This is a genomic window from Musicola keenii (genome assembly GCF_014855505.1).
Lineage (GTDB): Bacteria > Pseudomonadota > Gammaproteobacteria > Enterobacterales > Enterobacteriaceae > Musicola > Musicola paradisiaca.
The window spans coordinates 1-57,671 of sequence record NZ_JAAWVW010000020.1; the positions used below are offsets into that span (position 1 = coordinate 1).

Annotated in this window: 56 protein-coding genes; 27 read left to right on the top strand and 29 right to left on the bottom strand. The window is 57.4% G+C overall.

The genetic code is table 11. From position 1 onward, the window contains the following. Positions 1 to 544 precede the first annotated feature (544 nt). The 5 genes from rplI to yjfP all read right to left on the bottom strand — a co-directional run bounded on the left by rplI (position 545) and on the right by yjfP (position 2,934). Positions 545 to 997, bottom strand: coding sequence for a 50S ribosomal protein L9 (gene rplI, locus HEP82_RS16745; protein ID WP_012764426.1), 453 nt, complete (start codon positions 995 to 997; stop codon positions 545 to 547). 40 nt (positions 998 to 1,037) lie between these two features. After that, positions 1,038 to 1,265 carry a 30S ribosomal protein S18 gene (rpsR, locus tag HEP82_RS16750; protein ID WP_000135199.1) on the bottom strand — a complete coding sequence of 76 codons (228 nt, stop codon included), beginning with the start codon at positions 1,263 to 1,265 and terminating at the stop codon, positions 1,038 to 1,040. A 4-nt stretch (positions 1,266 to 1,269) separates the two neighbouring features. Next, on the bottom strand, positions 1,270 to 1,590 hold the full coding sequence (gene priB, locus HEP82_RS16755; protein ID WP_192459127.1) for a primosomal replication protein N: 321 nt from the start codon (positions 1,588 to 1,590) through the stop codon (positions 1,270 to 1,272). A gap of 5 nt (positions 1,591 to 1,595) precedes the next feature. Beyond that, positions 1,596 to 1,988 (bottom strand): 30S ribosomal protein S6, encoded by a 393-nt coding sequence (gene rpsF, locus HEP82_RS16760; protein ID WP_012764424.1) that lies wholly within the window; start codon positions 1,986 to 1,988, stop codon positions 1,596 to 1,598. Between the two features lie 193 nt (positions 1,989 to 2,181). Beyond that, a complete protein-coding gene (yjfP, locus tag HEP82_RS16765) occupies positions 2,182 to 2,934 on the bottom strand; it encodes an esterase (RefSeq protein WP_192459128.1) in 753 nt (250 codons plus the stop codon). A 216-nt stretch (positions 2,935 to 3,150) separates the two neighbouring features. Here yjfP and HEP82_RS16770 point away from each other — a divergent pair, with 216 nt between their 5' ends. From HEP82_RS16770 to HEP82_RS16780, 3 genes are all read left to right on the top strand, one after another. Then, complete coding sequence (locus HEP82_RS16770) at positions 3,151 to 5,106, top strand: methyl-accepting chemotaxis protein (RefSeq protein WP_192459129.1); 1,956 nt, start codon at positions 3,151 to 3,153, stop codon at positions 5,104 to 5,106. 126 nt (positions 5,107 to 5,232) lie between these two features. Then, a complete protein-coding gene (gene bsmA, locus HEP82_RS16775) occupies positions 5,233 to 5,562 on the top strand; it encodes a biofilm peroxide resistance protein BsmA (protein WP_192459130.1) in 330 nt (109 codons plus the stop codon). 55 nt (positions 5,563 to 5,617) lie between these two features. Further along, on the top strand, positions 5,618 to 5,893 hold the full coding sequence (locus tag HEP82_RS16780) for a hypothetical protein (RefSeq protein ID WP_192459131.1): 276 nt from the start codon (positions 5,618 to 5,620) through the stop codon (positions 5,891 to 5,893). Between the two features lie 238 nt (positions 5,894 to 6,131). Here the strand turns inward: HEP82_RS16780 and rlmB are convergent, their stop codons facing one another. From rlmB to nsrR, 3 genes are all read right to left on the bottom strand, one after another. Then, positions 6,132 to 6,866 (bottom strand): 23S rRNA (guanosine(2251)-2'-O)-methyltransferase RlmB, encoded by a 735-nt coding sequence (gene rlmB / locus HEP82_RS16785; protein WP_192459132.1) that lies wholly within the window; start codon positions 6,864 to 6,866, stop codon positions 6,132 to 6,134. Positions 6,867 to 6,990: 124 nt separating this feature from the next. Then, positions 6,991 to 9,450: a ribonuclease R gene (gene rnr, locus HEP82_RS16790; protein WP_192459133.1), complete on the bottom strand. Its 2,460-nt coding sequence runs from the start codon at positions 9,448 to 9,450 to the stop codon at positions 6,991 to 6,993. Positions 9,451 to 9,493: 43 nt separating this feature from the next. Beyond that, on the bottom strand, positions 9,494 to 9,919 hold the full coding sequence (nsrR, locus tag HEP82_RS16795) for a nitric oxide-sensing transcriptional repressor NsrR (RefSeq protein WP_012764417.1): 426 nt from the start codon (positions 9,917 to 9,919) through the stop codon (positions 9,494 to 9,496). A gap of 454 nt (positions 9,920 to 10,373) precedes the next feature. Between nsrR and HEP82_RS16800 the strand changes: the two genes are divergently transcribed. The 9 genes from HEP82_RS16800 (at position 10,374) to codA (ending at position 22,236) form a co-directional block, all read left to right on the top strand. Beyond that, the gene (locus tag HEP82_RS16800; RefSeq protein ID WP_192459134.1) at positions 10,374 to 11,963 is read left to right on the top strand and encodes a methyl-accepting chemotaxis protein; all 1,590 of its coding nucleotides are present in this window, start codon (positions 10,374 to 10,376) and stop codon (positions 11,961 to 11,963) included. Between the two features lie 380 nt (positions 11,964 to 12,343). Further along, positions 12,344 to 13,582: an MFS transporter gene (locus tag HEP82_RS16805; RefSeq protein WP_192459135.1), complete on the top strand. Its 1,239-nt coding sequence runs from the start codon at positions 12,344 to 12,346 to the stop codon at positions 13,580 to 13,582. A 286-nt stretch (positions 13,583 to 13,868) separates the two neighbouring features. Further along, positions 13,869 to 14,093: a hypothetical protein gene (locus HEP82_RS16810; RefSeq protein WP_192459136.1), complete on the top strand. Its 225-nt coding sequence runs from the start codon at positions 13,869 to 13,871 to the stop codon at positions 14,091 to 14,093. Between the two features lie 103 nt (positions 14,094 to 14,196). After that, positions 14,197 to 15,606, top strand: a complete 1,410-nt coding sequence (locus HEP82_RS16815; RefSeq protein ID WP_192459137.1) for a radical SAM/SPASM domain-containing protein — start codon at positions 14,197 to 14,199, stop codon at positions 15,604 to 15,606. Positions 15,607 to 15,625: 19 nt separating this feature from the next. Next, a complete protein-coding gene (locus tag HEP82_RS16820) occupies positions 15,626 to 17,083 on the top strand; it encodes a radical SAM/SPASM domain-containing protein (protein WP_192459138.1) in 1,458 nt (485 codons plus the stop codon). 194 nt (positions 17,084 to 17,277) lie between these two features. After that, the gene (locus HEP82_RS16825) at positions 17,278 to 18,186 is read left to right on the top strand and encodes a DMT family transporter (protein WP_192459139.1); all 909 of its coding nucleotides are present in this window, start codon (positions 17,278 to 17,280) and stop codon (positions 18,184 to 18,186) included. Positions 18,187 to 18,461: 275 nt separating this feature from the next. After that, entirely contained in the window at positions 18,462 to 19,727 is a 1,266-nt protein-coding gene (gene codB / locus HEP82_RS16830; protein ID WP_192459140.1) for a cytosine permease, read from the top strand. Continuing rightward, positions 19,724 to 21,001, top strand: a complete 1,278-nt coding sequence (locus HEP82_RS16835) for a PucR family transcriptional regulator (RefSeq protein ID WP_192459141.1) — start codon at positions 19,724 to 19,726, stop codon at positions 20,999 to 21,001. Before codB ends, HEP82_RS16835 begins: the two co-directional genes overlap by 4 nt. Continuing rightward, a complete protein-coding gene (codA, locus tag HEP82_RS16840) occupies positions 20,998 to 22,236 on the top strand; it encodes a cytosine deaminase (protein WP_192459142.1) in 1,239 nt (412 codons plus the stop codon). Before HEP82_RS16835 ends, codA begins: the two co-directional genes overlap by 4 nt. Here the strand turns inward: codA and HEP82_RS16845 are convergent. After that, entirely contained in the window at positions 22,224 to 22,421 is a 198-nt protein-coding gene (locus HEP82_RS16845) for a hypothetical protein (protein WP_192459143.1), read from the bottom strand. The genes codA and HEP82_RS16845 overlap by 13 nt on opposite strands. A gap of 82 nt (positions 22,422 to 22,503) precedes the next feature. Continuing rightward, positions 22,504 to 23,544, bottom strand: coding sequence for a type IV pilus twitching motility protein PilT (locus HEP82_RS16850; protein ID WP_192459144.1), 1,041 nt, complete (start codon positions 23,542 to 23,544; stop codon positions 22,504 to 22,506). A gap of 23 nt (positions 23,545 to 23,567) precedes the next feature. On the opposite strand from HEP82_RS16850, the gene HEP82_RS16855 reads away from it, so the two are divergent. The 8 genes from HEP82_RS16855 (at position 23,568) to HEP82_RS16890 (ending at position 28,306) form a co-directional block, all read left to right on the top strand. Next, positions 23,568 to 24,293: a YggS family pyridoxal phosphate-dependent enzyme gene (locus HEP82_RS16855; RefSeq protein ID WP_192459145.1), complete on the top strand. Its 726-nt coding sequence runs from the start codon at positions 23,568 to 23,570 to the stop codon at positions 24,291 to 24,293. Between the two features lie 27 nt (positions 24,294 to 24,320). Further along, positions 24,321 to 25,139, top strand: coding sequence for a pyrroline-5-carboxylate reductase (gene proC / locus HEP82_RS16860; RefSeq protein ID WP_192459146.1), 819 nt, complete (start codon positions 24,321 to 24,323; stop codon positions 25,137 to 25,139). A gap of 42 nt (positions 25,140 to 25,181) precedes the next feature. Next, positions 25,182 to 25,736 (top strand): YggT family protein, encoded by a 555-nt coding sequence (locus HEP82_RS16865; protein WP_192459147.1) that lies wholly within the window; start codon positions 25,182 to 25,184, stop codon positions 25,734 to 25,736. Next, positions 25,733 to 26,032 carry a DUF167 family protein YggU gene (yggU, locus tag HEP82_RS16870; protein WP_192459148.1) on the top strand — a complete coding sequence of 100 codons (300 nt, stop codon included), beginning with the start codon at positions 25,733 to 25,735 and terminating at the stop codon, positions 26,030 to 26,032. The genes HEP82_RS16865 and yggU overlap by 4 nt, the downstream gene beginning before the upstream one ends. Before the next feature lie 103 nt (positions 26,033 to 26,135). Further along, entirely contained in the window at positions 26,136 to 26,729 is a 594-nt protein-coding gene (gene rdgB, locus HEP82_RS16875; protein WP_192459149.1) for an RdgB/HAM1 family non-canonical purine NTP pyrophosphatase, read from the top strand. Next, positions 26,722 to 27,858: a radical SAM family heme chaperone HemW gene (gene hemW, locus HEP82_RS16880; RefSeq protein ID WP_192459150.1), complete on the top strand. Its 1,137-nt coding sequence runs from the start codon at positions 26,722 to 26,724 to the stop codon at positions 27,856 to 27,858. Before rdgB ends, hemW begins: the two co-directional genes overlap by 8 nt. A gap of 40 nt (positions 27,859 to 27,898) precedes the next feature. After that, complete coding sequence (locus HEP82_RS16885; RefSeq protein ID WP_192459151.1) at positions 27,899 to 28,117, top strand: hypothetical protein; 219 nt, start codon at positions 27,899 to 27,901, stop codon at positions 28,115 to 28,117. Between the two features lie 60 nt (positions 28,118 to 28,177). After that, positions 28,178 to 28,306, top strand: coding sequence for an entericidin A/B family lipoprotein (locus HEP82_RS16890; RefSeq protein ID WP_012764399.1), 129 nt, complete (start codon positions 28,178 to 28,180; stop codon positions 28,304 to 28,306). Between the two features lie 59 nt (positions 28,307 to 28,365). Here the strand turns inward: HEP82_RS16890 and HEP82_RS16895 are convergent, their stop codons facing one another. From HEP82_RS16895 to licT, 7 genes are all read right to left on the bottom strand, one after another. Beyond that, positions 28,366 to 28,842: a GNAT family N-acetyltransferase gene (locus tag HEP82_RS16895; protein WP_192459152.1), complete on the bottom strand. Its 477-nt coding sequence runs from the start codon at positions 28,840 to 28,842 to the stop codon at positions 28,366 to 28,368. Positions 28,843 to 28,873: 31 nt separating this feature from the next. After that, entirely contained in the window at positions 28,874 to 30,073 is a 1,200-nt protein-coding gene (lplT, locus tag HEP82_RS16900) for a lysophospholipid transporter LplT (protein WP_192459153.1), read from the bottom strand. Then, positions 30,070 to 32,232 carry a bifunctional acyl-ACP--phospholipid O-acyltransferase/long-chain-fatty-acid--ACP ligase gene (gene aas, locus HEP82_RS16905; protein ID WP_192459154.1) on the bottom strand — a complete coding sequence of 721 codons (2,163 nt, stop codon included), beginning with the start codon at positions 32,230 to 32,232 and terminating at the stop codon, positions 30,070 to 30,072. Before aas ends, lplT begins: the two co-directional genes overlap by 4 nt. A 303-nt stretch (positions 32,233 to 32,535) precedes the next feature. Then, positions 32,536 to 33,933: a glycoside hydrolase family 1 protein gene (locus HEP82_RS16910; protein ID WP_192459155.1), complete on the bottom strand. Its 1,398-nt coding sequence runs from the start codon at positions 33,931 to 33,933 to the stop codon at positions 32,536 to 32,538. A 24-nt stretch (positions 33,934 to 33,957) separates the two neighbouring features. After that, positions 33,958 to 35,427 carry a glycoside hydrolase family 1 protein gene (locus tag HEP82_RS16915; RefSeq protein ID WP_192459156.1) on the bottom strand — a complete coding sequence of 490 codons (1,470 nt, stop codon included), beginning with the start codon at positions 35,425 to 35,427 and terminating at the stop codon, positions 33,958 to 33,960. 16 nt (positions 35,428 to 35,443) lie between these two features. Next, positions 35,444 to 37,324 carry a beta-glucoside-specific PTS transporter subunit IIABC gene (locus HEP82_RS16920; RefSeq protein ID WP_192459157.1) on the bottom strand — a complete coding sequence of 627 codons (1,881 nt, stop codon included), beginning with the start codon at positions 37,322 to 37,324 and terminating at the stop codon, positions 35,444 to 35,446. Between the two features lie 109 nt (positions 37,325 to 37,433). Then, on the bottom strand, positions 37,434 to 38,279 hold the full coding sequence (gene licT / locus HEP82_RS16925) for a BglG family transcription antiterminator LicT (RefSeq protein ID WP_192459158.1): 846 nt from the start codon (positions 38,277 to 38,279) through the stop codon (positions 37,434 to 37,436). Positions 38,280 to 38,913: 634 nt separating this feature from the next. Between licT and galR the strand changes: the two genes are divergently transcribed. Then, positions 38,914 to 39,960: an HTH-type transcriptional regulator GalR gene (galR, locus tag HEP82_RS16930; protein WP_192459159.1), complete on the top strand. Its 1,047-nt coding sequence runs from the start codon at positions 38,914 to 38,916 to the stop codon at positions 39,958 to 39,960. 10 nt (positions 39,961 to 39,970) lie between these two features. On the opposite strand, the gene HEP82_RS16935 is transcribed toward galR, so the two are convergent. The 5 genes from HEP82_RS16935 to HEP82_RS16955 all read right to left on the bottom strand — a co-directional run bounded on the left by HEP82_RS16935 (position 39,971) and on the right by HEP82_RS16955 (position 44,534). Further along, positions 39,971 to 40,441, bottom strand: coding sequence for a GNAT family N-acetyltransferase (locus HEP82_RS16935; protein ID WP_192459160.1), 471 nt, complete (start codon positions 40,439 to 40,441; stop codon positions 39,971 to 39,973). A 3-nt stretch (positions 40,442 to 40,444) separates the two neighbouring features. Continuing rightward, entirely contained in the window at positions 40,445 to 41,212 is a 768-nt protein-coding gene (locus HEP82_RS16940; RefSeq protein WP_012764389.1) for an FCD domain-containing protein, read from the bottom strand. 85 nt (positions 41,213 to 41,297) lie between these two features. Further along, positions 41,298 to 41,615: a PTS sugar transporter subunit IIB gene (locus tag HEP82_RS16945; protein ID WP_192459161.1), complete on the bottom strand. Its 318-nt coding sequence runs from the start codon at positions 41,613 to 41,615 to the stop codon at positions 41,298 to 41,300. A gap of 8 nt (positions 41,616 to 41,623) precedes the next feature. Further along, positions 41,624 to 43,060, bottom strand: coding sequence for a glycoside hydrolase family 1 protein (locus HEP82_RS16950; protein WP_192459162.1), 1,437 nt, complete (start codon positions 43,058 to 43,060; stop codon positions 41,624 to 41,626). A gap of 133 nt (positions 43,061 to 43,193) precedes the next feature. Beyond that, entirely contained in the window at positions 43,194 to 44,534 is a 1,341-nt protein-coding gene (locus HEP82_RS16955) for a PTS sugar transporter subunit IIC (RefSeq protein ID WP_192459163.1), read from the bottom strand. Between the two features lie 235 nt (positions 44,535 to 44,769). Between HEP82_RS16955 and HEP82_RS16960 the strand changes: the two genes are divergently transcribed. Both HEP82_RS16960 and HEP82_RS16965 read left to right on the top strand, forming a co-directional pair. Beyond that, positions 44,770 to 45,096, top strand: a complete 327-nt coding sequence (locus tag HEP82_RS16960; protein WP_012764385.1) for a PTS lactose/cellobiose transporter subunit IIA — start codon at positions 44,770 to 44,772, stop codon at positions 45,094 to 45,096. A 411-nt stretch (positions 45,097 to 45,507) separates the two neighbouring features. Continuing rightward, positions 45,508 to 46,521, top strand: a complete 1,014-nt coding sequence (locus HEP82_RS16965) for a LacI family DNA-binding transcriptional regulator (protein WP_192459164.1) — start codon at positions 45,508 to 45,510, stop codon at positions 46,519 to 46,521. A gap of 17 nt (positions 46,522 to 46,538) precedes the next feature. Here HEP82_RS16965 and lysA read toward each other — a convergent pair whose 3' ends face one another. After that, a complete protein-coding gene (lysA, locus tag HEP82_RS16970; protein ID WP_192459165.1) occupies positions 46,539 to 47,801 on the bottom strand; it encodes a diaminopimelate decarboxylase in 1,263 nt (420 codons plus the stop codon). Between the two features lie 114 nt (positions 47,802 to 47,915). Here lysA and HEP82_RS16975 point away from each other — a divergent pair, with 114 nt between their 5' ends. Further along, positions 47,916 to 48,836, top strand: coding sequence for a LysR family transcriptional regulator (locus HEP82_RS16975; RefSeq protein WP_192459166.1), 921 nt, complete (start codon positions 47,916 to 47,918; stop codon positions 48,834 to 48,836). Here the strand turns inward: HEP82_RS16975 and HEP82_RS16980 are convergent. The 6 genes from HEP82_RS16980 to HEP82_RS17005 are packed head-to-tail and all read right to left on the bottom strand — an operon-like array spanning position 48,772 to position 55,056. After that, on the bottom strand, positions 48,772 to 50,484 hold the full coding sequence (locus tag HEP82_RS16980; protein ID WP_192459167.1) for a Na/Pi cotransporter family protein: 1,713 nt from the start codon (positions 50,482 to 50,484) through the stop codon (positions 48,772 to 48,774). The two genes, HEP82_RS16975 and HEP82_RS16980, sit on opposite strands and share 65 nt — an antisense overlap. A 21-nt stretch (positions 50,485 to 50,505) precedes the next feature. Continuing rightward, complete coding sequence (locus HEP82_RS16985) at positions 50,506 to 51,498, bottom strand: ABC transporter ATP-binding protein (protein ID WP_192459168.1); 993 nt, start codon at positions 51,496 to 51,498, stop codon at positions 50,506 to 50,508. A 1-nt stretch (position 51,499) separates the two neighbouring features. After that, on the bottom strand, positions 51,500 to 52,285 hold the full coding sequence (locus HEP82_RS16990; RefSeq protein ID WP_012764379.1) for an ABC transporter permease: 786 nt from the start codon (positions 52,283 to 52,285) through the stop codon (positions 51,500 to 51,502). Between the two features lie 35 nt (positions 52,286 to 52,320). Next, positions 52,321 to 53,163, bottom strand: coding sequence for an ABC transporter permease (locus HEP82_RS16995; RefSeq protein ID WP_192459169.1), 843 nt, complete (start codon positions 53,161 to 53,163; stop codon positions 52,321 to 52,323). Then, positions 53,160 to 53,984 (bottom strand): alkaline phosphatase family protein, encoded by an 825-nt coding sequence (locus HEP82_RS17000; protein ID WP_192459170.1) that lies wholly within the window; start codon positions 53,982 to 53,984, stop codon positions 53,160 to 53,162. The genes HEP82_RS16995 and HEP82_RS17000 overlap by 4 nt, the downstream gene beginning before the upstream one ends. Before the next feature lie 19 nt (positions 53,985 to 54,003). Then, complete coding sequence (locus HEP82_RS17005; RefSeq protein ID WP_192459180.1) at positions 54,004 to 55,056, bottom strand: ABC transporter substrate-binding protein; 1,053 nt, start codon at positions 55,054 to 55,056, stop codon at positions 54,004 to 54,006. A gap of 205 nt (positions 55,057 to 55,261) precedes the next feature. On the opposite strand from HEP82_RS17005, the gene HEP82_RS17010 reads away from it, so the two are divergent. From HEP82_RS17010 to pspG, 3 genes are all read left to right on the top strand, one after another. Further along, a complete protein-coding gene (locus tag HEP82_RS17010) occupies positions 55,262 to 55,969 on the top strand; it encodes a UTRA domain-containing protein (protein ID WP_192459171.1) in 708 nt (235 codons plus the stop codon). Positions 55,970 to 56,057: 88 nt separating this feature from the next. Further along, positions 56,058 to 57,065 carry a tRNA dihydrouridine(20/20a) synthase DusA gene (dusA, locus tag HEP82_RS17015; RefSeq protein ID WP_192459172.1) on the top strand — a complete coding sequence of 336 codons (1,008 nt, stop codon included), beginning with the start codon at positions 56,058 to 56,060 and terminating at the stop codon, positions 57,063 to 57,065. A 166-nt stretch (positions 57,066 to 57,231) separates the two neighbouring features. Then, a complete protein-coding gene (gene pspG / locus HEP82_RS17020; RefSeq protein WP_192459173.1) occupies positions 57,232 to 57,453 on the top strand; it encodes an envelope stress response protein PspG in 222 nt (73 codons plus the stop codon). Positions 57,454 to 57,671 lie beyond the last annotated feature (218 nt).

Below are 57,671 nucleotides of genomic sequence, written 5' to 3' on the forward strand. Positions count from 1 at the left end.
AGGGGCAGGGTTCAGACCACGTAAATCGATGTTGATATCTTTCATAACGTCCTCTTTTCTTTTGAGATATTTCTATTGCAAGGTACATTTCAAGTAACGAAAAACGTTTGCGGGAACGTTTGCGTATTTTTCTGATGAATGACCGGTAGCTGTCAAGAAAAGGGTAAAAATTTTGATGGGTAGTGTGATACGTATCGCCGCCTGACACTTCTTATGTCAAACCAAGCGTGCTGAATAAAAAATATGCGAATCACATCACGGTAATTTAAAGATTGAAATAAAATCCGAAAAAATCATCAAATTTTCAATAAAAATCATATAAATAAAAAAATGAACTTATCACGGCGATAAAAACGTTAAGCGGTTGAAACGTTATTCAAGGAGGGAAAATAGCTGTGGAAAATAATAGTTTCAGAACAATGAAGTTAAATAAAATGTATAGTTAAGCGAAAGCGTGCCCGCATACAGCCCAAAACCTGGTTCTGAAAAAGCAAAACGCTGGCACAAGGCCAGCGTTTTACATGTTGACGACAGCGAAAATAAATTACGCTTCAGCAACAACAACCACATTCAGCTGAGCAAACACATCGCTGTGCAGCTGGAAGCTCACTTCGTGATCGCCAACAGTGCGCAGAACACCGTTCGGCAGACGAACTTCGCTCTTGGCAACAGCAACGCCTGCAGCGGTTACGGCATCAGCGATATCGCGAGTACCGATGGAACCGAACAATTTGCCTTCGTCACCCGCTTTGGAAGCGATGGTCACAGAGCCCAGTTCAACCACTTTAGCAGCACGAGCTTCGGCAGCAGCCAGAACATCAGCCAGTTTAGCTTCCAGTTCAGCGCGGCGAGCTTCGAAATACTCTACGTTCTTCTTGGTGGCCGGAACAGCTTTGCCCTGCGGAACCAAGAAGTTACGAGCGTAACCTGCTTTTACGTTTACCTGGTCACCCAGGCTGCCCAGATTTGCTACTTTATCAAGCAGAATAACTTGCATTACCTTATCCTCTCAAAGTCTCGTTAATGGACGCAGCCGATTACTGATGACGATCAGTGTACGGCAGCAGGGACAGGTAGCGCGCGCGCTTGATAGCACGGGCCAGTTGACGCTGGTATTTTGCACGAGTACCGGTAATACGGCTCGGTACAATTTTACCACTTTCAGTGATGTAGTTTTTCAGCGTTGCGATGTCTTTATAGTCGATCTCTTGAACGCCTTCCGCGGTGAAACGGCAGAATTTGCGACGACGGAAATAACGTGCCATTTGGCTAGTCTCCAGAATCAATCAATTCAATCTGCTCGGCATGCAACACCAGCTTACTCAGACCATTGCGGCCTTGATGGCAGCTAATGAACCCCTGAACCCTGAGTTGCGTACCGACCGTTATACTGTGGGTAATCGCCTGTGACGGTTGTCCACTGACAATCACGGGCATTCGGCACCAGGCCTGCCGGTTTAATCCGGCTTCTTCCTGCACTGAGCGGTGCTCAAGCACAAACTGACAGTGAGGAATCCCCGAAGGACTGACTTTTCGAATGGGTGTCTTGCACACTGTGCCGGACAGTACCAGACGATTGGCCGTCACCATGACAATTACTCTTCAGAATCCCCAGCTTCAGCATCATCTCCGGCTTCAGCGTATTCATCACGACGCTCACGGCGTTCGTCTTTCGCTTTCACCATCGGAGACGCTTCAGTTACTGCGTGTTTAACGCGCATAACCATGCTGCGGATAACGGCATCGTTAAAGCGGAAGTTAGTTTCCAGCTCATCGATCACTTCCTGCGGCGCTTCGACGTTCAGCAGAACGTAGTGGGCTTTGTGCAGTTTGTTGATCGGGTAAGCCAGCTGACGACGGCCCCAGTCTTCCAGACGATGGATCTTGCCTTCAGCACCCGTGATAGCACCGGTGTAACGCTCGATCATCCCCGGAACCTGTTCGCTCTGGTCAGGATGAACCATAAAAACGATTTCGTAATGACGCATCGAATTGCTCCTTACGGATTATTCAGCCTCCTGTCAGGGTCAGCCGCGGCCCGTGGAGGCAAGGAACGTTTGTGTGAGCGGCTGAAAAAATGACGCGCAATTGTACTGAGCACCGTGAGGGAACACAAGCCGTATTTCTTACCCATCATCGCCGCGACCATTTCCACCGCCGCGATGATGGATAGCCGGCAGGTCAGAGCGATTTAAGGAAGAAGTTGGCGCTCGCCTGCAATGCGCCAGGCGTAATTTTGTGGCCGATGCCGTCTTCAGTCAGCCAAGTCAGTTGCCGCGCCCAGCCCCGTTCAACCAGCGCCTGGCGTAGACATTCGCTTTCGCGTGCGGGCACCACCTCATCCGCCAGCCCATGCCACAGCAGCAGCGGGCGATCCGACAAACGCTCCAGATGCAGCAACGCATCGCAGCCAGCCACTCGTTCCGCCAGCGCCGCCAGAATGGGCTCTGCGCCGGGCGTCGTGGCGACAACCGGGGGAAACAGCGTCCGACAAAGCGGTGTGAAATGCCCGGCCCCCATAAAGGACGCCACCGCACGCAGCCACGGATAGCGCGTCATCGCGGCCAGCGCCGTCATTGCGCCCATCGAAGCGCCGCATGCGCCGATACGCACGCCGTCAATCCAGCCGCGCTCGCGACAGGCATCGACGTACATCGGCAATTCATCAACAGAATGCAGCATGATGTCCCAGAAATAGCGCCAGCGATTCGCATCGTCGCCGTCAAAACGCGCGCCATGCATCAGCGCGTCGGGGGCGATGACACGGAAACCGGCTCTGGCCAGCGTATAGGGAAAATAGCAGTACGCTTCTTTTGACGAGGTAAAACCATGGAAAAAAAACACCGTAGGCAGCGGCCGTTGCTTGCCCCCAGCCGGAAATGCATGTAATACCTCCACGCCATGAATATGATCTACATCGATCTCTACCGACATCTTCTCCCCTTTTTCATACAAAACACTCTGCAGAGTGATATAAAAAACCTACACTCATTACGTGCAGGGTTCACACTAGGAACGGCAAATTCACAATGAAAAACCTTGCAATGATTTAAATCGGTTTTTTATTTAAAAAAACAAAGAAGAGTATAAAAGTTTGCGCTTTTCTACCGTTGTCTCCCACATACATCCCTCACAATACAGAGAACGACTATGCAGCTTACTTTTAGACGCTGGAGCCTTGGTGTCAAACTGTCGGTTATCGCCTCCCTTACCGTCGCGGTGCTCTTCATCACCTTTACGCTCAGCCTGACGCGCTCCGCCGGCGAGAAACTGGAATCATTGACGTTGAGCAATATGGAAAGCCAGGTTACAGGCATGAACGATATGATCAGCCTGTACGACGCGAGCCTGCAGTCCAGCGTCGATAGCTATACCCGCCTCTTCGCCAGTTTTATCCCTGCCACTTTTACGCTGGATAACCAAACTCGTCAGCCGACGGGCGGCACCTCCGTGCCCACGCTAAAAGCCGGCGACATCGTCCTGAATATGAATACCGCCATCGTTGACGACTTTCTTACCCGCACCGGCGCCATCTCCACGGTATTTGTACGCGACGGCGACGACTTTGTCCGCGTCACCACATCGCTGAAAAAAGAGGACGGAACCCGCGCCGTCGGTACCAAACTCGACAGGGAAAGCCCGGCCTACGCCCCCGTGACAGGCAACCGGGTTTACCGCGGTCTGGCGACGCTGTTCGGCAAACAGTACATCACCCAGTACCAACCGGTGTCTGATCATACCGGCAACGTCATCGCCATCCTGTTCGTGGGGGTGGATATCAGTAAAGAGTTCACCCAGATGCAGCAACGCATTCTGGAGAAGAAAATTGGCGAAAACGGTTATTTCTTCGCGCTGAACAACGCAGGCAAGACAGTGGGCACTTATCTGGTACACAGTAAATTGAGCGGCCAGAAGCCAAGTTGGTCCGGCGATACGCTGCAACAGGTGCTGAAAAACGAGCATGGAATTTTGGAGTATGACGACAATAACCTGCAAGGCGACGATAAAACGCAAATCATGGTCTATCGCTCTGTTCCGCAATGGAAATGGGTGCTGGTAGGGACGATCAGTAAAGCCAGTCTGATGGCCGACATCAACCGCACGCGCAACCTGTTTCTGGGTGGCGGTATCCTGTTGGTGGCGATTTTTGCGTTGTTCTTCGCCTTCCTCACCCGCCGTTGGGTCAGCCAGCCGCTGGACGAGGTGATCAAAGTGGCGGAACAATTCGCGGCGGGCAACCTGCAAGCCACGCTCACGACCCGCAATGAAGATGAGGTCGGACGATTGGTGGACGCCATCAACGGCATCGGCCACGGGTTGACGCAGATCGTCGCTCAAGTACGTCTCTCAGCGGAGGAGATCTCGTCCAGCACTGACGCGCTGGCACGGGATAGCGAAAATATCAGCGAGCAGATCTCCCGTCAGGCCAGCAGCGTCGAAGAAACGTCCGCCACCATGGAACAGATCTCTTCGACGGTGAAACAGAATGCGGACAATGTCTCGCTGGTCAGAAAGTTGGCGGTGGAAAGCGCCGATGCGGCCCAAAACGGCAGCAAAACAGTTTCCGAATCGGTGGCGACGATGGGCGAAATCAAATCTTCGTCGCAGCGTATCGCCGACATCACGACCACCATCCAGTCAATCGCCTTCCAGACCAACATTCTGGCGCTCAACGCGGCGGTGGAAGCCGCGCGGGCCGGCGAGCAAGGCAAAGGGTTCGCCGTGGTGGCAGGCGAGGTTCGCTCCCTAGCCCAGCGCAGCGCCTCCGCAGTCAGAGAAATCGAAGCGCTGATTTCCGAATCGTTGGATCGCATCGATGCGGGCTATCGCATTTCGGCAACGACGCAAACAGCGATGGAGGATTTACGCAACCGTATCCAGCAGGTCAGCACCATCATCAACGACATCGATATCGCCTCCCGGGAGCAAACATTGGGGATAGACCAAATCAACCTGGCGATTAACCAAATCGGTCAGGCCACGCATGAGAATGCGGCGTTGGTTCAAAACTCGGACAACACGGCGCAAGGGCTGAGGGAAAAGGGATCGAATCTGAGCAATTTGGTCAGCGTATTCCGCATCAACGAGCGACAAACGCGCTTCTGATCTACCGGCGTCCGTTTTCCCGGCGGACGCCACGCCACATTTCTAGCGAACCGCGATATTCCCGATACCCCGACGGTTTGCCACCGGCTACACTACGCCATGAACCCACGGCGGAGCATATTGACCATGCTGAAGCGCGCACTTATCGTTTTTTCCCTATTGCTAAGCGGTTGTAGTTTACTGGCCGGACATCCGTACCCACCGCCGCCGCCAGGCGACCATGCGATAGAAGTTACACGCGAACAGAGCTACTTACTGGAAAAAACCGGCTCATTGTCCGTCACCGTCGATGGCAATATAGACGCGGTCGGGCGGGAGATTCAGCGTCAGGCGGACGCGCGCGGTGAGCAGTATTATCGCATCGTCAGCCAAACGGAAGGGGAACGGGTAAGACGTGGCGTTTGGCATGCTTATGCCGTATTTTATCGTGCAACGCCCGCATCGCTCCGGCGCTGATGCCGCCGGTCATCTCAGGATTTGTGTTGATTAAGAACCCGTGAAGAGACACGCCATGAAAAAAACATTGAGTATCACAACGTTGTTATTGCTGGTAGCCGGCTATATCGGCACCGCGTCGGCGGCTTCGCTGCCCTGTCGCAGCCCGGAATGGAACGTCTGGGTGGAATCCCAACTCAGCATTCGGTCCACCTACCCCAACCTTGAAATCGGGTCGACCAGTTGGCAGCAGGCGGTTGAAGGCAAGCTCAAAGCCAAAGGTTGGCCGGCCAGAAATTCCGTTCTCTGGTGCGCCGTCGTCGAAAAAGCACTGTCGTCGAAATCCAGCTAAGCGCGCCGCCTGCCGTCCCCCGGTGAAGCCCACAGGCTTCACCCTCTTTTTCCCGCTGTCCGCCATGCCAGCCGCGCCGCCGATAGCGGTTTAGCGCACCGCCGCAGGAACCAACAATCGCCGAACCAACAACCTGCCGCCATCCCCACGCCGGGTGATCCGAACTGCATGATGCAGCGGATGCTGCCGACGCAGATCACCCGTGAAATGACGCCGGTTTGCGAAGGCGACGGCGCCATCATCCCAAACGCTGGCGCACCGCTTCAAACAGGCAGACGCCGGTGGCGACCGACACATTCAGCGACGACACGCTGCCGGCCATCGGGATGCTGATCAGCTCGTCGCAATGCTCCCGCGTCAGACGGCGCATACCTTCGCCTTCCGCCCCCATCACCAGCGCCAGAGGGCCGGTCAACTTACTCTGATAGAGCGTATGATCGGCCTCGCCCGCGGTGCCCACAATCCACACGTTTCGCTCCTGCAAAAAACGCAGTGTACGGGCCAGATTAGTCACCCGAATCAGCGGCACGCTTTCCGCCGCGCCGCAGGCCACTTTCTTTGCCGTGGCATTCAGCTGTGCGGAACGATCGCGCGGCACGATGACGGCATGCACGCCCGCCGCATCGGCGCTACGCAGGCAAGCGCCCAGGTTGTGCGGATCCGTCACACCGTCCAGCACCAGCAGGAACGGCGTATCCAGTGTTTCCAACAGCGCCGGCAAATCATTTTCCTGATACTGACGCCCCTCGCGCACCCGGGCGATAATCCCCTGGTGCACGGCGCCTTCCGCTTTTTCATCCAACCACTGGCGATTCGCCACCTTGACGGCGATGCCGGTCGCTTCCAGCTCCGCAATCAGCGGCAGCAAACGACGATCCTCACGCCCTTTCAGGGTAAAGACTTCCAGAAAACGTTGCGGATCGCGCTCCAGCAGCGCTTTGACCGCGTGAATACCGTAAATAATTTCGCTCATTGATACTCTTTAACACTGATGACGCAGGCGGACGGCGCTCTGGCCGGCCCCTGCGATAATGATAAACCCGGATGTCCCAACGCCGAGGGTGCAGACGCCGGAAGGTGGCATAGCCGGGAACAACTTACTCTCCTGCCGCCGTTTTTTTCTTACCAGCCCGCTTGGCGCGCGTTGCCGCAGCGATTTTACGGGTTTTCTCTGCATTTTTTTTCGTGCGCGACGCTTTCTTCTTGCCTCCCGGCTTAGCCTCGGCGTTTTTTTTACGCTTGCCTGCTCCTTCGGCGCGAAACGCACTGTCCGGCTCGAAATTCACGCGCTTGCCGGCCTGGCGGCGTGCGGGCTTTCTCTCGACGGCAGCGCCTTTCTTCGCCCGATCGCGTTCGGTTTTACCTTCCCCGCGCACCCGACGGGTGGTCGATACCAGCGTGAAATCGATATTGCGTTCATCCATATGTACTGCATCGACGCGGATTTGCACCTCGTCGCCCAGCCGATACGTCTGGCCGCGAGACTCGCCGATCAAGCGCTGGCCGACATTATCATAACGATAGTAGTCGTTATCCAGTGTGGAAACGTGAACCAAACCATCGATGAACAGATCGTTTAACCGCACAAAGAACCCAAAGCCGGTCACGCTGGAAATAATCCCGGTAAAGACTTCCCCGACATGATCCTGCATAAAGTCGCACTTCAGCCAATCCGCCACATCGCGAGTGGCTTCATCCGCCCGACGTTCGGTCATGGAACAGTGCTGCCCCAATTGCAGCATTTCAGTGAAATCGCTGTGCCAGCCGCCACTTGGCGTCCACCGCTCCTGCCGATTGCCGAGCAAATATTTAATGGCGCGATGCAACGAGAGATCGGGATAACGGCGAATCGGCGAGGTGAAATGCGCATAGGAGGTCAACGCCAACCCGAAATGGCCGCGATTTTCCGGGTCGTAGATCGCCTGTTTCATAGAGCGCAGCATCATGGTCTGCAGCATCTCGTGATCGGGACGCTCCGCCACCTCGTCCATCAGCTCGGCGTAATCCTTCGGCTGCGGCTTCATACCGCCTTTCAGCGTCAACCCCAGTTCCGCCAGCACGCTGCGCAACGCCAAAACATGATCCTCGCTGGGACGATCGTGCACCCGAAACAACGCAGGCTCGCTGTTCTTCTCCACGAACCTGGCCGCCGCGATATTCGCCAGAATCATGCACTCTTCAATCAGCTTGTGGGCGTCGTTGCGCACCGCCGCTTCCACCCGCTCGATACGGCGCTCAGCGTTGAAAATGAATTTGGCTTCTTCGGTTTCGAAGGCGATGCCGCCGCGCTCTTCACGGGCATGATCCAGCACCTTGTACATCCGGTGTAGCTCCTCCAGCGGTTCCACCAACGCCTGATATTGCCCGCGCAGCTCCTCGTCGCCCTGCAGAATGTGCCACACTTTGGTATACGTCAGCCGGGCGTGGGAGCTCATCACCGCTTCATAGAATTTGAAACCGGAGAGTTTCCCCTGCATGGACACCGTCATTTCGCACACCATACACAGGCGATCGACCTGTGGGTTAAGCGAACACAGCCCGTTAGACAGCACTTCCGGCAGCATCGGCACTACCTGAGAGGGGAAATAGACCGAGGTGCCGCGTGCCCGCGCTTCGTGATCCAACGCGGTGCCGGGCCGAACATAGTAGCTGACGTCGGCGATCGCCACCCAAAGCCGCCAGCCCCCGCCGCGTTTTTTCTCGCAATAGACCGCGTCGTCAAAATCGCGCGCATCTTCGCCGTCGATAGTCACCAGCGGCAGTGTGCGCAAATCCACACGCCCTTTTTTGGCGCTTTCCGGCACCTCTTCCGTCAAATCAGCCACCTGATTTTGCACCTGCTGCGACCAGGTATGCGGAATTTCATGGGTACGCAGCGCGATATCCACCGCCAAGCCGGTGCCCATATTGTCGCCCAGCACTTCCACAATTTTGCCGATGGCCTTGGTGCGACGGTTAGCCCGTTGGATCAGCTCAACCACCACCACGGAACCCATGCGCGCGCCGCAGATAGACTCCGGCGGGATCAAAATATCGAAACTGAGCCGACTATCGTCCGGCACCACGAAACCGGACCCGGCTTCCGTGAAATAACGCCCGACGATCTGGCTGGTGCGCGGTTCCAATACCCGCACGATGCGCGCTTCACGTCGGCCACGACGATCCTCGCCTAACGGTTGCGCCAGCACCACGTCGCCATGGATTGCCAGCTTCATCTGATCCGCCGACAGGTAGAGGTCATCCTTACGGCCATCCACTCGCAGGAACCCGTAACCATCGCGATGACCGATCACCGCGCCGCGCACCAGATCCAATTTTTCCGGCAGCGCATAACATTGGCGACGGGTAAAGACCAGTTGTCCGTCACGCTCCATCGCCCGCAAACGGCGACGCAACGCTTCCAGTTGTTCATCAGAGGAGAGTGCCAAATCAGTGGCCAGCTCATCGCGGCTGATGGGTGTATCCCTTTTTCTCAGGTGTTCCAGAATAAATTCGCGGCTGGGGATGGGAGATTCATATTTTTCTGCTTCGCGTTCCAGGAATGGATCTTGTGACATAGCGGTTCCTCCGTTGTCATCGGCAGCGATGGCTGAATAACCGTCATTCAACCAAAAGTAATTGATAAAGCGGCGGATTTTCTTTAACCATATCGGCCAGCGTGTAGTTGTCCAGTTCCTGCAGGAATTGCTCCACCGCCTGACGTAGCACCTGCTTCAAACGACAGGCGGAGGTGATATGGCAAAATTCATGATTACAGTTGACCAGCGCCAGCGGTTCCAGCTCGCGCACCACGTCGCCAATACGAATCGTGGCCGGATCCCGCCCCAGACGAATACCACCATTTTTGCCGCGTACTGCCATCACCAGGCCGGCCCGGCTCAGTTGATTGATGATTTTCACCATATGATTGCGCGACACGCCGTACACTTCCGTCACTTCCGTGATGCTGGTCATCTTTCCGTCCGGCAGCGACGCCATATAAATCAGCGCCCGCAAACCATAATCCGTAAAGCTTGTTAACTGCACATGAACCTCTGAGTTGATTGCCGGGTCTCGCCCGGGTGGGGCCATCGCCCGTGACGAAAGAGACAGGCAACGGTAAATACCGCATCGCACCAGCCTGACCGCCGGCCACACCTGGCGCCGCCGCTGCGGGCGTATTGTTCTGTGTTGATGATAAACCAGCGCTAAAGCGGGGATCTAATTTATTTCATTTAGAGGCGATATCATCTGCTTAACAAAGCGGAATTGCTGAAAAACAAACACCTTTTCTTGCTTATGGATAAGAGAAATATGCTATTCACATCACAGTCCCATCTGTTACTTTTTCTAAAAAAAAGCATCCATCCGTTCGGCGCATCATGCGAAAGCACATGATGTATTCAGTATCGACATCTGCAGGAAGCGGGGCGACACGGCCATACGGTAGAGGCGCTATAACCGGGCAATTATCTTCTTTGACACACAGGATACAGGAACCATGCGTTTGAAAAATCTCTCAATTCGTACAGGTCTGCTGACTCTGCTGGCGGTTGTTACGCTGCTGCTTTTGCTGGTCAGTGGTGCAGGGATTCAGGCTATCAACAAAAGTCGGCAATCCCTGCTGGCGCTAAACCAGATTCAGGGCGAGCAGCTTGGCGGCATGATGAATGGTTATAACCTCACGCTGCGCGCCAGGGCTTCCGCCACCCTGGCCGTCAGGAAAATCGAAATCGGCCTGTTGGATGTCGGCGCCAAAGAAACCGACAAACTGGCACAATTCGTTCAACAATCGACCAAAGATATTCAGCAATTCGCCAGCATCACGCCCAGCAATCCACAGGAGCAACAGCTCGTGGAGCAAGTACAGAAAAGCTACCAGGCTTATCTGGCTCAGGGGCTAAAACCAATGACGGAAGCGCTGAAAAAACAGTACACCGACGAATACTACACCCTGCTTGAAAACAACCTGACCCCGCTCAGCGATGCTTTCGACAAATCCATCCAGAATTTCCGCACTTACTCGCAACAGCTCTCCGCCGAACGTATTGCGGAAGCCAGCCGTAGCGAACGTATGATGCTGACGCTGATCGCCATCGCTTGCTTGCTGTCGCTGCTGCTGGTGGCGCTGGCCTGGGGTGCGTTGCGCCATATGCTGCTCAAACCGCTGGAAAAAGCTATCCAACAGTTGGAGCGGGTCGCTTCCGGCGATTTGACGCATCACATCGCCACAGACGGCAATAATGAACTGGGCCGCTTGAACGACGCGATTAGCCGCATGCAGGTCGCGCTGTTGGATTCCGTCGGGCAGGTGCGCGACGCCAGCAATCAGATCGACCAGGGCAGCCGGGAGCTGTTTGCCGGCAACCAACATCTGGCCGGCCGTACCGAAGAATCGGTTTCAGCGCTGGAGCAGACCGCCGCCAGTCTGGAAGAGCTGAGCACCACGGTCAAACGCAATACCGACAACGCCGAGCTGGCGCATCAATTGACCAATAAGGTGTCTGATACTACCGATCGCGGCAATGAGTCCGTCTGCTACGTGGTGGAAAAAATGCAGGAAATCGCCAACAGCGCCAAGCGCATCAGCGATATCCTCGGCGTCATCGACGGCATCGCGTTCCAGACTAACATCCTGGCGTTGAATGCGGCGGTGGAAGCCGCACGGGCCGGCGAACAAGGTAAAGGGTTTGCGGTCGTGGCCGGAGAGGTTCGCAACCTTGCGCAGCACAGCGCGCAGGCCGCCAAAGAGATTCGCACATTGATTCTTGACTCTCAGACCCGTGTCACCGAAGGGCTGGATTTGGCTTCTCGCGCCGGCGCTACCATGGACGAAGTGGCGACCGAAATCAGCCATATCACTACCTTGATGCAGGAAATTTTTTCGGCGTCGCAAGAGCAGCATCGCGGCATAGAACAGGTAAACCTCGCCTTCACGCAAATCGACAAAGCCGTACAACAAAACGCATCGCTGGTCAGAGAATCCGCCAATACCACGCAATCGTTAGAAGAACAGTCGCGCCAGTTGGTACAGGCGATGTCGATGTTCCGCATCGAACGTGATACCCCCTTGCTGCAACAGACGCACTAACAGACGTCGGTCGTTTTCGGCAGCGGCCTCAGTAGGCCGCTGTTTTTTATCCGGGACATCATGGCCGAGTTTCTACGTTCGTCAATTCCGTAAATCAAAGAAACGATTCCTGGCTCTCCGCCAGCCGATATCCCCTTACACGTCCAACGACGGAAAATATGCCGGATATTTTCCCCCATCACGCCTTAGAACCTATCCCACAGTCTCTTATTACTCATGGTCATACCCCAACCCAGAATGGATAGCGCTTGACAATAATGGCAAACAAGCGCATTTATTTTAATAACCATAATTAAATTGTGGTTATTAAAATAATAATTAATAAAGCAATTATTTAATAAGTAGTCAATCGTCGACAGGAAAGAGATGGGGTCAATACTATGAACCAGGCAAGTACAGTGCCGCCGACTATTTGGAAAACATTTAACGAAGGCAAATTGTCATCAAAAGTGTTGCTTTTTGGCGTGATGATTAATCGGTTATCAGGTTTTCTGCAAATATTCATTGTTATCTTTCTCATGGCTCATGGATATACCCATGAGCAAACCATCACCGCGCTGGCATTTTACGGCGGCGGCGCCATTATCGGCGCATTGGCGGGCGGATATCTGAGCGAAAAACTGGGAATTCGCGTGGCTGTCACCATCAGCATGAGCGCGACGGCTATTCTGACCGCATCGTTACTGTATATTTCCACTTTCTGGTTGTTATTATTTTTTGTCACATTATCAAGTCTGAGTGCTCAGTTATTCAGGCCGGCATCCGCAACATTATTATCCCGTCAAACACCGCCGGAACAGCAGACCATGATTTTCGCCATTTATCGTCTTGGCATTAATCTGGGCACAACGTTCGCGCCTGCATTGGGGTATTTTATTTATCATCTCAGCAATAATAGTTTTATTTATCTTTTTTGGATTGAAGCCGTCATCGCCGGGTTATATGCCCTACTGGCATTTCTGACGCTTCCCGACAACCGTCAGAGCGAGCACGAAAAAGAAACAACGGATAACCAGCCGGGAAACGGCTACAAGGAAATACTTAAAGACCGCCGTTTTATGTTCTATTTATTCGCAACGCTGTGTCATGCCATCGTTTATGTCCAATACACATCCACATTGCCGCTCTTTATCGAAGACGTACACTACCCTATTTACTGGTATACATTGGCTATCTCATTAAACAGCATCATTGTTATTTCATTCGAACTATTACTCACCAAATATACGCAGCAGTATGCGCAACATATCGTCATCGCCGTAGGGTTTATTCTGGTGGGGCTTGGCGTGGCCTGTTATGCCTTACCCATCGGCCCGATGGCCATCATTATCGGTACCGTCATCTGGTCTATCGGAGAAATTATCTGCGGCCCCGCCTTCAGCGCCTGGCCTGCCAATGCCGGGCCAGACCGGTTGAAAGCCCATTATCTTGGGAGCTGTCATTTTATGTTCAACGCAGGCGGCGTTATCGGCCCGCTGGTGGGCGGTTGGCTTTATCTCCAGATGGGAATGTTGATCTGGCCGATAATTTCTTTCGCTTCCGTCATCGCGGCCGTTACCTGCTGGCAGTGTTGTTCGCCCAGAGCACCGCGGCAGACAACCGCCAGCGCCGTAGAATAGACAAACCTTTGCCGGCGTTTTTCGCCAGCCGGACAACATAGGAAAATCAGCGCCTGTAAGCACGATGCACAGGCGCCAGGCTGCGGTGTGCCGACATAATCTCAGCCCCCCACGGCCCGTCACCACAGAGACACAATAATACCGGTCAAACAATCACTGTATTCGCTCGCCCGTTTTTCGGACTTTGTTATAACAGGCTAAAACATGAAAAGGAGGATATATATTTTCTCAATGCATCCGAATAAAAATCGCAAACATGACTTTATTTAACCACAAGGAAAATACCATGAAAGCAAATGCACTTTCTTTATTAAAAGACACAGACAATAAACAACTGTCCACCCATTACAACACCGGTAATCCCGGCAATCTTTCCACGACGATTGGCGGTACTATCGGCGGTACAATTGGTGGAACGATTGGCGGTACTATCGGTGGAACAATTGGTGGAACCATCGGCGGTACTATCGGTGGAACGATTGGTGGAACCATCGGCGGCACCATAATGTAATGACGCAAGGCAAGACAGCGGTCAATGAATGGCCGCTGTCTATCCCCTATTCCCTTCAACAATAAGCCTCGAAGGGAGACACTATTTCAATGTGGAGCCAAATATGAATAGCCGCCAGGCAACGGTAGAGAAAAAAAATGGGGAGACACTCTCGCCATCACAATATCTTTCTATCCAGCCACATCAGGATTCTTACGTCGTTTATAACAAATTGCTGGGAAACTTTGCGGTATTATCAAAACAGGCTTATGACTACCTGTGCCGTAATAACATCGACAATAATGGAAACACGCCATTAATCCAGAAATTGAAAGAAAGATTCTTTCTCTTACCTGACAATATCGACGAAAGAGATATTATCAATAATGAAATCAGGTATCGAAAAGAACACCTCGATAGTGGATACCTGGTAAACGGTTTGCAACTGGTACTGACGAATGACTGTAACTTCAAATGTACCTATTGTTTCGCCAATGAAAGAAATAATGACCAGGCATCATCTTGTGCTCAAAAGCCTCAACGCATGACCAGGGAAATTGCCTTTCTCGCCGTCGAAAATATTATTTCAGTAATCAAACGGAACCATAATACACATCTAACCATTGAGTTTTTTGGCGGAGAACCATTGCTGAACTGGGACATTATTGAAGCCGTGTTAGATAAATATCGCTCCGGCGAGGATTGGGGCGTCAATATTCACTATATGATCACCACCAATGGTTCACTGATCAGCGAAAAAATCGCAAAAACGCTGAAAGCGTACGGTGTACACACAGTGCTCAGTTACGATACGCCGGGAAATCACCATCGTCTGACGACAAAAAATACACCGGCAGAGGAATTAATCCTGCGAGGCCTAAGCCATCTCAAAAAACACAACAATTCGGTCAGCATCAATTCGGTTATTTCCCATACCAATATTGACCAGTTCGATGCGGATGCCCTGCTTAAATTTGCTGCCCATTATCACATTGGAACATTGGCGCTTATTCTGGACCTGTCGAGCTACCCCTATGACGACGCCGTCATCATGAAACGCATTACCGACGCGATCCTTTATACCTGCGTACAGGCAAGACAATACGCCATTAATATTACCGGCTACTGGCACCAAATTTTTGAACAGATAACCGACATTCGTCCCATCAATCTCACCAAGGGTTATAAAACCTGTCCGGCGGAAGGATGCAAAATCAGTGTAGAACCCGACGGTGCCATTTCGAATTGCAAATGCGTCGATACCAAAATAGGCACCATCAACGATCTGGATGCGGTGTTTAAATCAGAGCGCTACCAGCTCTACGCCATGAAGGCTTATATCACCACGCCGTTCTGTGAAGGGTGCGAAATAGAGGGATTCTGTTCAGGGTTGTGCATGGGCACGCTCGATCTGGAGTTCAACAATATTTCCGCCGTCATTCCGACCACATGCCAGTTATATCGTGGCCTGACACGACAGCTTTTAGCTGAACACCTGACCCATTATCGGGAAGAAGATTATCTCCACATCTGAACAGGAAAAGGATGGTCTCATGAGTGAGTCATGGATATTGGATAACGAAAACCTCAGAACGCTAAAACATAAATCCGGCTACCTTGTTTATCATCGGCAGAAAGGCGGGCTTTGTCTGCTGAATGACAACGCGCTCCACTACCTGCAGGAATACCGGCAGGAAAAAAGCCCTCCCCACGACGAAACGCCCAACACAGCCAACCGAAACGCACTGTTTTACGAATTCTTCAAGCGTTCCTTTGTCACTTTAGCCAATGCACCGGCAGCCCCCTGTAGCCAGACATCGGCTGACATGGCTAAAAACGATCAATTAGAAAACAATCAATTAGAAAAAAATCACGTAAAAATCGTTCAGTTGGTGATGACTAACGACTGCAACTTCAGTTGCAGCTACTGTTTCGAAAACCGGCGAGATCCGCAGAACGAACGTCCGGCAAACCATCAGGACACAGTGCACATACTGCGCAACGATGAGTATCATGAAAAAAGAAACCGCGTAATGACACCGCAGGATGCCGTCCATTACATCAAAACCACTATCGATTTTCTGAAAAGCGAACGCCAGCCCGTGCTGATGATCCAGTTCTTCGGCGGCGAGCCGCTGGTTAACTGGAAAGCGATCGACGCCGTACTGACCACCTTCGGCAACGGTCAGGAATGGGGGATCCCCATTTATTATTCCATCGTGACCAACGGCTCGCTGGTGAACCCGCAGATTGCCGCCCGGCTAGCGCAGTATCAGGTTGCCGTCTGCGTCAGCTTCGACTCGCCGACCAGCACCGACCGGGTGTTTAAAAACGGAAAAAACGCCAGAGATAAAATCGTCGCGGGGATACAACTACTGGTGCAGCATCGCAATCGGATTGCCATTAATGCCACACTGTCGGACAGCAACTGGGACGACCTGAATGAAGACATGGTGGCCTTCATCGCTGGCCTTGGGATCCACGAAATCGGCGTAGTGCTGGAGCTGGATCCGGATTTTTATGTGCGCCATAGCGCGGAACAGATTACGGAACAGCTGTGGCGTCTCATCGAGGCGGGGAAAAAGCACCAGGTCGTCATTACCGGGTACTGGCACCAAATCAGCCAACTGATGGTGCAGATCAATAATGTCGCGCAACGCGGATTTAAAATGTGTTCGGCCAAAGGCGCGCAGTTCAGCATCGAACCCAACGGTTCCATCTATTCCTGCAAAGGCGCATCGGGGTATTTCGGAAAAATCAGCGACGGGTTGTCCAGCGTCATCCGCAGTGAGAATTACCGCAAGCACGCCGCACTCGGATTAAACAATCCAGCACCTTGTCGAGGCTGTGACATCGAACATTTCTGTTCCGGCATCTGCCTAGGCACGCTGGAGAAGAAATACCACGATATCGACAGCGTCGAACCCGACGCTTGCGGCGTGTATCGGGGCATCACGCAACGCATTTTGTCCCATTACGACGCACAGGACATTCCCTGCTTCTATCTGTAGCGCGTACCGGTACCAGAGGGCGCCGCATCGCCCTCCACCGCGATAACGCCCGACGTCAAGCCAGGCTGTAGCACTACCGAAATGGAACACAGTCCGGAGTATAAAATGCGATGCCGGTCGACCGCCGCAGAGGTTTAGCGAATGGCCGCCGGTTGCCATTATTCGGGGAACACCGTCAATCAAGGATATTCAGGATGCATACCACTCAGGAAAACCCGATCGCAGGCCACCTGCTGGCGCTCTTTTCGGTCATCGTCTGGGGCTGGACGTTTATCTCCACCCGGATTCTGCTTGATGGGCTGGATCCCTATCAAATTCTGCTTTACCGCTGCCTGATCGCCTGGCTGGTGCTGTCGCTGTTGCGTTTTCCCCACGCCCGTTCAGCGCTGAATCTGCGACACGAAGGGCTCTACTTCCTCGCCAGCCTGTGCGGCGTCTCGCTCTATTTCGTCTGTGAAAACATCGCCCTCACCAAAACCTACGCCAGCAACGCCGCGCTGATCGTCACCGTTTCCCCGCTGCTCTCGGTGCTGTTCAATGCACTGATTTTCCGGCAACAACGGCTGTCGCTCGTCACCCTGTCGGGACTCGTACTGTCGTTTGCCGGCGTGGCGCTGGTCATCACCAACGGCGCGCTGAACATTCACCTCAGTCCGGCGGGAGATGCGCTGGCTCTGCTGGCCGCCTTGTCTTGGGCATTCTTCCCGCTGGTACTGAAACGGATCGACGACGGCGCCCATCCGGTAGTAAAAACCCGCAAAATCTTTCGCTACAGCATCCTTACCGTGGCGCTGTTCATGTGGTCTCGGGACATGCCGCTGCTCAACCCGCACGTCTTCGCCGCCGTCAATCTGTGCAACCTGCTGTTCCTCGGCGTCATCGCCTCGGCGCTCTGCTATCTGTCATGGGATCGCGCGGTGGTATACCTCGGCGTGCGCAAAACCATGGCCTACATGTATCTGGTGCCGTTCGTCACGGTACTGTCCGGCCATGTGTTGCTGCGGGAAACCATCACGCCGCTGATGTTGGGCGGCGGACTGCTGATCCTCTCCGGGCTCTACCTCAACAATCGCCAGCAGGCAGGGGAATCTTCCGCCGGATGACGAACCGGCGTCAGTTCCCCCGATGCGCATCGTCTTGCGCGTTTATCGTCCTCGTCGGGTATGCCTGATAGCGGAAGATCATTTCGGTGCATTGCACAGCAATATGCACAATCAAAGGGCACACCAAGGCGCTTTACCGCAAAAAACCGTGCACATTGCACACTCACTCTTGTTCGCGTTGCCCGCTTTTTTCGTCGCAAAAACTGGCATGTTCCTTGCGATTCCTCCCACACATTCTGTTTCCCCCACGGGGACACTATCCAGAGGAAGCGTCAATGTCGTCACAAAATGAATTCCCCCTAAGCGAAGCCCCGCAAGAAGGCCGCAAAGGGCTGTTATCCATCTCCATGGTGCTGTTCAGCTTTACTTTTTTCACCGGCACCATGTTTGCCGGCGGCAAATTGGGCGTCGCCTTTCCCATCACGGAAATGCTGTGGATCGCCGTCATCGGCAACCTGCTGCTGGCGCTGTATGCCGCCTCACTGGGGCTGATCGCTGCGCGCAGCGGCCTGAACGCGGTGTTGATGGGGCGGTTTTGTTTCGGCGAGGCGGGCAGCAAGCTGTCTGATTTTCTGCTCGGATTCGCCGAACTGGGCTGGTACGCCTGGGGCACCGCCACGCTGGCCATCTCGCTGGTCAAACTGCTGTCGCTGCCCGAGGGCATGACCGTTCCGCTGATGGTGCTGTTCGGTCTGGGTTTCTCGATTACCGCGCTGGTGGGCTACCGCGGGCTGGACGTCCTGTCCCGCGTATCCGTACCGCTGATGTTCGTCATGCTGGCGCTCTCCATGTGGATCGCCACCCGCGACGGCGGCGGCTGGCAGGGCATGGCTGGCATCGCGCCCACCCAGACGCTGGGCTGGTCGGCGGCCATCACCATGGTGTTCGGCACCTTCGCCAGCGGCGCAACACAGGCCACCAACTGGACTCGCATGGCGCGCAACGGCCGGATCGCCGTCTGGGCCAGCCTCATCAGTTTCCTGGGCGGCAATGGCCTGATGATTATCGCCGGCGCCTGGTGCGCGGTGGTTTACCAACAGGCGGACATCGTCGCGGTGATGATGCTGCAAGGGTTGTCGGTCGCAGCCGTCGTCATGCTGTGCCTCAATCTGTGGACTATTCAGGGGCCGACTATCTACAACGTTTCCGCCGCAGCCTGCCACCTGCTGCGCATCGAGCGTCGTCGCACCCTGACGCTGGCGGGCGCCGTGGTCGGTATTCTGCTGGCGGTCGGCGGCATGTATGAATGGCTGATTCCGTTCCTGGTACTGCTGGGTTCCATCATCCCGCCTATCGGTGGCGTGATCATGGCGGATTACTGGTTCCGTCATCGCGGCCGCTATCCAGCGTTGCAACACGCCAGACTGCCACGTTTTAACATACCCGGCCTGACGTCTTACGCCGTCGGTGCGCTACTGGCTTATCTTTCCCCCTGGGTTGCGCCGCTGGTCGGCATCGCCAGTGCGGCGCTCTGCTACATCGTACTGGTCGCGCTCGCCCGGCGTGTATCGGCAAACGATGCCGCCGGAGCGGCGTCATGAATCTGACCGTCGGTGAAATTCTGACGCTGAACGGCCTGGCAGAGTTGCGGCTGCGCGCCGGCGCACAGGGAGTACATCGCCCGGTGCGCTGGTACTATGTGGCGGAAAACGAAGGGATCGCCGAATGGATCATGGGCGGCGAACTGGTGTTTGTCACCGGTATCAACCACCCACGCGACGAAGCCAACCTGCACCGCCTGCTGGCGGAAGGGCATCAACGCGGTATCGCCGGTATGGTGATCCTGACCGGTAAGGAGTTCATTCACGCCATTCCCGACTCGTTGCTGGCGCAGGCGGAAATGTGGGGCATCCCGCTGATTGAACAGCCTTATTCGTTGAAAATGGTCATCGTCACCCAGCTTATCGGCACCGAGCTGGTACAACGGGAAACCGCGCTCCGCTCACGCCGGGAAATTCTGATTCAGTTGCTGACCGGCGAGTATCCGGATATCGACATTCTGCACCAGCGCACCCAACATCTGAGGTTATCGCTGGAGGCGCCGCGCCGCATTGCGGCACTGAGGCTGACCGATATGCAGGCGCTGTTTGCCGCCAATGCGCCGGACGATGCCGAACAGCAATTGCAGGCGCTGCGCCAGCGCCTGCAACAATATCTGGAAGAGCAGTTGTCCACACTGGCGGACAGTCTGCCGCTGATCCAGCTCGGCGAGTTGTACATTCTGCTACTGCCCAGTGATCGGGATGACGCCCGCCAGACCAATACCTGGCTGCTGCAGCTGCGTCAGCACATTCAGGCCGACCTGTCGCCACTGACGCTGTTCATCGGGCTGTCCGCCGTCCAAACCGCCGCCGGCCACTATCGCCAAGGGCTGACCGAAGCGCGTCGGGCGCTGGAGGTGGCAGCCGGCATGCGCCCGGATAAAGGACTGTGCGACTACAGCGAACTGGGTGTACTGCAACTGTTGACCGCTGTCGGCGATCCACTGCTGGTCAACCGCTTTATGAAAGACACGCTGGGCGCGCTGATGGAGCATGGTCGCAAACATCCGGCCATGCTGATCGAAACGCTGGACGCGGTCTTGCAGGAGAACGGCAACCTGATCAAAGCCGCCGAACGGCTGGATATCCACCGCAATACACTGCACCAGCGTTTGCAGCGCATCGAACAATTGACCGGACATACGCTGGGCGACCCCCAGTTTCGCCTGAATGCGTCCGTCGCCTTGCTGATTTGGCGCATGTCTGGCGTCCCTACCCCGGCAGCCGTCCCCGTTAATCAGGGGCGTACCGCCAACCAACAGGAGTCATTATGAACATTATCAATGCGGCGCTGCGTCGCCGTAACGGACTGTACACCCTGCGGTTACAGGATGGGATCATCGCCGCCATCGAACCGCAAAACGGCATGCTTCACGCTGCGCCCGAGGTTATCGACGCCGCCGGGCAACTGGCGATCCCGCCGCTGGTGGAACCACATATTCACCTGGACGCCACGCTGACCGCCGGGGAACCGGAATGGAACATGAGCGGCACATTGTTTGAGGGCATCGAACGCTGGAGCCAGCGCAAGGCCACCATCACCCATGAAGACACCAAACAGCGTGCGCACGCCGCTATCGCCATGCTGCGGGACCACGGCATCCAGCATGTGCGCACCCATGTCGACGTCACCGACCCGACCTTGGCGGCGCTGCAAGCGCTGCTGGACGTGAAAGAAGAAGCCAAATCTTTGATCGACCTACAGATCGTCGCCTTCCCGCAAGAGGGGATCGAATCCTTCGCCAACGGGCGTCAATTGATGGAACGCGCAATCGAAATGGGTGCGGATGTCGTGGGCGGTATCCCCCACTTTGAAAATACCCGCGAGCAGGGCGTGAGCTCGGTGAAATTTCTCATGGACTTGGCCGAGCGTACCGGCTGTCTGGTGGATGTGCACTGCGACGAAACCGACGATCCCCAGTCCCGTTTTCTGGAAGTGCTGGCGGAAGAAGCCCGCGTGCGAAATATGGGCGCCCGAGTCACTGCCAGCCATACCGTGGCGATGGGTTCTTACGACAATGCTTACTGTTCGAAGCTGTTCCGGTTACTGCGCCGCTCCGGCATCAGTTTCGTCTCCTGCCCCACCGAAAGCATCCATTTGCAGGGGCGCTTCGACACCTTTCCCAAACGACGCGGCGTCACCCGCGTGGCGGAGCTGGATCGCGCCGGTATGAACGTCTGCTTCGGCCAGGACTCCATCCGCGACCCGTGGTACCCGCTGGGCAATGGCAACATTCTGCGGGTACTGGACGCCGGGCTGCACATCTGCCACATGATGGGCTACCAAGATCTGCAACGTAGCCTGGATTTTGTCACCGACAACAGCGCCCGCGCGCTGAACCTCGGCGATCGTTATGGCATTGCCGTCGGCCGCCCCGCCAATCTGCTGATTCTGGACGCGGAAAACGACTACGAAGCCGTGCGCCGTCAGGCGAAGGCACTCCTGTCGATCCGGCATGGCGACATCATCATGCAGCGCACGCCAGAGCAACTTCACTATCCGGCGTAGCATTTTCCGCATCGCGCTTTGGTCTGGCGCTGCCGGCATAGCGCTGGCCCAAAGCGCTGCGCCGGTCTGGCATCGCGATAGCCGACGCCACTGGCGTCACCATCGCGACGGGCCAGCCCCGCAGACACCGTTGCGAAACGTAGCGCATGGCTTCGGTGACGAGCTTCGCCCCTGAGCACTGCCATGCGCGCTGCTCGGCAAGCCCGTAAGTTCACGCTGTGACGCGGCGGATGGCGGCCCACGACACACACGATGGCGGGCGGATGCTCAAGGCGCCGCGATTGCCGGCATCGCCGGGAAAACCTCGCCCTCTTCCGGCAACAGCCCTTCCCGGCAGCGTTGCCGGTAACTCTGTTCAAAGGTTTGCATGCCCGTCGCACTCCCGGTTTGCAGTATGCCGGGCAACTGGTGCGTTTTTCCTTCGCGGATCAGGTTGCTCACCGCCGCAGAGGCCAGCAATACCTCGAACAACGCAACCCGCCCCCCACACAGCCCCGGCAGCAGCCGTTGCGCCACCACCGCCTGTAGGCTGGCGGCCAACTGTGCCCGCACGAACGCCTTTTCCTCCGCCGGAAACACATCCACCAGCCGGTCCACCGCCTGCACCGCGCCGCGGGTATGCAGCGTCGCCAACACCAGATGGCCGGTTTCCGCTGCAGTTAATGCCAACCGGATAGTGGCGCTATCCCGTAGCTCTCCCAGTAGTAATACGTCCGGGTCCTCACGCAATGCCGCGCGCAGAGCGCTGGCGAAATCGTCGCAGTGTTGACCGACCTCCCGCTGTTGAATCAAACAGCGCTGGCTGACATGCAGATACTCGATCGGATCCTCCAGCGTCAGAATATGCCGCGCGTCATGCTGGTTAAGCGCCGACACCATCGCCGCCAGTGTGGTGGATTTGCCGCTGCCGGTGGCACCCGTGACCAGAATCAGCCCATCGCGCCGTTGCGCCAGCGTTGCCACCACCGCAGGCGCGCCGAGCATGGGCAAGTCCGGCGCCGTCTGCGGGATCAGACGCAGCGCCGCCGACAAACCATGACGCTGCCGAAACAGATTGAGCCGCAACCGCGTGCCGTCCGGCAAGGTCAAGGCGCAGTCCACCTGGCCGTGCCGCGCCAGCGCCCGCCAATGCCTGGCTTCCAGCCACTGCCGACACCAGTCTTCCAACGATGCGCTGCGTACACATGTCTGATGCGGAGCGCTGACTAATTGTCCGTCGATACGCATTACCGGCGGATGACCGCTGCACAGGTGCAGATCGGAAGCATTCTGTTTTACACTAGCGCACACCCATTCACTCACATCCATATGAAGTGACCTCCTGAATCACTATGACTACAAGTACAGTCCAGCAAAACCTACAGGACGTGCGGCAGAAAATCTCGGCGGCGGCAGAACGCTGCGGGCGCGCGCCAGGAGAAATTACGTTGCTTGCCGTCAGCAAAACCAAACCTGTGACGGCGATCGAAGATGCCATCGCCGCCGGCCAACGTGCCTTTGGGGAAAATTACGTGCAGGAAGGCGTGGAAAAAATTCTGTATTTCCGCCAGACGCACCAAGACATCGCGCTGGAATGGCACTTTATCGGGCCGTTGCAGTCGAACAAAAGTCGTCCGGTGGCGGAGCACTTCGACTGGTGCCACACCATTGACCGGCTGCGCATCGCCCAGCGGTTGAGCGAACAGCGCCCGGATACACTGCCGCCGCTGAATGTACTGTTGCAAATTAATATCAGCCGGGAAGAGAGTAAATCCGGTATTCTGCCTGACGAGCTACCGGCGTTGGCCGCCAGCGTCGCCGCGCTGCCCAACCTGCGGCTGCGCGGTCTGATGGCGATTCCGGCGCCGGAAGCGGATCACCAACGGCAGTTGGCGGTTTTCCGCCGCATGTACGACCTTTTTCAGCAGTTGCAGGCTGACCACGCGCATGTCGACACCCTCTCCATGGGAATGACCGACGATATGGCCGCCGCCATTGAGGCAGGCAGCACGCTGGTACGCATCGGCACCGCCATCTTCGGCGCGCGCGATTACGGGGCAACGGCCCGCAACGCTTGATGATCAACCAACCACTGCGAGAGATCGATGGAACACCGTAACATTGCCTTTATTGGCGCAGGCAACATGGCACAGGCCATCATCGCCGGACTGATCGACGGCGACTATCCTGCGGATAACATCAGCGTCAGCGCCCCCACGCCGACCCGCCGCGACGCGCTGGCTCAGCGCTATGGCATTACCAGCAGCGCAGACAACGTCGGCTGCGCCCAACGCGCCGACGTTATCGTGCTGGCGGTCAAACCTCAGCTGATGGCGGAAGTATGCGCAGACCTGGCGCGCCAAGTGGATTTCAGCGGCAAACTGGTGCTATCCATCGCCGCCGGGGTCAATCTGGCGCGGTTTCACCAGTTGCTGGGAGACGCACAGATAATACGCATTATGCCGAATACGCCGTCGCTGGTCGGCGTCGGCATGAGCGGCATGTACGCGCCGGACGACATCGACGCGGCCGATCGCCGCTTCGCCGCCGACCTGATGAGCAGCGTCGGCAAAATCTGCTGGGTACAAGAAGAAGCGCACATCAACGGCATTATCGCCGCCGCAGGCAGCGCGCCGGCCTATTTTTTCCTGTTTATGGAAGCCATGCAGCAGGAAGCGTTGCGCCAGGGGTTTGATGCAGAAACCGCACGCTTGCTGGTGCAGCAGTCCGCCAGCGGTGCTGCGGCGCTGGTCGCCGCCAGCCCGGATACGCCGCTGTCCACCCTGCGGGAGAACGTCACCTCTAAGGGCGGTACCACCGCCGCCGCCTTGCGGGTGTTCAACGAACGCCAGTTGGCCGACACCGTGGCGCAAGCCATGCAGGCCGCCGTTGCGCGTGCGCAGGAAATGGAATCGCTGTTCTGATTGCCGACCGACATCATTGACCCATAAGGAACTGTTGCCGTTATGCTTACCCTGACTTTTCTGGCCAAAACGCTGATTGACCTCTATGTGATGGTGCTGCTGCTGCGTATCTGGATGCAGTGGGCCCACAGTGATTTTTACAACCCGCTGGCGCAATTTGTGGTCAAGCTGACCCAGCCGGTGGTCGTACCGCTGCGCCGGATCATTCCGTCGCTGGGGCCCATCGACAGCGCATCGCTGTTGCTGGCGTTCCTGCTCACCACGCTGAAATACCCGCTGTTATTGCTGATTCAGGTGGGCGCGCTGGCGCTCAGCCCCATCAACCTGCTGGTGGGGCTGCTGGTGCTGATCAAATCCACCGGTTATCTGGTGTTCTGGGTCATCATCGTGCGTTCGCTGATGAGTTGGATCAGCCAAGGCCGCAGCCCGGTAGACTACATGCTCTACCAGTTGACCGAACCGCTGATGAGCCCGGTGCGCCGCATTTTGCCTTCCACCGGCGGGCTGGATTTCTCGCCGATGGTGGTGATTCTGCTGCTCTATCTGCTGAATTACCTCGGCATGGATCTGTTTCCGGAGCTGTGGTTCCAGCTGTGAGTGCCGTCAGCCGCGATGAAGACGCGCTGGTGATCCGGCTGTACATTCAGCCGAAAGCCAGCCGCGACCAGATAGTCGGGCTGCATGGCGACGACGAAGTGAAAGTCGCCATCACCGCGCCGCCGGTAGACGGGCAGGCCAACGCCCATTTGATCCAATTTATGGCCAAACAATTCCGCGTAGCCAAAAGCCGGGTGACTATCGAAAAAGGGGAGCTTGGGCGGCATAAACAGCTTAGAATCCACTCCCCGCAGGCGATTCCAGCGGCTATCGCGGCGCTATTGCCCGATCGATAACGCTCTCCATTGCGACGGCGGTTCCGCCGTCGCCATTTGATGACTTCACCCGCCCTTTCCGACGTCCTCCGCCCGACGGGGGATTACGATAACAGGAGCAGTAATGCAAAAACTCGTTTTAGCCACCGGTAACGCCGGTAAAGTGCGTGAGCTGGCCGGTCTGCTGGCCGACGTCGGTTTTGACGTCATCGCCCAGACCGCGCTGAACGTGGACAATGCCGAAGAAACCGGCCTGACCTTTATCGAAAACGCTATCCTGAAAGCCCGTCACGCCGCCCGGAAAACCGGGTTGCCCGCCATCGCCGACGATTCCGGACTGGCGGTGGACGCACTCGGCGGCGCGCCGGGTATCTATTCCGCCCGTTATTCCGGCCCCGACGCCACCGACCGTCAGAATCTGGAGAAACTGCTGCAGGCGCTGGAACATGTGCCGGATGAACAGCGCCAAGCCAGCTTCCACTGCGTGCTGGTTTATTTGCGCCACGCCGACGATCCGACGCCGCTGGTCTGCCACTGCCGCTGGCAGGGCATGATTACCCGTGCGCCGGCAGGTGAAGGCGGGTTCGGCTACGATCCGATCTTTCAGGTACCGTCGCTCGGGAAGACCGCCGCTGAATTGAGCCGCGAGGAAAAGAACGCCCATTCTCACCGCGGGCAGGCGCTGCGTCTGCTGCTGGACACGCTGCGCCATGCTTAAGTTGCCGCCGCTCAGCCTGTATATCCACATCCCGTGGTGTGTGCAGAAATGCCCTTACTGCGATTTCAACTCGCACGCCTTGAAGGGAAACGTGCCGCACGACGAGTACGTCTCGCACCTACTGGCGGATCTGGATGCGGATCTGCCGCTGACCGGCCATCGCCCGCTGCACAGCATCTTCATCGGCGGCGGCACGCCGAGCCTGCTCAGCGCCGAAGCCATGCAACGCCTGCTCGACGGCGTGCGGGCGCGGCTGCCGTTGGAGGACGACGCCGAGATCACCATGGAGGCCAACCCCGGCACGGTGGAAGCCGATCGTTTCAACGGCTACCAGCAGGCGGGCATCAACCGCATTTCCATTGGCGTGCAGAGCTTCAGTGCAGAAAAACTGACCCGCCTCGGGCGCATCCACGGCCCGAAAGAGGCTAAACGCGCCGCGCAGCTAGCGGCCGGATTGGGTCTTGGCAGCGTCAATCTGGATCTGATGCACGGCCTGCCGGAGCAGTCGCTGGCAGAAGCCTTGGACGATCTGCGCCAAGCCATCGAACTCAACCCGCCGCACCTGTCCTGGTACCAGCTGACGATCGAGCCGAATACCCTGTTCGGCTCTCGCCCGCCGCGCCTGCCGGACGACGATGCGCTGTGGGACATCTTCGAACAGGGGCATCAGTTGTTGAGCACCGCGGGTTATCAGCAGTATGAAACCTCCGCCTACGCCAAGCCCGGCTACCGCTGCCGTCACAATCTCAATTACTGGCGTTTCGGCGACTATCTGGGGATTGGCTGCGGCGCGCACGGCAAGCTGTCGTTTGCGGACGGCCGCATCCTGCGCACCGTCAAAACCCGCCACCCGCGCGGCTATATGCAGGGCAACTACCTGCACCAGAGCAATGAGGTAGCGATGGCTGATCGGCCGTTCGAATACTTTATGAACCGTTTCCGCCTGCTGGAAGCTGCGCCGCGCAATGATTTCACCATGCTGACCGGCCTGCCGGAAAGCGCGGTGCGCCGCCAGATCGACGACGCGCTGCGCCAGGGCTACCTGACGGAAAGCGCCGACCACTGGCAGATCACTCAACACGGCAAGCTGTTTCTGAATTCATTGCTGGAGCTGTTTCTGACGGAATAAAGCGGCTGCGGGTTGCCAGTGAGAAGCGGTAGTGCATGGAATGAAAGTACGTGGAATGAAAATGTGTGGCGTGGACGTTCGCGGCGTGAAAGTGCATGAAGCGGAAGTGCGTAGAGCGCGGCGAAACCCGCTGCGTGTCTTCAGGGAGACCCGCCCGCCGCTCGTCGTCAGCGACGACATTCAGAACGCCAGGCACAGTTTCCGGCATGGGTCGGTAAGCATTGTGCGGCCCGCATTGAATCCCGGCGATCGATTATGACAAAGTAGAGACAGGGCTTTTCCCCCCACGCGGGAAAAGCGTCAGCAAAGGATACCGACAATGAAAACGATAACCGCCATGATCATGGTGCTGCTGCTGGCCGCCAGCCTCAGCGGCTGTAATACCGCCCGTGGCTTTGGCCAGGATGTTCAGAAACTCGGCGGCGCCATCTCCCGCACCGCCAATTAATCCTTGCCCGACGCCGCCAGCGCGTCGGGCGGGAGTCCCCCTGACATCGCCCCCTCGGTTCAACCGTGCGTCGGCTGGGCCGGCGATTGCATCGGCAGGTGCGCAATACCGTCCTCGTCGTAGCCATCGCCGCATACGCCAAACCCGTGCTGCTCATAGAAATGCTGCAAATGGGCCTGCGCGGAAAGAAACAGCGCTTTCCCCGGCCAGTGGCGGGCGCAAGCCTGAATAGCATGTTCCATCAACTGGTGCCCGACCCGCTGCCCGCGCACTGCGGGAGAAACAACAACCCGACCAATAGTCACGGCATCGCGCCCCGGACGAGGCGCCAGCAACCGGGCGCAGGCCACCAGTTTGCCATTCAGCCAGGCGGTGACGTGGCGATTGCCATCCACCAGATCCAAACCATCCAGATCCTGATAAGCACATTGTTGTTCAACGACAAACACCTGGCTGCGCAACGTCAGAATGTCATACAGCGCATACAGATTCAGTTCTTTGATATCCCAGTCATGCCAGGTCAGATTCGTTGCCACTTGTGACTCTCCGTACTTATTCCCGCGCCTGTTAGCGCTGTTTTATCGCCATCCACGCCCACAGCCCGACAATCGCCAGCGCGAACAGCACGCCAAATGCCACACCAATGGCGACCACCGGCACACCCAGTTTCACCACCAGCGAATATACCGCCAGCATCAACAGCATGGCGGTGTTTTCCCCCAGATTCTGCACCGCAATGGCATTGCCTGCGCCGACGCTTTCCCGCCCGCGCTCTTGCAACAAGGCGTTGAGCGGCACGATGAAAAAACCGCCCAGCGCGCCCAACACCATCAGGCAACCGTAAGCGTTGATCAGGCTATGTTGCAAGGTAAACACCACCACCATCACGCCGATCAGCACCCCGGCGGGCAGGCAGCGCCAAACTTTTTGCAGCGAAACCAGTTTCCCCGCCGCCGCCGCGCCAAGCACGATCCCCACCGCCACCATGGCGTTCAGCAAGGTCGGCGTAGAATTGTCGCTGATGCCCAGCGCCAGCGGCACCCACAGCACCAGCAGAAAGCGCAGCACCACGCCCGCCCCCCAAAACATGCCGGTGCCGACCAGAGAAAAACGGGTCTCGCCATTTTGCCACAGCGCCCGGCAGGCGCAGAGAAACGAGCGGGTCATGCGCGCCGGATGCCAGGACAAACCGGGACGCGCCGCCGCCAGACGCGGAATCAGCAGGTTGGCGGCCAGCGCCGCGCCATACGCCAGCGCACAGGCCGCCAGCGCGCCGTAAATGTTCCAGTCCGCCAGCACGCCACCCGCAACGGAACCGGTCAGGATCGCCGCGATCGTCGACGCTTCCATCAGGCCATTAGCCTTGACCAGTTGGTCGCCGCGGGTCAGCTCGCCCAGAATGCCGTATTTGGCGGGCGAATAGGCCGCCGCCCCCAGCCCCACCAACGTATAACCCAAAAACGGGTTGCCACCGAAACAGATCAGCAACGCGCCCGCCAGTTTCAGACCATTGGCCAGCAGCATCACCCGTCCCTTGGCGAAACTGTCGGCAAACTGCCCGACAAACGGCGCCAACACAATGTAGGCCGCCACGAACCCCATTTGCAGAAACGGCTGGCTCCAGTCGGGGTAGTGCTGCGCCTTCACCAGCGCCAGCGTGGCGAACAGCAATGCGTTGTCGCCGAACGCGGAAAAAAACTGCGCCACCATGACCGCATTCATACTGCGGGAAAACAGACCGACGCGCGCAACGGACGAGGCGTTCATACCAACGGCTCCTTGTACTCCGCCAGCGCTCTGAGCGCGACAAAATCCGGTTTGCCGCTGCCGAGCAACGGCAGCGTTTTCATATAGCGAATATCGCGTGGCACCATCAGCTCCGGCGCGCCGCTACGGCGTGCCTCGGCCAGCAGCGCATCGCGGGTCAGCCCGGCGTCGGTGGTAAACAGCACCAGCGCTTCGCCTTTGCCGCTATCGCTGCGAGCGCTGGCGGCATGCTGCGCCGCAGGCGATGCCAGCAAGGCCAACTGTTCGACACCTTCTAGCGAGACCATCTCTCCGGCCAGTTTGGCAAAGCGCTTCACGCGGCCGACGATGGCGCAGAACCCCTGTTCGTCCAGTTCGACCACGTCTCCGGTGTCATACCAGCCGGCTTCGCGTACGCCCTGTGCGTTGTCCGCCGCCGGCGTTTCCAGCTCGCCGGGCTGTTCCACCCGCAGGTAGCCTTTCATCACATTCGGCCCACGCAGTTGCAACTGCCCACCCTGATGGATGCCGGGCACCGGAATCAGCCGGGATTCGATACCGGGCAACAAGCGGCCCACCGTCTGTCGCTTACAGGCCATCGGCACATTGATGGCAACCACCGGCGCGCATTCGGTCACGCCGTACCCTTCCAGAATGCGGATGCCGAATTTGTCCTGCCAGATTTGTCGCGTACTTTCCGACAGTTTTTCCGCCCCGGCCACCACATAGCGCAGACGGGCGAAATCGTAAGGATGTGCAAACCGGGCGTAATGCCCCAGAAAGGTCGAGGTACCGAACAGTACGGTACAGTTCCGGTCGTAGGTCAGCTCCGGCACGATGCGGTAATGCAATGGGCTGGGGTAGAGAAAGACTTTGGCGCCGGTAAGCAGCGGCGTCAGCAACCCGACGGTCAGGCCAAAGGCGTGAAACAGCGGCAGCGACGACATAAAACGGTCGCGCGGGGTGAAATCCGCCACGGTGCGGATCTGCTCCACGTTGGCCAACAGGCTATTGTGGGAGTGCACCACCCCCTTCGGATGGCCTTCCGAACCGGAGGTAAACAGGATAATGGCGGCGTCTTCCGGCTGCTGCGGGCGAATAGCACGGGCAGGCAACAACAGATGCAACAAGATCCACCCCCGATCCGCCAGCGTCACGGTATCCTTCAGATCTTCCAGATAAACCCAGTTGGCTTCTTTGACCTGCTGCGGCAGATGGGTGAGCTTGCCTTTCTCCAGAAACTGCCGCGACGTCACGATAGTACGAATGCTGGCGGCCGTCATGGCGCTGCGAATACCGCTGGCGCCGGCGGTGTAATTCAGCATTGCCGGTACGCGGTCGCTCAACGACGCCCCCAGAATCGCGGCGGCAGTCACTGTGGCGTTGGGCAACAGCAGCCCGACGTGCTCGCGCTCAGCGGTGAAGCGTTGCAGAATGCGCGCCACGCCCAACGATTTTTTCAGCAGCCCGTGGTAACTGTCCGGTTTAAAGGCGATATCTTCAATACCACCGGCGTGATAGCCATAGCGGGCGCAAGCGGCCAAAAACGCCTGATACAGCGTATGCCTCGGCCGCACCGCCATGCGCGCTTCCATCATGATGCGATGCAACGCTTCGCCCGCCAGTTCGCGGCGCTCCCGCGCGGTGGGGGCGTTCGGCATCGGCAAGGGGCTCGGCGACAGAAAATGAATGGCGATCTGCGGAAACAGCCGACGCCGCAGTACGTCGCCAAGACGGCCGAAATGGGTGAACTCCGGCCCTTCAATCCGCACCGGCACCACGGCCGCGCCAGAGCGGGCAGCCACCAACGCCGCGCCGCTGTATATCTTCATCAGCGAGCCAGTCACGGTGATGCGTCCTTCCGGAAACACCACCACCGGACGCCCTTGCTCCACCAACCGGATCAGCTGTTTGATCGCCAACGGTTTTGACGGATCCAACGGCAGAAAATCGATATAGGGCTTCAACCAACGCATGAACCAGCGATCGGCGATGGCGGAATAGACCGCGAACACCGGTTTGCTTTTCACCGGCAGAAACAACGCCATCAACGCGCCATCCAGAAAAGACACATGGTTTGGGGTAATTAATAACTTTGACTGCTGGAAACCACTTTCATCCCCTGAGATCCGAATCCGGTACAGGTGTTTCAGCAACCAGCGTAAAAAGGCATAAATCATCCCACCCCCCTATAAACGTTGACCGATGCTCGGCGTTAACCCGCCAATACTGTGCTTATTCACCACACGCCGGGCGCGGCCGAAACCACGTCATCCCGTCGGTGAAACAAAGCGCTCACCATACTATAGCCACGGAAGTGGCTCCAGAATAACCGGCAGGAAGGCAGGAAAATCAACCCGAAATGTCGAGCGCCCAAGGCAGGCGGTACAGGAGGGATATGACGGCGAGAAAACGCCGCCGGGCAGCGAATGTGGGCATCGTCATCCGCCGGCGAACCGACAGATAACGATGGCCCGAGCAGGTCAGAGCTGCTCGCCGTTGGTCGCAATCACCTGACGATACCAGTCGAAGCTCTTTTTCTTACGGCGCGCCAGCGTACCCTGGCCGTCATTGTCTTTATCCACGTAGATAAAACCGTAGCGCTTTTTCATTTCGCCGGTGCCCGCACTGACGATATCGATCGGCCCCCACCAGGTATACCCCATGATCTCGCAGCCGTCGGCGATAGCTTCCGCCACCTCCTGCAAGTGCTGGCGGCCATAGCTGATGCGATCGTCGTCGTTGATGGCACCGTCCGCGTCCGGCGTATCCACCGCGCCAAAGCCGTTCTCGACGATAAACAGTGGTTTTTCATAACGATCCGCCAGCTCGTTACACACCTGCCGCAGCCCTTTCGGGTCGATAGTCCAGCCCCAGGCGCTGCTTTTCAGGTAGGGGTTATCCAACCCCACCACGCCGCCGGTATCCGCCAGCACCGGCATATCGGCCTGATAGGTGGCGCTGCGGTAGTAGCTGAAGCCGAGATAGTCCGACGGGTGCGCCGCCAGCAACGCCAGATCGCCCTCTTCCATCGCCAGTTCAATGCCATGTTCACGCCATATCCGCTGACTGTAAGCCGGGTAGTGGCCGCGCATCATGACATCGGCGTAGAACAGCGATCGGCGGCGGATCTGCATGGTGGCGAACACATCGTCCGGATGACAGCTATGGGGATACAGAGTGCTGAGCGACAGCATGCAGCCGATTTTGGCCTGCGGAATAATCCGGTGACACAGCTGGTTCGCCAGCGCGTTGGCGACGAACATATGGTGGCTGGCCTGATAAATCGCCTGCAACCGCGCTTCCGGTTCAGGCTGTATTGCGCCGGTGGCAAACGGAATACGGTGCATATTGTTGAGTTCGTTGAACGTCATCCAATATTTCACCTTATCCCGATAGCGCTGGAATACCGTCTCGCAGTAGCGGATGAAAAAATCGATCAGCCGACGATCCTGCCAGCCGCCATAACGCTGATACAGCGCCAGCGGCGTTTCGTAATGCGACAACGTGATCACCGGTTCAATGCCGTATTTGAGCAGTTCGTCAAACAGCCGATCGTAAAACTGCAAGCCGGCTTCATTGGGCTCGGTTTCATCCCCTTGCGGAAAAATGCGCGACCAGGCGATCGAGGTACGAAAGCATTTGAACCCCATTTCGGCGAACAGGGCGATGTCGTCCTGATAGTGATGATAAAAATCAATCGCTTCGTGGCTGGGGTAATACTGCGTGGGGTCAACGGCCGCATCCGGCTTGCCCGCCACGATACCGCCGCGCACCACATCGGCGATCGACGGCCCCTTGCCGTCCTCATTCCAGGCGCCCTCCGCCTGATTGGCGGCGATGGCGCCGCCCCATAAAAACCCTTGCGGGAAACGTGTCATGGTTGCTCCTTAACGCACCGTCAATCAGGAGAGATCGTCGCCGTTGGTGGCGATCAGTTTGCGATACCAGTAAAAGCTCTTCTTGCGCGTACGCTGCTGGGTACCGTGGCCATCGTCGTCTTGATCGACGTAGATAAAACCGTAGCGTTTGGAAATTTGCGCCGTGCCGGCGCTAACCACGTCGATCGGCCCCCACCAGGTGTAACCGAACAGTTTCACCCCGTCCGCCAGCGCCTCTTTCATCTGTTCCACATGCTGACGCAGGTAGTCGATACGATACTCGTCGTCGATGGTGCCGTCCGGGTTGACGGTGTCCACCGCTCCCAGCCCGTTTTCGGCGATGAACAGCGGCTTCTGGTAGCGATCGTACAGTTGGTTGAGCGCCAGCCGCAGCCCTTGCGGGTCTATCTGCCAACCCCATTCGCTGGTGGGCAGATAGGGATTACGGATACCGCCGGTGATCAGGTTGCCGGTGACGCCTTCCAGCCGTTCCGGGTGTGCGCTGACAGTGCTGGACATGTAATAGCTGAACGACACGTAATCCACCGGGTATTGCCGCAGGATTTCGTCATCCCCTTGCTGTTTTTGCAGCACCACGCCCTTCTCCGCCAGCATGCGGTCGGTATAAGCCGGATAATAGCCGCGCGCCTGCACGTCGCTGAAAAACAGCGATACCCGCTGCGCCTCTTCGCAGGCCTGTAAATCATCCGGGTGGCAGGTGTTGGGGTAGAGGATCTGGTAGCTGATCATGCAGCCCACCTGAGAGCCGGGAATAATCTGGTGGCACGCCTTGGTCGCCAACGCGCTGGCGACAAATTGGTGGTGCGCCCCCTGGTATTTATCCTGCTCCAGGTGAGGGTGATCCTCTTCGATCACCCCGACGCTGACGTAAGGATGGTGTTTGACACAGTTGATTTCGTTAAAGGTCATCCAGTATTTGACCTTGTGTTTGTAGCGCTCAAAGACCGTGGTGGCGAAGCGCACATAGAAATCGACCAGTTTGCGGTTCGGCCAGCCGCCGTATTCCGTCACCAGACACAGCGGCATTTCATAGTGTGACAGCGAGACAATCGGCTGAATATGGTGTGCCAACAGGGTATCGAGCACCCGATCGTAGAACGCCAGCCCGGCCTCATTCGGCTCGATTTCGTCGCCGCGCGGGAAGATGCGAGTCCAGGCGATAGACATGCGGAAGCATGTGAAGCCCATTTCGGCAAACAGCGCGATATCTTCCTTGTAGTGATAGTAAAAGCCGTTGCCCTTGCGCTTCGGGTAATACTTTTTGCTGTGTGGATCCTGGGCTTGCGCCACCTGCTGATGGGTCATGAACAACCATTGATCCAGCCAGCGTTCCTTGGGCGTCTGGCTATCGAAGGTATACACGTCCGACACCGATAACCCCTTGCCGCCGACGTTCCAAGCACCTTCCAGCTGATTGGCCGCCGTGGCCCCGCCCCACAGAAAATCCGGCGGAAATGCGTTTGATACGCTCATCTTGTTCTCCTCTCCCTCAGGCCGCCGCAACGGTCAATGTCATAAAGGCTTCGCGCGGGTGAACCGCCCCCTGCAACAGCGGCAGCACCTCGCCATAGCATTCCGTATTGGTGACGATCACGATCACACTCGGGTCGATACCCTCTTCCCGTAGCGCGTCAAGATCGAAGCTCACCAGCGGTTCGCCCACCTCCACCATCTGTCCCGGCTGGGCGTGACGGACGAAATGGCGCCCTCCCAACTTGACGGTATCAATGCCGATATGGATCAGCACTTCGGCACCGGTATCGCTTTTGAGCGTCAGCGCGTGGTTGGTATCAAATACCGACTCCAACCGGCCGTTCACCGGCGACAGCAGCTCGCCGTTTTCCGGGTAGATGGCGATGCCTTTGCCGAAGATCTCCTCCGAGAAAACCGGGTCGCTCAGCTCACGCAGCGACATCACCCGCCCGGCCACCGGCGCAAACAGTTGTTCGTTATGGTTGCCCAACACCACCGGCGTGGCGGGGGCGACCGATTGCCCAACCGACGTTGCCGCCGTGGCTGGGGTTTTTTCTTCAAACCCCAGCACGCAGGTCACTACCGCCGCGGTCGTGAAGGAAATCGCCATGCTCGCCAGCGCGTAAAGGAAGGTCGGCCCCACCAGCGCGGGCAAGCCCGGCAACCCGCTCAAGGCGAACGCATAGGTTTTCACGCCGAAAAACATGGCGAAGGAGCCGCCGCAGGCACCGCCGATCAATGCGGCGGCGAACGGACGTTTGAAGCGGATGTTGATGCCGTACATCGCCGGTTCGGTGATGCCCATGGTGGCGGTCAGGCTGGTCGACAGCGCCAGCGACTTGGTTTTCTTGTCGCGGGCACGCAGGAAGACGCCGAACGCTGCGCCGGCCTGCCCCATGTTGGCCACATAGAAAATAATCTTGAAGGGATCGAACCCCATCTTGCTGATGTTGTTGATCATGATGGGGATCAGCACATAGTGCATGCCGGTGATGATAATCATCGACAAGGTACCGCCCAGCACCAGACCCGCGACGATACCCATGTTGTCCACCAGCCAAACGATGCCGGTCGAGAGGTGGTTGCCGACCAGAATACCGAGCGGCCCAATGGCGATCAGCATTACCGGCGCGACGATCAGCAGGGTAAACAACGGGACGAACATGGTTTTCAGCGCGCCGGGCATGATGCGATCGACCCCTCGTTCCACCCAGGACATCAGCCATACCGCCAGCAGGATCGGGATCACCGACGAGGCGTAGGAAACCGGCGACACCGGCAGCCCCAGAAAGGCGATCTCACCGCCGCCCTGGAAGAGCTTCATCAGCGTGGGATGCAGCAGCGTCGCGGCCAGTGCCACCGCCACATACGGGTTGCAGCCAAATTTATGAGCCGCGCTGAACGCCAGCACCAGCGGCATAAAATAGAAGATGCCGTCGCTGATGGCCGACAGTATCAGGTAGGTCTGGTTGGTGGCGGATACCCATTTCAGGGCGATCAGCAGCGACAGAATCCCTTTCAGAATACCGGCCCCGGCAATGGCGGGGATGATCGGGGAGAAGATACTGGAAAACGCCTCCAGCAACGCGGAAACCGGATGACGTGATTTCCCGGCGGCGGGTTTTTCGGGCGCCTGACGCGCCAGCAGCGGGAACTGCTGCACCAGCGCCCGGTAGACGTCGGCGACTTCATTGCCGATGATGACCTGAAACTGCTCGCCGGCAACATTGATACCAATCACGCCGTCTAATGCTTCCAGGCCGTCCCGGTTAATGTGTTGATTATCGTGTACGTAAAAACGCAACCGGGTAATACAGTGAAAAACCTGTTGAATATTTTCCGCCCCGCCAATAAGGGCCACGATATTCTTTGCTGTCTCCTGATAATTCGTGGACATGACAATTCCTCTTTCCAGAAAGAAATCTTACGATTTCGGCAACAACCGCCCGATAATTAGCACGGCGCCTTATTTCCTCTGGGGTTTGCCTGATTGAACAGTAACAAGCCTATTCGGAATGATGTAAACGATGAATAATATTATCGATATGAATGGTCAGATAGAGTTTCTCCGAATTACTCATGACATGATGATAATGGTTGTTAATAAATATGCTGATGGCTTCCACACACCCGAGCGTTTTTTGATAACGCTGTTGCACCATGGTAAAGAGATCGCCATCATCATTTTCCAGCGTCATTCCTTCCACAACGCGCTGGGCAAAAAATTTCAGGTGGGTAATGAACCGATGATAATTACTGCTATTTTCATCCAACGACACCTGAAAATAATATTTTACGATGTTCTGCACCTGATAAATTAATTGCGTAATCTGCCTCATATTGCCGATATCGTCATTCAGTTCGGCATTCACGATATGCAGCGCAATGCTGCACGCCTCATCTTCCGGCAGGCTAACGTGCAGTTTCTCGGCAATCAGCGCCAGCGCCTGGGCTGCCACCGCATATTCCTGCCGGTAGAAACGGCGTACCTCCCAGTGCAGCGGGTTACGGATGACCGTGCCGTCGCGCTGGCAGTTCAGGGCGAATGTCAGATGATCGGCCAGCGTGACATAAATCCCTTCGCTGAGCCGTTGTTGCAGTGTCCGTCGGGCCAATTCCACAATATCGTCGGTTAATTGTAATACCGCCAACGGTACTTCATGCACCAGATCTTTAAATCGGGCTGAGATTGCGTCATCCTGCAGACGGAATATTTTTTCAATCCGGGAATCGTCCACCTCTTCGCCGGTATGAGAATGAAAACCTAATCCGCAACCGGTTAAGATAAGCTCCTGCCCCTGATTATCAATGACGCTGACTACATTATTATTCAGGACCTGAGTTATCCTCATCGCATTTCTCCTGAAAACAAAACGGGCAAAACTTAAATACAGCCAATTAAACCATCATTTGATGGAACATTGTTGCTGCATTTAAGTTTTGCCCGCCGAACGGTAACAAGCCTTATGCAATAACAGGAAATTATCATCCGCTATTTTTTGCGTCAATCTGCGCCGACATCGACACGCTGATTTCTTTATTATTTGTGACCAGCGTATTATTTTTTGACCGCGATAAAATACAGGCAAAAAAAACCTACGCATCCGCGTAGGTTGGTGCAATTTGAATGGTTCAATGTGAAGAACACATCGATTTGTCACCCATCAATACCTCTGGGACTTGTTACTCTAAAGACAGTCGCACTCAATCACGAGGACATAATCGAAAGATAACTCTGCGAAGTGCAACCAACTGTAAAATTTTCAATTCTCAAGTAATAACCTGGTAAATCATCTTGCAGCGCTAGACGTCGCCCTGCTCCACCGTGCGACTGCATCCACTCTCACCCTAAGTTGCGATCGTGCTCTCTTGCGGCCGACGGCCAATTTCGTAACACTTGGCCTGAACACCAGAGATCAGGCGGTATCCCTGTACTGACGCAGCGTCAGGAAAGGCCGCCAACACTTATAACAACGGAAAAAATCAATGCCGACCATCAAGGACGTTGCCCGACTGGCAGGGGTGTCAGTGGCAACCGTATCGCGCGTCATCAATGACTCGCCCAAAGCCAGTGAGCAGGCGCGCCGCGCCGTGCAACAGGCCATGCAGCAGTTGCAGTACCACCCGAACGCCAACGCGCGGGCACTGGCCCAGCAGTCCACCGAAACGCTGGGGCTGGTGGTGGCGGATGTCTCCGACCCTTTTTTCGGCAGTATGGTCAAGGCGGTGGAGCAGGAAGCCTATCGCACCGGCAATTTTCTGTTGATCGGCAACGGCTACCATGTGGCGCACAAAGAGCGGCAGGCTATCGAGCAGTTGCTGCGTCACCGCTGTGCGGCGTTGGTGGTGCACGCTAAAACGCTGCCGGATGAAGAGCTGGCGCAACTGATGGCGCAGACCCCCGGCATGGTGCTGATCAACCGTATTCTGCCGGGATACGAAGCGCGCTGCGTGGCGCTGGACGACCGCTACGGCGCCTGGCTGGCGACTTGTCATCTGATTCGTCAGGGCCATCGCCATATCGGCTTTCTCTGCTCGAACCACCCGATCTCCGACGCCAGCGACCGGCTGCAAGGGTATCGGGACGCACTGGCCGAGCACAATATTGCCTTGGATGAACAGCTGATAGCCTACGGCGAACCGGATGAAACCGGCGGTGAAGAAGCGATGACGGAACTGCTGGTGCGAGGTCGGCCGCTGACCGCCGTCGCCTGCTATAACGACCCCATGGCGGCAGGCGCGCTGGCCGTGCTCAGCGACAACGGCATCGACGTGCCGCGGGACATTTCCCTGATAGGGTTCGACGATGTACTGCTGTCGCGCTACCTCCGCCCAAGACTGACCACCATCCGCTACCCCATCGCCACCATGGCGACACAGGCGGCTCAAATGGCGCTGGCACTGGCTAACAACACGCCAATGGATAACCCCATCAACCTGTTCCACCCAACGCTGGTACGCAGGCATTCGGTTGCAGGGCGTTCGACGCTACTGCATGACGACCAACCACAAGGGGCACCTGAACAGGAATAAACCCAGGCCGTCAGTTGTTGACGACAGACGTCAATGGCTGGTGGTAGATACGCACCGTTTTATCCGGGTACTCCGGCGCATCGCCGATATAGCGCCAGCCGTGTTGTTCGTAGTAACCGCTAAACGTGGCGTACAGGTAGAGGTCGTCAAAACCGGCATTGCGGCTGTATTCCAACACAAAACGCTGTAATTCGCGGCCTAACCCGCGATCGCGCCAGGCCTCATCCACATACAGCGCCGCCAGCCAAGGGGTCAGATCCTGACGGCTGATCAGATCGCAGCGCCACAACCCGACGGTACCCACCAGTTGGCCGGCCTCCAGCGCGACAAACGTCAACGGCAGCGCCTTTTTGTCCATGCTGTGATGCACCACACTGGCGAAGAAATCCCGGCTCAGTCCGTCGCCAAACGCCTGCCATAACCAGTCCGTCACCGGCTGCTCAAACTGCGGATAGTCCGCCAGGAAACCTATCGTTGCCATGTTCTACACTAACTTACCTTGAAAAATAGGAACAGAATCAAAAAGATAGCCATCAAACTCCGGCGCATCGGCATCGGAGATTTCCATCAGCGTATTTTTGACGTTTTCCAGATGTTGCCACATCGACTGCCAGGAACCGGTGACATCGCGGCGACGCAGCGCCGCCAGAATAGCCTGATGATCCGCCAGCCATTTCAACCGGTAGCCGTGGGTGCCCACATGGCTGTAAAGCTGCTGCCAGATGGGGCTTTCATCACGGCAGCTCCAGATATTGCCCACCGTCTCCAGCAGCATTTGGTTTTGCGTGGCGCCGGCAATCTGGAGATGAAAGATTTTGTCGAAGTCGCTGCGATAGTCGTTGGCGGCGATGGCCGCCTGCTCCAGCTCCAGCGTATGGCGCAGTTTTTCAATATCCTGACGGGTCGCCATCCGGGCGGCAAAGGCGGCAATGTTGCTTTCCAGCAATTGACGCGCCTGTAGCATTTCGAACGCGCCGATACGGTTGGTGGCGCTCGGCAACGCATCCTCCGCCGTCGGGACACGCAAGACATAAACCCCCGATCCCTGACGGATATCTACGGTTCCCTCCAGTTCCAACATCAACAGTGCTTCACGCACAATGGTACGGCTAACACCGTATGTTTCGGCGATATTACGCTCCGGAGGCAATCTCGACCCCACGGGGTATTCCCCCATCTGGATTTTCGTCCTCAGGTCGCCACCAATCTCCTGATATTGCTTTCTTTCTTGCAGAACTACGTCCTTCGCCACGATGCCACCCTGAACGGCTGAGAAATTGAACAGCGCACCCCGTCGGGAGCGACGGTCAGCCCGCGCCCCCGACAGTTGCAGCGCGTCAGTTTACCAAACTCAGCGCCTGATCGAGTACCTTGGCACCATTTAACGTGCCGTAAGCCGTGGCATCGATCACCGCGATGGGTACATGGTACGCATCCGTCAGTTTCTTGTTTTCCGCCAGTTTGAAGCGCACCTGCGGCCCGAGCAGCACCGCAATGATATCGTTGCCAAAGGTTTGCAGTTCATCACGCAGGTTCTGTTCGGGAATAGCGTAAATCTGGTATTCCAGCCCGCGGGCTGCCGCCTCCTTCTCCATCTTTGTCACCACCAGAGACGTGGACATCCCTGCCGAGCAGGCCAGTACAATCCGTTTCATGTTGCCCCCTATTTATTTTCATCATCCCGTTCAAATTCCAGTACACCGGCATCGCGCACCCGGCGGAACCAATCCGCCGATTTTTTCGGCCGTCGCTGCCGGTCATGCTCCAGATCGATCTCAATCAATCCGTAACGGTTTTTGAACGCATTCATCGGAGAAACGTTATCGGTAAAGGCCCACAGCATATAGCCCTGACAGTTGGCCCCTTCCTGCCGCGCCCGCAACGTCCAGTACAAATGTTCGGCGATGAAGGCGATACGGTAATCATCCTGTACCACGCCGTCGGCGTCTTTGAACTGGCTTTCGTTTTCGATGCCCATCCCGTTTTCGGCCACAAACCAAGGGATATTGCCGTACTCCTGCTTGATGCGCTGCGCCATGTCGTAAATGATGCGCGGGTTAATCTCCCAACCGCGCGATTTGTTCATGCGGCGGCCGGGCAGTTCAAAGTGTTCATAATAGTAGGCAGGGTGGAATGGCGTGGCGCTGTTCCATGCGCGGCTGGGCGCCTTAACCCGGTGCGGGTAGTACAGATTAATGCCCACTTCGTCGACGGTATTGTTGCGGATGATCGTCAGTTCTTCATCGGTGTAGTCCCAGCGGACTTGGTGTTTTTCCAGCAACGCCACCAGCTCCGGCGGGTACTCGCCCTTAATGGCCGGATCCAAAAATACCCGGTTGTAAAACAGATCATAAATACGCGCCGCGTCCACATCGTGCGGTGCGCTGGAGCGGGGATAGGTCACTTCCGGGTTTAGGATCACCCCGATGCTACCGCCGTGGCGGTGATAGCCTTGCTCGCGGAACAATTGCACCACTTTTGCCGTCGCCAGATTCTTATGGTGATTCCACTGCATCCAGGTATGGGTGTTCTGCTCATAGGGGTAGCGTACCGCATCCAGATAAACGCGGGTCTGCACCACGATCGGCTCGTTAAACGTGAACCAGCGTTTAACCCGGCCCGCATAACGCGCGAATACCGCCGCCGCATACTGTACAAACCACTCCACCACCTGCTTGGACGACCAGCCCTGATACTTCTCGAACAGCACCGCCGGCAGTTCGTAATGCTCAAGGCACAGCATCGGCTCTATCCCCTGACGCAGCATCTCATCGATCAGATTATCGATGTAACCGGCATACTCTTCGTCCACCACGCCGTTCTCGTAGTCGAGCATGAAGCGCGACCAGTTGATAGACGTGCGGTAATGCGTGAGCCCCACCTGTTTCATCAGCGCCACATCTTCGCGGTAGCGGTTGTAGAAATCGGTGGCCACCGCCGGGCCGTAGCCGTCATGCCAGACCTGCCGGTCACGCTGGTACCACAGATCCAGGTAGGAATCCTGCCCCGTTTTTTTACCCGACCACCCTTCGGTCTGCCAGGCGGACGCCGCCGCCCCCAGAATGAACCCTTCCGGAAGGGCTATCGATACCTTACTCATGCCTGTCTCCCTCTGAATCATGCCAGTCGATGACACCCGGCTCCGTTCAGCCCCACCCGCGGCCGGCGGAACCCAGCGCCATAAATCAGATACGCCGTCACGCCGGGGTTCCTCGCCCCCGGCGTGAGCGATATCACCGTGCCGCCGTGGTTGCCGCTTCGGCCTCGGCATCGCGCTGCGCCTGTTCAGCACGGCGCGATGCGACCTTGACGAAGGGCAGATAGATCAACGTCGCGGTAATGATGCACACCACCTGCGTCGCCACTGCGCCCATCGAGCCGGCGGTCGACAGCCAGGCGTTGATCAACGGCGGCGTGGTCCAGGGCACCATCACCACCGCTTTGCCGGCAAACCCCATGCTGGTGGCGATGTAGCCGATGGTGCCGGTCACTAACGGCGTGATGATGAACGGGATCGCCAGAATCGGGTTCAGCATGATCGGCATCCCGAAAATCACCGGTTCATTGATGTTGAAAATGCACGGGCCGAAGGAAATCTTGGCGATCTCTTTCATCTCCCGGCGTTTGGAGGCAATCATCACCGCCAGCAGCAGGCCGATGGTCAGCCCGGAACCGCCGATGCTCATGTACACATCCCAGAACGGCATGGTGATGATATTGGGGATATCGTGCCCCTGCTCGAACGCCGTCATATTGACCGCGATGGCGCCCAACAGCAGCGGCTCGCGGATCGGTTTGATCATCTGGTTGCCGTGAATGCCGATGACCCAGAACAGCTGCGCCACAAACATCAGTACCAGTAAGCCCGGCAGGCTCTGCACCACCGCTTCCAGCGGCTGCTGCACCACCATGTAAATGGCGTCGTACAAGTACATACCGGTGACTTTCTGGAAGGTAAAACCAAAGGTCGCCACCAGCGTAACGGTGATGATCGCCGGGATCAGCGCAGAGAAGGAAGCGGAGACATTAGGCGGCACGCTGTCCGGCATTTTGATGCGCAGTCGATCCATCGATTCCAGTTTGGAGTAAATCTCCACCGAAATAATGGCGATGAACATGCCGAGGAACAGGCTCTTGGTATCGGTGAACTGCCGCGCCAGCACATCCTTCACCGGCAGGGTCTGGCCGTTGATCACCATGTCGATGGTGGTCGGGTTTACCGAAACAAAACAGATGATCGCCAGCAACCCCGGAAACAGGCTGCGCGCCCCGTTAATGCGCCCTAATTCGATCCCGATCAAAAAAACGGCGCCAATGGTCAGAAAATTCAGCGTGGCATAGTTAATACTGCCCATGATGGGCTTGAGCGGCGCCAGAAACGAAAACAGGGCAAAACTTGCCAGACCGTTTTTAGGATCAAGCACCATGTTGGAGATCAGCACGGAGAAAGCGCCGACGATGATCACCGGCATCAGGGTAATGAATGATGCCTTGATCGCCATGATGTATCTCAGGCTATTGAATCGGTTGGCAAACGATCCTAATGCATCGATTGCCTGGTCCTTGAATGACATAACTCCACCTCTTTGATGTACCTGTGTGTTCAGGGGTTGTTGTTATCAGGAGCCGCAGCTCCCGTAGTGGCCGTTACGCGCGGAAGTATGGACAGCAGGTTCAGCGCTCTCGCGTTTGGCATACCAAAAATAAGAACAAGGCGGTTATTTTTCTGTGACATTGTTCTCACATGCCATTATTGGAATTCCAATAGTATCTAAAACGTGATTTTTGGCATACCAAGAGGAGAGTGAGATGGAAATTGATATGGAGCAGACGGTCATGGAACTGCTGATCAACGCCGGCGAAGCGCGATCCAACGCGATGATGGCCATTCAGGCCGCCCGTCAGCAGGAGTGGCAACAGGCGGATGAGCTACTCGGCGCCTCGCAGGATGCGGCCCGCAATGCGCACAAGATCCAAACCCAACTGATCGGTTTGGATGAGGGCGAAGGCAAAGTGCCGGTCAACCTGATTATGGTGCACGCTCAGGATCACTTGATGACCGCCATGCTATGTCGCGATTTGGCAGAAGAGCTCATCCTGCTGCGTCGGGAGCTGTTTCAGCGCCCAAACGCCTGACCGCACCGACAATCCGGAAGCAACGCGGCAGCCACCGTCATATTGTCCGCAGCAAACAGGCTCCGCGGGCAAAGATGAAAAAACGCTCACCGTCTCGTCCCCTTGCTGCCCTTTTCCTGTTCAGGCTCAGGGCCAGGTTGATCCACATCAGCGCCGTGATACATGCTCACCCGCTCAGTCTTATGCAAGCGGCAGGCCATGCCCGAACACGCTATGGTAAAATGATGCCATATCTATAATGTCATTCAGTTAAATGCGCTCGCATCGGGGACGCACGGGGAGAAGCTCCCGCTATGTGGCCTTACTCTTACGGTCGCCTGCCGGCGCCGGGGGTTAACTGACAGGCATTAGCCGGGCCTAGCGCATCACGGCACGCCCGGCCATCTCAACCAATCAAACGGGTGGCTATCCATGATTACCATGCTTGATGTAGCCAAACATGCCAGGGTTTCCAAAGCCACGGTATCGCGAGTGCTGAACGGCACCGGACAAGTGCGGCAAAGCACGCGGGAGGCGGTATTTCGCGCCATGTCGGAACTGGGCTACCGCCCCAACTTTCTGGCGCGTTCGCTGGCGCACCGCAGTTCAAACAGTCTGGGGCTGGTGGTATCCAACTTTGACGGCCCCTACTTCGGCCGGCTGTTGCGCCGGGCGGCGGAGCGTACCGAAGCCAGCGGCAAACACCTGATCGTCACCGACGGTCACGACACCCCGGAGGACGAGCAGCAAGCCGTACAGTTACTGATCGACCGCCGCTGCGACGCCATCGTGCTCTATACCCGTTACATGTCCGACGCCGCACTGATGACGTTGCTGGAACACGCCACTGTCCCGCTGATCGTGCTAAATCGCCAGTTGCCGATGGCGCGGGAACGTTGCGTCTACTTTGAACAGCAGCAGGCGGCCTATCAGGTAGTGGTCTATCTGATCGCACAAGGGCACCGCGATATCGCCTGCATTACCGGGCCTGCCAGCACCCCCACCGCGCAAGCGCGGTTGGCAGGGTACCAGCAGGCGCTGGACGAGCATCGCATTCCGTATGAACCACAGCGCGTCGCCAACGGCGACAGTCTGATCTCCGGCGGCTACCGTGCCGCCCGTGAACTGCTGGCGAACGGCGTCACGTTCAGCGCGCTGTTTTCCTGCAATGACGATATGTGCATCGGCGCCATGAAAGCGTTGACCGAAGCCGGGAAACGGCTGCCGCAGGATGTTTCACTGTTCGGTTTCGACGATGAACCGAGCGCCGCCTACCTGACGCCGTCGTTGTCCACGGTCTATCTGCCGATTGAAGAGATGATCAGCGCCGCGATTACGCAGGCGCTGAAACTGGTGGAAGAAGTACCGGCAGGCCCCATCAAACCGTTCATCGGCGAACTGAAACTGCGCGACTCGGTAGTCCCGGGGCCTTATGCCCGCCGCTAGGACGGGCATGCTCAGGCTTACAACCGTTCCAGCGCCAGCAGTTCGTCGAGCGTTTGGCGACGACGGATCAGGCGCGGTTTGCCCTGTTCGAACAACACTTCCGGCAGCAGCGGACGGCTGTTGTAGTTAGAAGACATCGACGCGCCGTAGGCGCCGGTATCATGAAACACCAGATAGTCGCCGACGCGGGCGTCCGGCAGCGCAAGGGTTTCCACGCCGCCGCCCGCCTGCTGGGTAAACACGTCGCCGGATTCGCACAGCGGGCCGGCGACCACCGTATCGCGACGCGCGGCCGTCGTCAGGTCGCGGCCATCGCCGGCCAGCAGCGTAATATGGTGGTAACTGCCGTACATCGCCGGGCGCATCAGGTCGTTAAACCCGGCGTCTACCAGCACAAAATGACGGTTGCCCATGTCTTTCACCGCCCGTACTTCCGCCACCAGCACGCCGGATTCCGCCACCAGAAAACGCCCCGGTTCGATTTCCAGCGTCACCGCATGGCCCAGATGAGCGGCGATACGTTCCCGCGCCTGATGCCACAGCCCGTAATAGTGGCGGGTATCAATACGCTCGCCGCCGTGGTGATACGGGATAGACAGCCCACCACCGGCGGAAATCGCCGCCAGATCCTGCCCGAAGGCAATCACCTGGTTCACCATCGCGTCGCACACCTGCTCCAAATGGCCATAGTCCACGCCGGAACCGATATGCATGTGAATGCCCACCAGTTTCAGCTGATAACGCTGGATTTCCGCCAGCGCCAGCGGCAAATCGGCATACCAGATGCCGTGTTTGCTGTTTTCGCCGCCGGTGTTGGTCTTCTGGCTATGGCCATGACCGAAACCTGGGTTGACGCGCAGCCACACTGCATGGCCCGGCGACGCCGCACCGAGCTGGCTCAGCATATCCACCGAACCGGCGTTGACCGGGATATTCAGCTCATGCACGCGCTGCAACGTGGCGCGATCCAGCACATCGGCGGTAAACACGATCTCATGGTCGGCGCTACCCGGCACGAATCCGGCCGCCAGTGCACGCTCGATCTCCCCCAGAGAGACCGAATCCACCTTCACGCCCTGCTGACGCATCAGCCGCAGAATATGGATATTGGAACAGGCCTTTTGGGCGAAACGGATGGTATCGAACTGACGCAGCTGTTCGATACGGTCAATGATGGTTTGCGCATCGTAAGCCCACACCGGGCAGCCAAACTCCGCCGGCAACGCCCGCAGGCTTTGCGCGTTCAACGCATGGGAAAGGTCATTCAGATCGTGTGGCATGGAGAGATTACCGGGACATTAATTAAGATGTCGGCATTGTGCTGGCCCGCAGACTATAATTCCAATATCCTTTTTCGCAGACTCTATTCATTTTTGATATGGAATGAACCGCCTATGACCGCCGTCTCCCTGCGCCACATTGAGATTTTTCACGCGGTGATGACCACCGGCAACCTGACGGAAGCCGCCAGCCTGCTTAACACCTCGCAACCCACCGTCAGCCGGGAGTTGGCGCGTTTCGAACATCAGGTACAGATCCCGTTGTTCGAGCGCGTGCGCGGTCGCCTTCATCCTACCGCCCAGGGGTTGCTGCTGTTTGAAGAAGTACAGCGTTCCTATTATGGGCTGGATCGCATCGTCAACGCGGCGGAAGACATCCGCCACTACCGTCAGGCCCAGTTCTCCATCGCCTGCCTGCCGGTGTTCTCCCAGTCGCTGCTACCGGCGGTCTGCCGACCGTTATTGGAAAATTACCCTTCGTTGAATCTGCATATTGTCCCGCAGGAGTCGCCGCTGCTGGAGGAGTGGCTGTCCGCCCAACGCCACGATCTGGGGCTGACCGAAACCATCACCACGCCGGCCGGCACCGAACGGCAGACGCTGATGCAGCTCAATGAAGTGTGCGTATTGCCGACAGGACACCCGCTGGCGGGCAAGCAGACGCTGACGCCGGAGGATTTTCGCGACCAGCCGTTTATCAGCCTCTCCAGCGCCGATAGTTACCGACAGTTGCTGGATCATCTGTTTCAGGAACGTCGGGTCGCCCGGCGCATGGTGGTGGAAACCCACAGCGCCGCGTCAGTCTGCGCCATGGTGCGCGCCGGGGTAGGCGTGTCGATCGTCAACCCATTGACCGCGGTGGATTATGCCGGCGACGGCGTGGTCGTTCGACGCTTGAGTGTCGATGTCCCGTTCACCGTCAGCCTGATCCGCCCGCTGCATCGCCCGGCGTCATCGCTGGTCGAACGGTTCACCGAGCAGCTGGCGCAGTTCGCGGCGGCATTTCCTGCCCGTCTGCAACAGTGTCTGGCTTAGTCATTGCCGGCGGCGTGACGGCGTCCTCCGGGGACGGCGCCTCGCCCTGCGATTCCAGCACACTGTAAGCCAACGCGCAAAACAGCGAGTTGAGCCGCCGCATATCCCCCAGCAGTTCCAGGTGTAGCGAACTGGTTTCCATGCTTTGCGGGTTACGCTGATGCAGCCGCTCTACGTGGGCATAGGCGTAACGTCGGGTACGCAGGTTGAAGCGGTGCTTGGCGCGGCGCAGCAGACGCGCGCTCTCCACATCCCGCGACAAAAACACCGACAGCGACAACCGCAGTTGTTCGTGCAATTGCGTCAGCAGGGTCTCCAGCTCTTTACGTCCCTGCGGCGAAAACTCGCGGCGGGCGGCCACCGATTTTCCCGCCACATCACCGCTCATCCGTTCGATGACATCTCCCGCCTGTTCAAGGTTGAGCGCGGTTTCTATCACTTCCGCCCAGCGACGGGAGTCCACCGCTGACAGATCATCTTTCGGCATACGAGCCAGATAGAGTTTGATGGCGTTGTAGAGCACATCCACGTCGTCATCGAGGCGGCGCACCGCCTTTTCTTCGCGCCCCGCGCCATGGATCAGAAGCCCAAAGTGATGCAGCATCTGCTCCAGCACATCGCCCATGCGCAGCGTCTCGCGCACCGCATTGACCAGCGCCAGCGACGGGCTGTCCAGTACGCCGGCATCCAGATGACGCGGTTTCATGCCGCCTTCCTGCGGCGGCGCATCGGCGATCAGCCGCTGGCATAACCGGGCCATCGGGCCGACAAACGGCAGCATCAGCAGGCAGCGCAGCAGGTTGTAGAACAGATGGAAAAAGATCGTCAGATCTTCTGCTGATAGCGGAAGCTCCGCCAATCGATTCGCCAGCGTCGGGATCCACGGCAGCACCAGCAGGCTCCCCGCCAGTTTGAACAACAACCCGCCCAACGCCACCCGGCGCGCAGCTTCATTCATGGCGCTGCTGTTGATCATCGCCAGCAGCCCGCTGCCGAGGTTAGCGCCGACCACCAGGCACAACGCCACCTGAAAGGAAATCACACCGGACGCGGTCAGTGTGGCGGTCAGCAGCACCGCCGCCAAACTGGAATAGCCGATCACCGCAAACAGCGCGCCCAGCAACGCATCCAGCATGACGTCGCCGGTCAAGGACGAGAACAGTACCTTGACCCCGGCAGCCTGCGTGATGGGGTGCGTGGCCGCGACAATCAGTTGCAGCGCCAGCAAAATCAGCCCCAGGCCGATGCCGACCCGCCCCAACTGCCCGGCGCGGCTGGTCTTGCGACCGAGAAACAGGCTGACGCCGACCACCAGCAACAACGGCGATAGCCAGGAAAGATCGAAGGTCAGTAGGCGCGCCATCAGCGCAGTACCGACGTCTGCGCCTAAAATCGCCACCAACGCCGACGAAAGCCCCACCAGATTCTGGGCGACGAACGACGTCACCAGCAGGGTAGTGGCATTGCTGCTCTGAACCAGTGCGGTGACGCCGACGCCGGACAAAAACGCCAGCCACCGCTGCGCCATGCCATGCCCCAATACCCGCCGTAGCGACGCGCCGAACACACGCATGATGCCGCTGCGTACAATATGGGTGCCCCATACCAGCAACGCCACGGCGGAAAGCAGGTTAAGCAGCGTCAACATCCGGTTCACCTCCCTCGCCGATCAGGCCACTTCGCGCAGCACACTCGCGTCAATCTGCACACCGACGCTGCCGCCGTCCGGGTACAGGCCCGCGACCGATCGGTTAAGCTCATCCACCGACAGTTCGATACCGTTCACCCGCACCCGGTAACGCACCACGTTTCCCAGCAGGCTATGGCTGAGCACCTGGCCCGGCATCCCCTGCTCCGGCGCGCACAGCAGAATCGACTCCGGCCGCAACGCCACTTGCCCGGCATAACGCTCACCGGTCAGGCGCATCGCCTCTTCCGGGCTCAACAGGTTGTAACTGCCGATAAAACTGGCCGCAAACAGGTTGGCGGGCTGGGTGTAGAGCGCTTCGGCATCGCCGTTCTGTACGATTTCGCCTTTGTTCATCAGGACGATACGGTCCGACATGGTCAGTGCTTCTTCCTGATCGTGGGTGACGAATATCGCCGTCAGATTCAGTTCCTGCTGAATGCGGCGAATCTGCTCACGCAGATGCCGGCGGATGCGGGCATCCAGCGCCGACAACGGCTCATCAAGCAGCAGCAGGCGTGGGCGCGTCACGAGCGAACGCGCCAGCGCCACGCGCTGACACTGCCCGCCGGACAGTTGGTGCGGATAACGACGGGCGTATTCCCCCAACTCCACCAGCGCCAGCGCCTCGGCGACACGCTGACGAACCGCCTCCGCCCCCCGTTTTTGCATCTTCAGACCGAATGCCACGTTGCCCTCCACCGTCATGTTGGGAAACAGCGCGTAGTTCTGGAACACCATGCCGATATCGCGCTTCTGCGGCGACAGCGGCACGATGTCGGTGCCCTGCAACAGGATTTGCCCGCTGTCCACCGACGTCAGCCCCGCCAGACAGCGCAACAGTGTGGACTTACCGCAACCACTTGGCCCCAGCAGGGTGACGAACTCCCCTTCGTCCGCTGAAAAATGGATATCGTGAAAAACCCGGGTCGGCCCGTAATGTTTATTGAGATTTTTGACGTCAAGGTAGGCCATATCAGCGTTTCCCTCGGTTCAGGTAATTGGACAACCAGGTGACGAGCAACACCACCAGGAAATAGGAGATCACCAGCGCGCTGGTAAAGTGCCCGCTATCGTTGCGTTTGTTATAGAGGTAGACCTGTAGCGTTTCATAGTTGGTGCCCGCCAGCAGATTGGCGAAGACGAACTCGCCGATCAGGAACGAGAACGACAACAACACCGCGATCATCACGCCCTGACGCAAGTTGGGCAGCACCACCAGCCACGCCGCCCGCCAGGTGCTGGCCCCCAGCAGGTGGGCGGCATCCAGCAGTTCCTGCAAATTGATCGCCTGCATGTTGTTGGCGATGGCGCGATAAATGAACGGCAGCGCGATGGTGAAATAGCAGCCGATCAGGATCCACGGTGTTCCGGTGATCGCCACCGGGCCGGAGGCGTACATTTGCAGCAACCCAACGGAAGAGACCACCGGCGGCACGGAAAATGGCAGCAGGATCAATACGTTCATCAGCGCATCCAGCCGTGGGAACGCCCAGGCGATAACGAACATGGCGGGCAGTACCAATAGCAGCGAAAACAGCAGCGCGCCGAAGCAGATCAGCATCGAGTGGCCGAGGGAGACCAAAAAGCGCGGATCGCGCCACAGTTCCAGAAACCAGCGCAACGTCAAGCCACGCGGCAGAATGGTAGCGCCCCACTCGGTGGCCAGCGCGTAGCCCAGCGTGGCGAGCAGCGGCAACATCAGAATCAGCAGCACCAGCCAGACCACCATCTGGTGGTAACGTTGTTCAAAACGGGACATGGCGCCCTCCGGTCAGGCGGTTAGCAAGCGACAGGTTATCGTGCGACATAGGTATAACTCCGACGCAACAGCCACTGGTGCACTAGGGTGATCAGCGCCATCAACAGCACCAGCAGCATGGAAAGCGCGCTGCCCAGATTGGGATCAAGCGAGATATCGCCGGAAACCAGCGCCGCAATGCGGATCGGCACCACGTTGAAGTTACCGGTGGTCAGCGCGTAGAGGGTGGCATACGCCCCCAGCGCGTTGGCCAGCAGGATCACGAAGGTGCCCAGCAGCGCCGGCATCAGCACCGGAATGCCGATATGCAGCCAATAACGCCAACGACTGGCGCCCAGCAGCGCCGCCGACTCTTGCCACTCGTCGCGCAGGCCGCCGAAAGCCGGATAGAGCAGCAGGATGCCCAGCGGGATCTGGAAATAGGTGTAAATCAGAATCAGGCCGTCCCGCGAATACAGGTTGAAACCGTCAATCAGCCCATAACGCTTCAGCAACAAGGTAAGAAAACCGTTCAAACCCAACATGATTACAAAGGCGAACGCCAGCGGCACCCCGGCGAAATTACTGGTCATGTTGGAAAACGCCATCACGAAACGCTGCACGCCGCCATCACCCAATTGACGCAGCGAATAGCCGCCGACGAGCGCGATGATCAGGCCGTACAAGCTGGACCAGAAAGCAATATCCAGCGAGAAACGGATCGCTTGCAGGTAAAACGGCGAGGTCAGAATATCGACATAATTCGCCAGCCCCCAAGCGCTCTCGGTTTCGCTGTAAAAACTGTTGACCGCAATCCAGAGCAGCGGCGCTATCTGGAACGCGAAGAACACCACAAAGAATGGCAGCAGAATCAATGCCGCCAGCCAGCTTTTTCTCACGCCTCAACCTCCATCCCGGCACCGTTCAGCAACGCCCGGCACCAAGGTTTATCGTGTTTCGCCCCCAGCAGTTGGCACACTGTGCCGCACAGTTCAGTCTGCTGCGGGTTGGCGTCCGACCGCAGCGAAAAACCACAACCGAACACATACAGCGGTACCTGTCGTTCTTCCGGCAGAATACCGCCGTGGGTACGGTCGTCGTTCATGCCGTGATCGGACGTCACCAGCACCTGATACCCCTCTTCCAGCCAGCGCGGCATCCAGTGGGAAAGATAACCGTCTGCCATGCGCGCCCGATTGCGATACTGCGGCGTGGACAGGCCATGGCGGTGGCCGGCGTCGTCGATGTTCATCGGGTGAATCAGCAGAAAGTCCGGCTGATGGCGCAGCCGCAGGCTTTCTGCATCTTCGAACAGATGGGAGTCGGGATAGCTGTCGTCATGGTAGAAGTGGCCAAATTGAATGGGCAGCGCCGGCTCGGCCGTGTGGCGATCCCGCGCGGCGTCGAACGGCGTGCGGTTGTACAGCTCGCTGACCCAATGGTAGGCCGCCGCCGCAGTGGTCAACCCGGCGTCGCGGGCATAGTGGAAAATACTGCGCTCGCGGCTCAGCCGGGCAACGCCGTTGTGCACAATGCCGCTTCGCACCGGAGTAATGCCGGTGAGTATGCACTCATACAACGGGCGCGACAGCGACGGCAGCTCGCACTCTAACTGATAAAGTTGCCCGCGTTCGGCAGCACATTCCGCCTGCAGATAACCCATCGCCTCACGCCCCACCTGGAACGAGAGGCCATCCAGCACGACCAAAATCGTTTTCATCCCGCACTCCAGACCGCAATTACTGCTTCATGTTGATAATGACGTTTTCCTGCCACAGACGCGGCAGCGTCTTGACGGTCTTGTCCCAGGCTTCGCCGTCGGCAATCGGACGGGCGCTCTTGTACTGGGCTTCCGGCAGCAGTTTGGCTTTCACGTCATCCGGCAACGTAATGTGCTGTGCGCGGATCGGGCGGGCGTAACCGCGCGCCAGGTTGATCTGACCAGCGTCGGAGAAGATGTACTCGCGCGCCAGTTTGGCGGCGTTCGGATGCTTAGCGTATTGGTTGATGATGGTGGTGTAGCCAGAAATCACCGAGCCATCGGACGGGATCAGCACTTCAAAGCGATCTTTGTTGATTTTGTCGCGGTAGTTCAGGCCGTTGAAATCCCAGACCACGCCCACCTGTACTTCCCCTTTTTCGATATTGGCGATAGCCGGGTTGGTCAGCCCCAGACGCCCTTCCTTCGCCAATTTGCCGAAAAACGCCAGCGCCGGTTTCAGGTTCTTTTCATCGCCGCCCAGCGCGTAGTTGGCGGCCAGTACGCCGGTGGAAGCCTGAGACGCCGCGCCGACGTCGCCGATAGTGACCACATACTTGCCTTTCAGTAGATCGGCCCAGCTGTGCGGGATCTCTTTCACCTGCTGTTTATCGATGATGAAAGCGATGGAGCCGGTATAGGCCAACGCCCAGTGGCCATCCTTGTCCTTCGCCCAATCCGGCACCTGATCCCAGGTGGTGGGTTTGTAAGGTTGAGTGACGCCTTTCTGTACCGCGATCGGGCCGAAGGCGATCCCCACATCGCCGATATCGGCGCTGGCGTTCTCTTTTTCGGCAGCAAACTTAGCGATTTCCTGTGCCGAAGACATATCCGTGTCGCTGTGTTTCAGGCCGTATTTGGCGGCAAGGTCACTCCAGGTATCTTTCCAGTTGGCCCAGCTGTCCGGCATCCCGACGCTGTTCACTTCGCCCTCGGCGCGGGCGGCTTTCTCCAGCGCGGCCACATCCTGCGCCAGGGTTACAGAGGAAAACAGCGCACTGCTGATTAACACGGAAGACAACAATTTTTTCATCATCATGCTCCAGATTGAGAAAATGTTCGCTATTCTGGTCTAGTCCAGCAATAACCAAGCCAATTCATCACACGGCGATGAAGTTTTTATGTCAGCGTTGTGACAGCGGCGTTTCAGCCGCAGGTCATCCCACGCAGGCAACGGGTTCTCCCGATCAAAAATCCCTGCTATGGTGCAGGCTGCACTAGGTTAAGGCTTTTAGGCGATGACAAAACACCCCACCACCGCCATCACCCAGATTGGCGATGCATTAACGGCACGGATTCGTCAGGGCGAGTTCGCCAGCGGCCGCCTGCCGTCCGAGCGGACGCTCAGCGAGCAGTTTTCCACCACACGCATTACCCTGCGCGAAGCTCTGACGTTGATGGAGTCCCAGGGCATCATCTACCGCGAACTGCGGCGCGGCTGGTTCATCTCGCCGCCGCGGCTTAGCTATAATCCGCTGCACAGAAGTCACTTTCATGAAATGGCGGAAAAGCAGGGGCGTCAGGCGCAGACCGACGTGCTGGACGCGGGCGAGATGCCGGCCAGCGCCGCCATTGCCCGCCACCTGGAGCTGGAAGAAGGGACGGAAATTTATTGCATCCGCCGTCTGCGTCGCCTTGATGGGCGTGCGGTGTTGTATGTGGAGCACTATCTCAATCCGGCCTATTTTCCGGATCTGCTGAATGGCGACCTCACCCAGTCGCTCACCAATTACTACCTGTCGCAATACGGCATTCGCTACGGGCGAGTGCGTTTTACTATGCTGCCCACCCCGTTGCCCGTCGTCGCCGCGCCGGTACTGAAGCTGGCGCCCGGCAGCCCGGCGCTGTTCATTACCCGTATCAACCGCGATCAGTACGATCGCATCATCGATTGTGACTGCGAATACTGGCGTTATGATGCGCTGTATGTGGATGTGGAGGCTTGAATCGAAACCATGACGCTCTCCCCAAAACCGGCAAATCACGTTACTATGTCGCCCCTTTATTGTTAGCCAGCCGTGAGTCCGTATCGCCATGAATCCAACGCCAACCATCCCCGACGGCACGCCCCCTTTCTGGCGCGGCCGCTTTTCCGTCGCCCCTATGCTGGATTGGACCGATCGCCACTGCCGATACTTCCATCGGTTGTTGAGCCACAACGCACTGCTCTACACCGAGATGGTCACTACCGGCGCCATCCTTCACGGTCGAGGCGATTATCTGGCTTACAACGAAGAGGAACATCCGCTGGCGTTACAGTTAGGCGGCAGCGATCCGCAGGCGCTGGCGCAGTGCGCCGAGATAGCGGAACAGCGCGGCTATGACGAAATCAACCTCAACGTCGGCTGCCCATCCGACCGAGTACAAAACGGCCGCTTCGGCGCCTGCCTGATGGCGGAAGCGGAGCTGGTGGCGGACTGCGTGGACGCGATGCGTGGACGGGTTCGCCTTCCGGTCACTGTCAAAACCCGCATCGGTATCGATGATCAGGACAGTTACGATTTCCTGTGCGCTTTTATCCGCACAGTAGCAGAACGCGGCGGCTGCGATACTTTTATCGTCCATGCCCGCAAAGCCTGGCTGTCCGGCCTCAGTCCCAAAGAAAACCGCGAGATTCCGCCGCTGGACTACCCGCGCGTTTATCAGCTAAAGCGCGATTTCCCCGCGCTGACCATCGCCATCAACGGCGGCATCAAAACGCTGGAACAAGCGCAACAGCATTTGCAGCACCTCGATGGCGTCATGGTCGGCCGCGAAGCCTATCAAAATCCCGGCTTGCTGGCGCAGGTTGACAGCCGACTGTTCGGCGTTACCACGTCCGCCCCTGATCTGTTCGCCGTCGTCGACGCCATGTATCCGTATATCGAGCGCGAACTGAGCCGGGGCGCACAGCTCGGCCATATCACCCGTCATATGCTGGGCCTGTTTCAGGGCCTACCCGGCGCACGCCAGTGGCGCCGCTTCCTGAGTGAAAACGCCCACCGTCCCGGCGCCGATATTTCCGTCGTGGAACAGGCGCTGACCCGGGTGCAACGACCATAACCGTTATTGCCAACTGTTGGTGATTTTCGCCACTTCCTGGTCAGGCACTTAGATTATCTGGCTTTAAAATCAATAAATTAGCCAAAGCATGAACTGGCACGCTTCTTGTTAACTGTCTAATAGAGGGTGGCACAACGCCGCCCGGCACACGCCACAGGAGCCTGCCATGTTTGAAATTCTGTTCGTTATCGGATTTTTTGTCGTACTGGTCATCACTGGCATTTCGCTGCTGGGGGTGATAGTGGCGCTGGCGATAGCCACGGCAGCTATGCTGTTGGGAGGATTTGTCGCTCTGGTCTTCAAACTACTCCCCTGGCTGTTGCTGGCGTTGGCGGTGGCCTGGATTTGGCGAGCGACGCAACAACCGACCGACCGCTACCACAGATAACCGAACATCCTGTGGTAAATCACGCCATTGGCTGCACAGTGTTTGGTCTGAATACCGAAACTGTGCGCCAGTAAAGATTTTTTTCTTCAGTAGGCTGTTATTCTCGACGGGAATCAATGGTACGACGTTGATTCCCTCTATGATTTCATCAATACCACGGAATAAAAACAACGTCATACAATGACAACGTCCATGGTGTTCAACCGCTGTACCCTACA

Bases quoted from the DNA above. Each gene is read 5' to 3' on its own strand.
- rplI (WP_012764426.1), bottom strand. From the start codon at position 997: ATGCAAGTTATTCTGCTTGATAAAGTAGCAAATCTGGGCAGCCTGGGT.
- rpsR (WP_000135199.1), bottom strand. From the start codon at position 1,265: ATGGCACGTTATTTCCGTCGTCGCAAATTCTGCCGTTTCACCGCGGAA.
- priB (WP_192459127.1), bottom strand. From the start codon at position 1,590: ATGGTGACGGCCAATCGTCTGGTACTGTCCGGCACAGTGTGCAAGACA.
- rpsF (WP_012764424.1), bottom strand. From the start codon at position 1,988: ATGCGTCATTACGAAATCGTTTTTATGGTTCATCCTGACCAGAGCGAA.
- yjfP (WP_192459128.1), bottom strand. From the start codon at position 2,934: ATGTCGGTAGAGATCGATGTAGATCATATTCATGGCGTGGAGGTATTA.
- HEP82_RS16770 (WP_192459129.1), top strand. From the start codon at position 3,151: ATGCAGCTTACTTTTAGACGCTGGAGCCTTGGTGTCAAACTGTCGGTT.
- bsmA (WP_192459130.1), top strand. From the start codon at position 5,233: ATGCTGAAGCGCGCACTTATCGTTTTTTCCCTATTGCTAAGCGGTTGT.
- HEP82_RS16780 (WP_192459131.1), top strand. From the start codon at position 5,618: ATGAAAAAAACATTGAGTATCACAACGTTGTTATTGCTGGTAGCCGGC.
- rlmB (WP_192459132.1), bottom strand. From the start codon at position 6,866: ATGAGCGAAATTATTTACGGTATTCACGCGGTCAAAGCGCTGCTGGAG.
- rnr (WP_192459133.1), bottom strand. From the start codon at position 9,450: ATGTCACAAGATCCATTCCTGGAACGCGAAGCAGAAAAATATGAATCT.
- HEP82_RS16800 (WP_192459134.1), top strand. From the start codon at position 10,374: ATGCGTTTGAAAAATCTCTCAATTCGTACAGGTCTGCTGACTCTGCTG.
- HEP82_RS16805 (WP_192459135.1), top strand. From the start codon at position 12,344: ATGAACCAGGCAAGTACAGTGCCGCCGACTATTTGGAAAACATTTAAC.
- HEP82_RS16810 (WP_192459136.1), top strand. From the start codon at position 13,869: ATGAAAGCAAATGCACTTTCTTTATTAAAAGACACAGACAATAAACAA.
- HEP82_RS16815 (WP_192459137.1), top strand. From the start codon at position 14,197: ATGAATAGCCGCCAGGCAACGGTAGAGAAAAAAAATGGGGAGACACTC.
- HEP82_RS16820 (WP_192459138.1), top strand. From the start codon at position 15,626: ATGAGTGAGTCATGGATATTGGATAACGAAAACCTCAGAACGCTAAAA.
- HEP82_RS16825 (WP_192459139.1), top strand. From the start codon at position 17,278: ATGCATACCACTCAGGAAAACCCGATCGCAGGCCACCTGCTGGCGCTC.
- codB (WP_192459140.1), top strand. From the start codon at position 18,462: ATGTCGTCACAAAATGAATTCCCCCTAAGCGAAGCCCCGCAAGAAGGC.
- HEP82_RS16835 (WP_192459141.1), top strand. From the start codon at position 19,724: ATGAATCTGACCGTCGGTGAAATTCTGACGCTGAACGGCCTGGCAGAG.
- codA (WP_192459142.1), top strand. From the start codon at position 20,998: ATGAACATTATCAATGCGGCGCTGCGTCGCCGTAACGGACTGTACACC.
- HEP82_RS16845 (WP_192459143.1), bottom strand. From the start codon at position 22,421: ATGGCAGTGCTCAGGGGCGAAGCTCGTCACCGAAGCCATGCGCTACGT.
- HEP82_RS16850 (WP_192459144.1), bottom strand. From the start codon at position 23,544: ATGGATGTGAGTGAATGGGTGTGCGCTAGTGTAAAACAGAATGCTTCC.
- HEP82_RS16855 (WP_192459145.1), top strand. From the start codon at position 23,568: ATGACTACAAGTACAGTCCAGCAAAACCTACAGGACGTGCGGCAGAAA.
- proC (WP_192459146.1), top strand. From the start codon at position 24,321: ATGGAACACCGTAACATTGCCTTTATTGGCGCAGGCAACATGGCACAG.
- HEP82_RS16865 (WP_192459147.1), top strand. From the start codon at position 25,182: ATGCTTACCCTGACTTTTCTGGCCAAAACGCTGATTGACCTCTATGTG.
- rdgB (WP_192459149.1), top strand. From the start codon at position 26,136: ATGCAAAAACTCGTTTTAGCCACCGGTAACGCCGGTAAAGTGCGTGAG.
- hemW (WP_192459150.1), top strand. From the start codon at position 26,722: ATGCTTAAGTTGCCGCCGCTCAGCCTGTATATCCACATCCCGTGGTGT.
- HEP82_RS16885 (WP_192459151.1), top strand. From the start codon at position 27,899: ATGAAAGTACGTGGAATGAAAATGTGTGGCGTGGACGTTCGCGGCGTG.
- HEP82_RS16890 (WP_012764399.1), top strand. From the start codon at position 28,178: ATGAAAACGATAACCGCCATGATCATGGTGCTGCTGCTGGCCGCCAGC.
- lplT (WP_192459153.1), bottom strand. From the start codon at position 30,073: ATGAACGCCTCGTCCGTTGCGCGCGTCGGTCTGTTTTCCCGCAGTATG.
- aas (WP_192459154.1), bottom strand. From the start codon at position 32,232: ATGATTTATGCCTTTTTACGCTGGTTGCTGAAACACCTGTACCGGATT.
- HEP82_RS16910 (WP_192459155.1), bottom strand. From the start codon at position 33,933: ATGACACGTTTCCCGCAAGGGTTTTTATGGGGCGGCGCCATCGCCGCC.
- HEP82_RS16915 (WP_192459156.1), bottom strand. From the start codon at position 35,427: ATGAGCGTATCAAACGCATTTCCGCCGGATTTTCTGTGGGGCGGGGCC.
- HEP82_RS16920 (WP_192459157.1), bottom strand. From the start codon at position 37,324: ATGTCCACGAATTATCAGGAGACAGCAAAGAATATCGTGGCCCTTATT.
- licT (WP_192459158.1), bottom strand. From the start codon at position 38,279: ATGAGGATAACTCAGGTCCTGAATAATAATGTAGTCAGCGTCATTGAT.
- galR (WP_192459159.1), top strand. From the start codon at position 38,914: ATGCCGACCATCAAGGACGTTGCCCGACTGGCAGGGGTGTCAGTGGCA.
- HEP82_RS16935 (WP_192459160.1), bottom strand. From the start codon at position 40,441: ATGGCAACGATAGGTTTCCTGGCGGACTATCCGCAGTTTGAGCAGCCG.
- HEP82_RS16945 (WP_192459161.1), bottom strand. From the start codon at position 41,615: ATGAAACGGATTGTACTGGCCTGCTCGGCAGGGATGTCCACGTCTCTG.
- HEP82_RS16950 (WP_192459162.1), bottom strand. From the start codon at position 43,060: ATGAGTAAGGTATCGATAGCCCTTCCGGAAGGGTTCATTCTGGGGGCG.
- HEP82_RS16955 (WP_192459163.1), bottom strand. From the start codon at position 44,534: ATGTCATTCAAGGACCAGGCAATCGATGCATTAGGATCGTTTGCCAAC.
- HEP82_RS16960 (WP_012764385.1), top strand. From the start codon at position 44,770: ATGGAAATTGATATGGAGCAGACGGTCATGGAACTGCTGATCAACGCC.
- HEP82_RS16965 (WP_192459164.1), top strand. From the start codon at position 45,508: ATGATTACCATGCTTGATGTAGCCAAACATGCCAGGGTTTCCAAAGCC.
- lysA (WP_192459165.1), bottom strand. From the start codon at position 47,801: ATGCCACACGATCTGAATGACCTTTCCCATGCGTTGAACGCGCAAAGC.
- HEP82_RS16975 (WP_192459166.1), top strand. From the start codon at position 47,916: ATGACCGCCGTCTCCCTGCGCCACATTGAGATTTTTCACGCGGTGATG.
- HEP82_RS16980 (WP_192459167.1), bottom strand. From the start codon at position 50,484: ATGTTGACGCTGCTTAACCTGCTTTCCGCCGTGGCGTTGCTGGTATGG.
- HEP82_RS16985 (WP_192459168.1), bottom strand. From the start codon at position 51,498: ATGGCCTACCTTGACGTCAAAAATCTCAATAAACATTACGGGCCGACC.
- HEP82_RS16990 (WP_012764379.1), bottom strand. From the start codon at position 52,285: ATGTCCCGTTTTGAACAACGTTACCACCAGATGGTGGTCTGGCTGGTG.
- HEP82_RS17000 (WP_192459170.1), bottom strand. From the start codon at position 53,984: ATGAAAACGATTTTGGTCGTGCTGGATGGCCTCTCGTTCCAGGTGGGG.
- HEP82_RS17005 (WP_192459180.1), bottom strand. From the start codon at position 55,056: ATGAAAAAATTGTTGTCTTCCGTGTTAATCAGCAGTGCGCTGTTTTCC.
- HEP82_RS17010 (WP_192459171.1), top strand. From the start codon at position 55,262: ATGACAAAACACCCCACCACCGCCATCACCCAGATTGGCGATGCATTA.
- dusA (WP_192459172.1), top strand. From the start codon at position 56,058: ATGAATCCAACGCCAACCATCCCCGACGGCACGCCCCCTTTCTGGCGC.
- pspG (WP_192459173.1), top strand. From the start codon at position 57,232: ATGTTTGAAATTCTGTTCGTTATCGGATTTTTTGTCGTACTGGTCATC.